The sequence below is a fragment of the Pseudomonas sp. MHK4 genome (assembly GCF_054600775.1).
Genome location: NZ_BAAIAK010000004.1, coordinates 1 through 56,330, shown reverse-complemented (window position 1 = coordinate 56,330; position 56,330 = coordinate 1). Strand labels below are relative to the sequence as shown.

The window sequence follows — 56,330 nt, the reverse complement described above, 5'->3', positions numbered from 1 at the left end:
GGCCTGGATGGCTCGCAGAAGTTTGCGCAGATGGCCCGGGAGGACAGCGGTTGCGAGGTGTGGCAACAGGACTTCCTGAAGCTGGATTTGCCGGCGGAGCGCTTCGACGGGATTTTTGCCAATGCGGTGCTGTTTCACATCCCGCGCCAGGAGTTGCCTCGGGTATTGAAGCAGCTGCGCGCGGCGTTGAAGCCGGGTGGCGTGTTGTTCAGTTCCAATCCCCGTGGCGAGAATCAGGAAGGCTGGAACGGGCCGCGGTATGGGGCGTATCACGATCTTCAGGCGTGGCAGCAATTGTTGACCGAGGCGGGGTTTGTGGAGCTGGAGCATTATTTCCGGCCAGCGGGGCTGCCGCGGGAGCAGCAGCCTTGGTTGGCGAGTGTCTGGCGCAAGCCTGCCTAGCCATCGCGGACGCCATCGCCAGCAGGCTGGCTCCCACAGTTGATCGCATGCACCTGTGGGAGCCAGCCTGCTGGCGATGAGCGCGCAGCGCTCGCCTTACTGTACTTCTTTCTTCGGCTCGTGGATCCTGTACCAGGCCACATACAGCGCCGGCAAAAACAGCAGCGTCAGCAGAGTGGCGACGATGATCCCGCCGATCATCGCGTAGGCCATCGGCCCCCAGAACACTTCCCGCGCAATCGGGATCATGCCCAGGCTCGCCGCCGCGGCGGTCAACAGAATCGGCCGGCGACGGTGTTCGGTGGCTTCCACCACGGCGTCCCAGGGTGAAGACCCTTGCGCCACGAACGTGTCGATCTGGGTCACCAGGATCACCGAGTTGCGGATGATGATGCCGATCAGCGCCAGGATGCCGAGGATCGCCACGAAGCCCATCGGCGTGCCGGTCGGCACCAGCGCCAGCACCACGCCGATCAGGCCCAGTGGCGCCACGCTGGCCACCAGGAACATCTTCTGCACGCTGTGCAGCTGGATCATCAGGAAGGTGGCCATCAGGAACACCATCAACGGCACGACCTGGTTGATTGGCCCCTGGGCCTTGGCGCTCTCCTCCACCGTACCGCCCGTGGCGACCTTGTACCCCGCCGGCAACGCGGCGGCGAATGTATCGATGTCCGGCTTGAGCAGTTTCACCAGGTCGGTGGGCTGGAGATCACCGACCACCGCAGTCTTGATGGTGATCGTCGGTTTGCGGTCGCGACGCCACACCAGCGGTTGCTCCAGCTCGTAACGCACGGTGGCAAACGCCAGCAGCGGAATCGAGGTGCCGCCCGGGGTGAGGATCTGCAGGTTCTGCAGGGTTTCCGGCGAACCCCGTTCGGCGTCCACCGCGCGACCGACCACGTTGATCAGGTAGATGTCATCGTCGACCTGGGTCACGGTAGAGCCGCTGACGATGCTGTTCATCAGGTTCGCCACGTCTTCGGACGACAAGCCAAGCTGGCGTGCCTTGTCCTGGGCGATGTCGATGCGCAGCACTTTGCCTGGCTCGTTCCAGTCGTAAATGATCTCGCCGATGTGCGGGTTCTTGTCCAGCACGGTCGCCAGGTCGATGGCGTGCTTGCGCACCTGGTCGATGTCCGGGCCGCTGACGCGGTACTGGATCGGCCGCCCCACGGGTGGGCCCATCTCCAGTGCCTGGACAAAACTGCCAATGCCGACGAAGTCTTGGCGCAGGCGCTCACGCAAGCGATCGCTGAGGGCTGCGCGCGTCTCGAAGTCTTTGGCGACGATCACCAGCTGTGCGTAGTAAGGGTTCTGCAGTTGCTGGTCGAGGGGCAGGTAGAAACGAATCGCGCCCTGGCCGATGTAGGTACTCCAGCGCACGATGTCGGGGTCGCCCTTGAGGGTCGCTTCAAGCTTGTCCACGGCCCTGCGGGTTTCGGCGATGGAGGCGTTTTGCGGCAGGTTCAGGTCCACCAGGATTTCCGGGCGATCCGAGGCCGGGAAGAACTGGTTCTGCACAAAGCGCATGCCGACAACCGACAAGCCGAATATCAGCACGGTGATGCCAATCGCCCACCAGCGATTGCGCATGCACCACAGCAGCCCGCCATTGAAGGCGCGCCCCAGGCGCCCAGGCTCGGCCGCGTGCGGCTTCACATTGGCGCTGAGGATGTGCACACCGATCACCGGGGCGAACAGCACCGCCACCACCCACGAGACCAGCATGGCCACGGCAATCACCGCAAACAGGGTGAAGGTGTATTCACCGGCCGAGCTGCCGTTGAGGCCAATGGGCACGAAACCCGCCACCGTCACCAGGGTGCCGGTGAGCATCGGGAAGGCGGTCGAGGTGTAGGCAAAGGTCGCGGCCTGCTCCTTGGTCTCGCCCAACTCCAGGCGCGAGACCATCATTTCCACCGTGATCATCGCGTCATCCACCAGCAGCCCCAGCGCGATGATCAGCGCACCGAGGGAAATCCGCTGCATGGTGATGCCGCTGTATTCCATGAACACGAACACCATCGCCAGTACCAGCGGGATCGAGCACGCCACCACCAGGCCTGCGCGCACGCCGAGGCTGATGAAGCTGACCACCAGCACGATCACCACGGCTTCGAACAAGGCACTGGTGAACCCGCCAACGGCGGCTTCCACCACCACAGACTGATCGGACACGTTGTGCACGCCGACGCCCACCGGCAGATTGGCCGTCAGCTCGCTGATGCGTTGATGCAGGGCCTTGCCGAATTCCTGGATGTTGCCGCCCTTTTGCATGGCAATGGCCAGGCCGATGGCGGGTTGGCCATTGAAGCGAAACTGCGGCGTCGACGGGTCGACGTAACCCCGTTGGATGTCGGCGATATCGGCCAGGCGATAGAAGCGATCATTGAGACGCAAATTGACGTTGGCCAGATCCTTCTCGGAAATGAACTGCCCGGACGTGCGCACGGAAATCCGCTCGGGACCGGCTTCGATGACCCCGGCCGGTGTCACGGCGTTCTGGGTCTGCAGGCTCTGCACCACCTGGGTTTCATCGATACCCAGCGCCGCCAGCTTGCGGGTCGAGAAATTCAGGTAGAGCACTTCGTCCTGCTGGCCGACCATTTCGATCTTGCCCAGGCCCGGTACACCACGGATATCGGCGCGCGCCTGCTCGACGTAGTCGCGCAACTGGCGCAGCGACAAGCCGTCGGCGGTAAAGGCGTAGATCGAGCCGAACACGTCGCCGAACTCGTCGTTGAACGACGGGCCCTGGATGCCCTGGGGAAAGGAGTAGCGAATGTCGCCGATCTTCTTGCGCACCTGGTACCAGATTTCCGGAATGTCCTTGGCCTTGGTGGTGTCGCGCAAGTACACGTAGACCGTGGATTCGCCGGGGCGGGTATAGCTTTTCACGTAGTCGAGGGAATCAAGCTCTTCGAGTTTTTTCTCGATGCGGTCGGTGACCTGCTTGAGGGTTTCTTCCTGGGTCGCGCCGGGCCAGCGGGTCTGGATCACCATGGTCTTGATGGTGAACGACGGGTCTTCCTCGCGACCCAGGTTCAGGTACGAGAACACGCCCATCAACAACGCGACGAACATCAGATACCAGACGAACGACTGATGCTTGAGGGCCCATTCGGAGAGGTTGAAAGAGCCTTTCATTGACTGTCCTCGTCAAATTTCACGGGTTGTCCTGGTTTGAGACTGTTCACGCCGGCGCTGACCACCCGCTCGCCGTTCTTCACTCCGCCGGCCAGCACCACAGTGCTGTCGGTGCGGCTGATCACGTTGATGTCGCGGGGGGAAACGGTTTTGTTCTGTGGATCGATGACCCAGACACGCATTTTGCCCTCGACCTCCTGCAGTGCGGTGATGGGCAATTCGATGCGCGGCTTGATCGCAGAGCTCAGGGTGACGCTGATCGCCGTGCCCAGGCGAAAGCCCGCTGGCGTTTGAGCCAGGGACAGGCGGGCGCGGCGGGTGCGCGTGGCGCTTTGCGCCTGGGGTTCGATTTCACGGATGGTCGCGGTGGTGTTGATGGCCGGGTTGAGTTGCGCGGCGACCAGGAACACCACGTCGCTGGGCAGCTGGTCGACCAGCGTGTCCGGCAGGTCGATCACCGCTTCCTTGATGTCCGGCTGTGCCAGGGTGACCACTTGCTGCCCCGCCGTCACCACTTGCCCGGCCTCGGCACTCCACGCGGTGACCACCGCCTTGTGGTCGGAGCGTAACTCGGTGTAGCCCAGTTGGTCCTTGCTCTGGTTGACTGCCGCCCGGGCCTGGTCGAGGGAGGCCTGGCTGGTTTTAAGGTCAGTGATGGCTGAATCGAGCTGAGCCTGCGAGCCGACCCCACGATCAAACAAGGCTTGCTGCCTGCGGGCGCTGGCCTGCGCATTGATGAGCTGTGCCTGTATTTTCGCCAGGTCGCCCTGTGCTGAACGCAATTGGTTCTGTTGGTCGGATGGATCGAGGGTGGCGAGCAGCGTACCTTTCTCGACCTCGGCCCCGACATTGACATTGCGACTGGCGATTCGCCCACCCACACGGAACCCGGTATTGCTCTCGTAGCGCGCCTGAATGCTGCCGGCGAAGCGGCCCAGGTCCTCTTCGTTCAAGGCCTGGATCTTGATCGACAGCACCGGCCGTACCGGCTCCGGCGGTGGCTCGCTTTTGGAGCAGGCGCTCAACACCAGCCCGATGGACAATGCCCATAAAGGCTTCATGGCTTGGCTCCCCAACTCAGGTCCTTGTAGGTATTTTCGGCAATTTCGACGACCATGCCCGGGTGCAGCAATTGCCCACCGGCGACCACGACTTTTTCACCGCCCTTCAATCCGCCATTGATGATGACCTTGCCGGTCAGGTAACGGCTGACCGTGACCGAGTGCAATTGCGCCTGCCCTTTGTCGTCGACAATCCACACGGCGGGTTCACTGACATTTTTGGTCAGCGCCGACCACGGCAACTCGATGACCGACTTGCCCGACCCCCTGACCGTGGCACTCACCACCGAGCCCAATTGCATGCCGTCGGGCAGGCTGTTGAGGCCGACCTTGACCTGCACGGTACCGGACTCGGCCGACACTGAAGGAGTGACTTCTCGCACGGAGCCAGTGGTCTTGATGGCCGGGTTATCGAGCAGACTCAGGACAATGGTTTGATTCGTCGGCTTTTCGGCCAACAATGATTCATAGACGTTGAACACCGCGTCCCGGTCGCCGTCCCGGGCCAGGCCGAAGATCGGCATCGTCGCCTGCACCACCTGGCCGACTTCCCCCTGGCGGTCGGTAATGATCCCGGGCGCATCGGCGATCAATGCCGTGTAGCTGAGTTGATCCTTGGCGTTGGCCAATTGCGCCTGGGCAGCGCTCAACGCGCTCTCGCTGCTGCGCAAGGCAGCCTGGGCCGAGTCGTATTCGCTCTGGCTGGTATAGCCTTTGGGCAAGAGTTTTTGCTGGCGCACGAACGCCGCGGCGTTCTGCTTGACCAGCGCCTGTTGGGCGACCACTTGCGCCTGGGCCGAATCGACATTGGTCTGCAAATCCTTGGGGTCGAGGCGGGCCAATACCTGCTTGGCCGTTACCCGGTCACCGACGTCGACCGAGCGCTGGATGATCTTGCCGCCGACGCGGAAAGACAGCTCGGTTTGTACACGCGCCTGGACGTCACCGGTCAGGGTTACCGAAGGCGCGAAATTTGCGGGTTCCACGACTTGTACGAAGACCCGTGGCAGGTGTTCGGGAAGCGGTTTTTCTTTGTCGCAAGCACTCAGCAAAGCCAGGAGGCTCAAGCCAAGCGCTATTTTCAATCCGGGAACAGCCATGCAGACTCCTTTGCGTTGAACGGGTGCGCGAGACGAATACGATGAGAGCTTAGAACAGGGTTGCAAGGGTGCACTCGGCAGCGGCAAAAAACCGCAGGCAATGCGGTAATCCTTGCAGCATCAGGATCACGACGTGAAAAAGTACTGGCTTGTGGTTACACGGAGTTGCGACGAATCTTGGCGACTCGGCGGGTACCACTATTATTTTGAGTCGTGCGTGGAAAGGCAAAGCTCGTTCGTGGCCCCCCCGTCGAATCAGCTTGCGCCGCATTTAGAAGAGCAGGTGAAGCCGGCGGTGTCTCACCGGTTGTCTTCACAGGCTTGTGGCGCTCGACAAAACCCTTCAACGATGGAATGGTCTTGGGATCACGTGTTGCCCACAGTGAGCCCACTCTTGCGGTAACCGTCAGCGCGCCCAGGCCCAACGCAACGAACCCCAGTATTCGTGCGCTCTCAGAATCCCCGGTAACGCTCGCGACGGCACTGGCCACCCCGGTCAATGCTGAAACCAGAGTCGTGGCTCCGCCAACGACAGCACTTGCAGCACCGAAGGTGTGCTTGAACGGCAACTGGCTTGCCGCGCCCCATTGCAAAGCGTCTTTTGCCAATTTGTAGGGAATGGCAGGGGACATGACGATTCGCGCGCTCCCCACACTGAACACGCTTGTTAATAGCTTGGCAATATCGGCAAACCGCCCAGTCGGATCGCTGAAGTTCACCGGATCCCCCAGACAATACCCATACGGATTCAACCCACCCCGTCCAAACGGACTCAAGCGGTCTGGACTGTTGAAACGCATCAGCACTGGGTTGAACGCCCGGTGCCCATTGCCCAGCAAGTAATGCCCGGTACCCGGATCGACCGCTTCGCCGGCAAACCCCAGGAGGCTGCCTGGGCCACTTTCGACCCAGCGATGACCGTAGGGTGCATAGGCTTGACGCACAGCCCCGCCAGGCTCGATAACCCCCAAGACAGACCGTTGTTGATCAGTAGCCAACAATCCACTTTGGACGTCATGACCTTGGCGAGATTGCAGCGCAAGCAATTGTTTGCCGTGCTGGAGCACGCTCTGACTGGACTGCCCCTGAAGCTCGGTAACCAGTTGCTCACGGGCGTAGAACCGTTGCCGCTTTTCCCCGCCGACAGGCTCAATGGCGACCAGCGAATCCAAGGCGTCGTACCGATATGAACAATTTTTTAACGTGTTCATCAACAGAACCTCGCAAAGTCATTACTTTGCCCTGGCGAGATGGATCAAGATACCTATCAGAACTGCTAGGTATTCAAACGCAAGACGCGGCGATATAACACAGCATTCCCCACGAGTTTGCTGCGACCGGTCAAGACCGCTATGTTCTCTGCGCCGTCAAAATGATCAGTGAGAAGCTCATGCTTAAAACCCTCGCGGTGGCCAATTACCGCTCGATCAACAAATTGGTCATCCCGCTGGATCGGCTGAACCTGATTACAGGGCCCAACGGCAGTGGCAAATCCAATCTCTATCGCGCACTGCGCCTGCTGGCGGAAACCGCCCAGGGCGGTGTAGTCAATGCATTGGCCCGCGAAGGTGGCCTCCATTCGACCTTCTGGGCCGGCCCGGAAACCATCACCCGACGCATGCGCAATGGCGAAGTGCCGATCGAGGCGACGGTGCCCAAGGGCGTGAAACGTCTGCGACTGGGATTCTCCGGGGAAGACTTCGGTTACTCGATCAGCCTGGGGTTGCCCGACTCCAATGGTCACTTCATGCTGCCCGGGCATCCTTTACCCATTCCTTCACGGTTCAGCCTCGACCCGCAAATCAAGCGCGAGTGTCTGTGGGCCGGGCCGTTCTATCGTCCAGCGAGCCTGCTGGTGGATCGCGACGGCCCATTGATCCGCGCTCGCGCCAACCGTAGCTGGGACGTGCTGGCGCAGCACTCGCCGAATTTCGACAGCCTGTTCGATCAGGTCGGCAGCCTGCGTACCTCGCCAGAGGTGCTGGAGATGCGCGAGTTCATCCGCCGCTGGCGCTTCTACGATCACTTTCGCAGCGACGCCGACGCCCCGGTGCGCCAGCCACAACTGGGTACCCGCACCCCGGTGCTGCACCACGACGGTAGAGATCTGGCGGCAGCACTGCAGACCATCATCGAAATCGGCGACCCCGAGGCATTGCGCAACGCGATCAGCGACGCATTCCCCGGTGCACGGCTGCATATCGAGCCGCTGGCCGGCGGGCGTTTTGCTATCGAGTTTTATCAGGAGGGACTGTTGCGACCGTTGTCGGCAGCCGAGTTGTCGGACGGCACCTTGCGGTATTTGCTGCTGGTGGCGGCGCTGCTGACGCCTAGGCCGCCGACATTGATGGTGTTGAACGAACCGGAAACCAGCCTGCATCCGGATCTGCTGCCGGCGCTGGCGCGCTTGATCATCCGCGCGTCCGGGGAGTGTCAGGTGTGGGTGGTGTCCCATGCGCGGCGATTGATTTCGGCGTTGCAGGAAGACCCGGAATGCAACTGCATCGTGCTGGAGAAAAACCTCGGGCAAACCGGGATTGTCGGGCAGCGGCTGCTGGATGAGCCGGCGTGGTATTGGCCGGACTGAGGCTCTGGACCTCTCACGATGTTCGAATGTCGCGATTACGCCAGTCCGGTTTTCCAAGCCTCGCCCTGGGAATCCTATAATTTTCTAACTCCCCCCCACTTTTGGCCCCCTTAGCTGCTTGGGCCCTGTTTATCTTGTAAGCACGAAAGTTGTATGACACCGAAGTCACAGTAGCCGCAAAGGACAACGCGCTAAAAGCGGCCATTGTGACGACCAGGGGATCCAGGGCGGAATTATCCGGGTCCGTGGCGGCCAAGGTGGACCTCGTCACCCCCGCCACGCCACCAATCAATCCTGTCACAGCCCCCGTCATACCCGCATACCTGGCTTTTTTCGAGAGTGACGCAGAGGCCAAGGCACTGGTGATTTTTGACTCTGCAAAAGAGAGCTTTGCCGAGAAAAGCCCGACCCCGGCCGAAACAAGATTGAGGGCAGACATTGCCACGATCAGCCAGGGTAGCCAGTCTTGCTCGGCCGCTCGGCCCGTCGGATCCCTGAAGTTCACCGGGTCCCCCTGACAATAGGCATAGGCATTCAACCCGCCTTGATCAAACGGACTCAACGTATCCGGGCTGTTGAACCGCATCAGCACTGGATTGAACGCCCGTCGGCCATTGCCCAACAGATAATGCCCGGTGAGCGGATCCAACGCCTCGCCGTTGAAACCCGGCAAACTGCCAAGGCCGGTTTCGGTATGTCGGTGACCGTAGGGAGCGTAGATCTGTTGCACCGATTCACGGGAGTCGACCAGTTGCAACACGGAGCGCTGCTGATCAGTGGCCAGCAACTGTTGGTTAAGCGCATTACCCAGACGTGATTGCAGCCCCAGCAGTTGCTTGTCGTGCTGGAACACATGCAGGCTGGCCTGTCCCTGCAGCTCGGTCACCAGATGCTCGCGACGGTACAATCGTTGCAGCTTTTCCTGCCCGGCTGGCTCGCGCCCGATCAGTTGGTCCAGTGCGTCATAGCGATAGCGACACAATTGCGTTGATCGCATCATGAATACCCTCTTGCCGATGTATGGAGCTTGCGCCAGCAGAAGGGTCAAGGCGACTAGCAGAACTGCTAGTGTGTGTGTGGATTGATCGTTCCCACGCTCTGCGTGGAAACGATCACGCCGACGCTTTATCAGCCGTCGGCGTTGGAAACCTTGAAGGGGTTTACCTCGCGAATCAGAACGCTGGCAGTACCGCGCCGCTGTACTTCTTCTCGATGAAGGCTTTCACTTCGGGGCTGGTCAATGCCTTGGCCAGCTTCTGGATGGCGGCGCTGTCCTTGTTGTCTGGACGGGCTACCAGGAAGTTCACGTAAGGCGAATCCGAACCTTCAATGATCAGCGCGTCTTTGGCAGGGTTCAGGCCCGCTTCCAGCGCGTAGTTGGTGTTGATCATGTCCAGGTCGACCTGATCCAGCACGCGCGGCAACATGGCCGACTCAAGCTCTTTGAACTTGAAGTTGTGCGGGTTCTTGGCGATGTCTTTTGGCGTGGACACGGCGTTTTTCGGGTCTTTCAATTCGATCAGGCCAGCCTTCTGCAGCAGGATCAGGGCACGGCCGCTGTTGCTGCCTTCGTTTGGAATGGCAATGGTCGCGCCGTCTTTGAGCTCGGCCAGGGTTTTGACTTTCTTCGAGTAGCCACCGAAGGGTTCGACGTGAACACCGATCACGGTCACCAGGTTGGTGCCTTTGCCTTCGTTGAAGCTTTTCAGGTACGGCAGGGTCTGGAAGTAGTTGGCGTCCAGACGCTTCTGGTCGACCTGTACGTTGGGCTGAACGTAGTCGGTGAAGACTTTGATTTCCAGGTCCACGCCTTCTTTGGCGAGGGTTGGCTTGATCAGTTCAAGAATCTCGGCGTGTGGAACCGGGGTTGCCGCCACCACCAGTTTCTCGCCAGCCTGGGCCAGGCCCGCAGTCAGGGCAGCCGCCAGTGCGGTGAACAACAGAACCTTTTTCATGCAGTGTCCTTATCGAAAATCACGGTCGCTTGTGGCGACGGCTAGTATTTAAGTGCCAGTGAAGTGCTATCGCTGGCGTGACGCGGACAATACCGGGATTTTTTATTCCCGAACAATATCTTTTATTCACTTTCATATTCCATTTTGTTCATGCAGCTCTGGCTCGCACATTCTCTGTAGGAGCGAGCTTGCTCGCGATGGGCGCAAGGGCACTGCGTGCCTCCAGGAAAAACGCGTCATCGTTGAAGACCTTCGCGAGCAAGCTCGCTCCTACAGGAGGCCGGCGTCTGTGAGAATGTGTTTCAAGGCTGCTTTTTCGGCGGCGGAGCCGTTGTCGAGGATCTGTTGGAGTTGCCGTTCGATTTGCGCCAAACCTTCATCGGGCAAATTCAAATGCTCTGGAAGAATCTCGTCACCGGTACTCACCAACAGCGCAAAGTGAATGACGTTTTCCAGCTCCCGGGTATTGCCCGGCCAGCTGTGTCGCTCCAGCACCACTTGCGCGGCCTCGCTGATCAGCGGCACGGGCAGGTCCAGGCGCTGGCTGTAGATGCCGAGGAAATATTCGGCCAGGGACAGGATGTCGCCCACCCGCTCGCGCAGGGCTGGCAGTTCGAGCTGGCCTTCGCTGAGGTAGTGGTAGAGCCGCTCATGGAATTTACCGGCGGCAACCGCCTGGGCCAGGTCGATGCTGGTCGCGGCGACCAGGCGCACGTCCACCGGGCTGGGTTGATGCGCGCCGACGCGGGTCACTTCGTGATTTTCCAGGGCGGCGAGCAGTTTGATCTGGATCGGCAGCGGCAGGTCGCCGATTTCATCCAGGTACAGGGTGCCGCCGTTGGCCGAACCGAACCAGCCGGCGCGACTGCTGGCCGTGCCGCTGAAACTGCCGGCGGCGTAGCCGAACAATTCGGCATCGGCGTAGGTCGGGCTGATCGCCCCGCAATTGACCGAGACAAACAATCCACCGCGATCACTGGCACGATGGATGTGCCGCGCCAGCAGCTCCTTGCCACTGCCGGTTTCCCCACGGATCAGCACCGAGATCGAGCGCGGCGCCAGCTGCTCCAGCTCCTGGCGCAATTGCCGCGAGCGCGGATCGACGAATACCAGCGCCTTGGCGCGGATGCTCAGGGGACTTTTTTCTGCGTCGGGAAAGGTCAGCAGCGGCTGGCCGAAGGTTTCAAAGCTCATGGCAGACTCCCGCCCAAATCCGCCAAAGGACGGGGGCGTTGAAAAAAACAAAAGGTTCAGGCGCGGCGCAGGGCGTGGTGTTCCATGCGGTTTTGCAGACGATAGAGATAGGCAAAACCCTGCTCCCAACGCTGATGACCCGACTTCACATTGATGTGCCCGGCGCCCGCCAGGATCCCCGCTTCCGCACCCCAGTTACGCGCCAGCTCCAGGGCCCGCGGCGCGCTGACGGCGCTGTCGTTGTCGGAGCTGACGACCTGGCTGGGGAATGGCAGCAGGTCGGTTGGAATCGGTGCGAAATTGCGCAGGGCCGGTGCGCAGGCCGGGCGCTCGACGTCCGCCGGCGCCACCAGCAGGGCGCCACGTACCTGACGCAGAAACTGCACAGGCGCAGTCGCCGCCCAATGCGCAACGGTGATGCAGCCAAGACTGTGGGCGATCAGGATGACCGGGGTGCTGTCGGCGGCAATCGCTTCGGCCAGTGCCGCCACCCAGTCTTCACGACGGGGCGTCAACCAGTCGGCCTGCTCCACCCGTGTGCTGTTCGGCAGGCTGTTCTGCCAGTGGCTTTGCCAATGATCTTCTGGCGATCCTTGCCAGCCCGGCACAATCAGGTAGCGAATTGATTCGTTGCGCATGGGGGAGCTCTCCTGCTGCGTGTCTGTTCCTGGTCGAGTATAGGGACGGGAGTTATATTCGTTAAGGAATAAGAAGCTATTTATTAAGACCTATATAGAATATGAGCCGCGCTCAACTGTAGGAGCTGGCTTGCCAGCGAAGGCGTCGCGCCTGACACACCGCTTTCGCTGGCAAGCCAGCTCCTACAGGGGTGATGTGTTTGACAGACATAAAAAAAGGGCCGCACCCTGCCAAGGAGACGGCCCCGGAAAATCGAAAATCTGTCAGCGCGCGGTGATCACCGACAACTTGGTAATCCCTGCCCGCTCAATGGACGCCATGGCCCGCGCCACTTCGCCGTAATTCACTCCATCGTCGGCCTGCAATTGCACCCGGACCTCCGGGTCCTTGGCCTTGGCCGCCTGTAGATTGAACTCCAGCAAATCCGGCTGGATTTCATCCTTGTTGATGAACAGCTTGCCGGCCCCGTCGATGCTCACCACCAGCGGGTCCTTCTGCTCTACCGGCGCCACAGCCTCGGTCTTGGGCAGGTTGATCGGGATCGCGTTGGTCAGCAGCGGCGCGGTGACGATGAACACCACCAGCAGCACCAGCATCACGTCCACCAGCGGTGTCACGTTGATCTCGCTCAGCACCTCATCACTGTCTTGCGTGGAGAAGGCCATATCAGGACGCCTCCTTCACTTTCTGTGCATTACCCGATGCCGCGGTTTTGTGCGCCGTCGGGTGGATCAACACGCGGAACGAACTCTTCTGCGCCAGGCTGTAGAAGTCGTGGGCAAAGTCATCCAGGTCCGCCGCCGTCAGCTTCAAACGGCGCAAAAAGTAGTTGTAAACCAGCACCGCCGGCACCGCGACGGCGATCCCCACACCGGTGGCCACCAAGGCTGCACCGATCGGCCCGGCTACCGTTTCCAGGCTCGCCGAACCCGCTGCGCTGATGCCTTTCAACGCCTCCATGATTCCCCACACCGTGCCGAACAAACCAATGAACGGCGAGGTGCTACCAATACTCGCGACCACCGCCAAGCCGGTTTCCAGCGAACGGCGCTCGCGCACGATCTGCTGGCGCAAGGCTCGTTCAAGGCGGTCCTGATGATTGATCGCCTGGCTCAAATCCGCTGCGTGTGGCGCCTCGCCCACCTGGATCGCCGCATAACCGGCCTGTGCCACCCGCGCCGCGGCGCCGGGTTGGGTTTCAGCCAGTTCCGCTGCCGAATCAAGACTGGAGGCGGCCCAGAACTGCTTGTGAAACTTTCGATCCTGGGCCTTGAGGCGGCCGAACTGCACACCCTTGAGCAACGCCAGCCCCCAAGTGGCGACAGAGAAAACCACCAGCAGCCAGATCACCGCGCTTTCGATGGATTCGAGTGGAGATGCCAATAACGTCATGGTGAATTCCTCGTGTAAAGGTTTCGCGCTAAATAGGTGTCGGTTTAATGAATCTTGAAATCGATGGGCACGCTGACCCAGCCATCCTGTGCCACGTCACCCTGCTTGGCGGGCACGAAACTCCAGCGTTTCACGGCGCTCAGTGCGGCCTCGTCGAGGGCCTCGCGGCCACTGCTTTTCTGAATCTGGATCTCGCCGGGCTTGCCGCTGGCGAGCACATGTACCCGTAACAACACCGTGCCTTCCCAACCGCGACGCTGGGCCAGCGACGGGTATTGCGGCGCCGGGTTTTTCAGGTACGCGGCGTTGGCCGAGGCTGGCGTAACCGGCGCTGGCGCGGGTGGCGCGGGCGGTGCCGGCGCTGCAACCGGTGCAGCCGGTTGTGGCGGCGCGGGCGGTTGCTCGACGGCCTTGGGCGCAGGTTTAGGTACTGGCTTGACCACTGGCTTTGGTTTGGGAATCGGTTTTGGCGCCGGTTTTGCTGCCAGCTCATCCACCACGGGCGGTGGCGGTTCGACCACCGGCGGCGGCGGCGGTGGCGGAGGCGGAGGCGGCTCGACCACTGGCGGTGCCGGACGCGAAAACTCGATGGTCATCGGTGGAATTTCCGGCGGCACGATCGGCAATGCCTTGGTCGGCTGCTGATTGACCCAGTAGATCACCGCACCGTGCACCAGCAACGCCAGCACACCGAGCAGGATCGCTTCGCGTCGGCTCAGGATGCCCTTTGGCGCACGCTGCAAACGCAGCTGGCCCAAGGGCACGCGGTGAACCCGCCCGAGGTCGACCAACTCGCCACCTGGCGCCTGGCGCCAAAGCACCTCGTGTGCGCTGGCGGCGTTCTGGACATTGCCCATTGATTTACTCCCTGCGGTCTTTTTTGCGAATTACCCGATACGCCGAACCCGACATTCCCCCGAACGACGTATCGACGGGTTAATCATTGAGTTAGACGCTTATCTCTGAAAGTAATATTTGACGTTATAGCTAGAGCAAAAACGAATATGAAAAATGCTCGATTCGTTGCAGGCCTTGTCCGGTAAGGGCTGCGACCAGGTGGCCGAAAACTCATGCTTTGCAGGCATTGAAAATATTCCCCAAGGGCATGGTTTTCAGCGCATCAGAAGTCGTACCGACCGGTCACGCCCAGGGTCCGTGGCGTCCCGAGCAAGCCTTCGTAACCGCCGTTGGCACCGGTCCAAAGGGTGGTGTAATAGGTTTTGTCGAAAGCGTTCTTCAGCCACAGCGAGACGTCCCACTGCCCCTGATTGAAGTCGCCGCGCAGGCCGGTGGACAGGTTGACCACGGCGTAGCTCGGGATCTGGCCGAAGTCGGAATCTTCCACCGTACCCACCGCCTTGGAGCGGAACGCATAGCTGGCGGTGACGTACTCTTCGAAGCCGTTACTCAGGTTCCATTTGTATTCGCCGTTGGCGTTGCCGATCCATTTCGAAGCACCGACCACCTGGTGGCCGCTGAGGTCGCAAGAGGCCGGGGCGCCTGGTGCCAGGCTGACTTCCGGCGGGCACGGCGCATCTTTGTAGGAGAGGTAGCTGACGTCGTTGTAGGAGCCGTTGATGTTCAACGTCAGGCCGCGCAACGGGATCAGCGTGCTGTCGAATTCTACGCCGCGGGAGCGCACGGAACCGGCGTTGGTCAGGTATTGCACGCGGTTGACGTCGTCGTAGGCGTTGGTCTGGTAGCCGTTGACCTGGGTCCAGAACACGTTGGCGTTGAGTTGCAGGCGACGGTCCCAGAGGGTGCTTTTGAACCCGAGTTCGGCATTGTTGGCGCGCTCGGTGCCGATCAGCAGCGAGTCGGCGCCGGCGACCGGTGCGGTGCCCACGGCCAGGTTGACGCCACCGGATTTCTCGCCGTGGGACAGCGTGGCGTAGCCGAGCAGGTTATCGCTGAAGTGGTAGCTGAGGTTCAGCAGACCCGAGGGGCTGGAACTGTACTGGTTCAAATCGCCGGAGTCGTAAGCCCCTGCGCGGCCTTGTCTTACCGCCGCTGCCGCGCCGGCCACCGCCGCGCCACCCACGGGTGCATTGCGGTCGACCCAGGCGCTTTTCTCTTCGTACGTGCCACGCACACCGGCGGTGAAGTCCAGCCGCTCAGTGAGGTGCCAGGTGCCTTGGGCAAACAGGGCGAAGCTGTCGGTCTCGATGTGGCCTTTGCCGATGCTGGTGACGTTGGCCAGTGCGCCTGCGGGCGTGCCGTTCCAGATGTCCGCTTGCGGGCCGTAATAGGAGAACGATTTGTTGTCCAGGTTGGAGCCGAAGTAATAGGCGCCGAGCACATAATCAAAGAATCCGCCGGTGGGCGACGCCAGGCGAAACTCCTGGGAATACTGCTTATCCTCCACCGAAACGCCCGCGTTGTAGAAGGCGGATACGTTCAGCCCGTCGTCGTTGCGCGGGGTGAAATTCCACCAGCGATAGGCGCTGATCGAGGTCAGGGTGAAGTCGCTCGGCAGCGTCCAGTTGGCCTCCACCGACGTGCCGCCCTGGTGCACGGTGACGTGCTGATCGTTGTTCAGGTTGACCTTGCGATGGGTGCCATCGACCAGCGTGGCGCCCGCCGCATTGGCCCGGTTCTGATACAGGTTGACGCCATTGATGGTCGGCCCGGTGTTGTACAACACGCGGGTGCCGGCGCTGGAATCCTCTTCGTTGTAATCGCCGATCCAGCGCAGGTTGAACGCCTCGTTCGGCTTGAACAGCAACTGGCCACGAAAGCCATCTCGGGAGCCGCCGTTCAGGTCATGGCCGTCGTACTCGTTCTTGATGTCGCCATCACTGCGGGTGCGGTAAGCGGAAAATCGACCCGCCAGTTCATCATTCAACGGACCGGAAATGGTGCCCTTGGTCTGGAAGTAACCGTCTTCGCCCACTGAGCTTTCGATGCTGCGTTCCGGCGTGAATGACGGCGCTCGCGTGCTGATGTTGATCACCCCAGCGGTGGTGTTCTTGCCGAATAACGTGCCTTGCGGACCGCGCAGCACTTCGAGCTGCTCGATGTCCATCAAGTCGAACACCGCCATGCCCGGCCGACCGAGGTAGACGTTGTCGATGTACAGCCCGACGCTGCCTTCCAGGCCATCGCTGGCCGGGTTGTTGCCCAGGCCACGGATCGACACGCTGGACTGGCGCGCATGCATGTAGGCGACGTTGACGCTGGGCACCAGTTGCTGCAGATCCTGGATGCGGTAGACCCGCTGCGTTTCCAGCACCTGACCGCTGACCACGCTCATGGGCGTCGGCACATCCTGCGAGCTTTCTTCGCGGCGGCGGGTGGTGACGGTCACTGTTTCCAGCTGAGCGCCATCGGCCTTGGCGGACGCGGCTTTCGTCGGGGCCTCTTGCGGGGTGGCAGTCTCGGCGGCGTAGCCTTGGGTCCAACTGGCGCTCCCCGCCAGCAGCAGGGCCAGGGGCAGGCGTTTGAGCCGTCGGGGTGTGAGGGGTGACGCTAGGTTCAACGGACTCATGAGGCGGCTCCTGGGCAAAAAACACACAGCGACTTTTCAGCGGTGCATATTCTTTAAAGTTATTTATTTATGTTTTTACAAAGATTTACTGCATAAGAGATTGCCTTTATAAGGAGTCGACCTAATGCATATCCAATGCATTTCCCCGATATTTTTAATGTGAAAAATGCATATCGACTTGCGCCAGCTTCGCCACTTCATCGCCCTCGCCGATCAGCGCAGCTTCGTTGCGGGCGCCACGGCGGTGAACCTGTCGCAGTCGGCGTTCAGCCGCAGCATCCAGGCGCTGGAACACAGCGTCGGTTGTCAGTTGGTGGATCGCGGGCGCAAGGACCTGGCGCCGACCAAACAAGGCCAGGTATTGCTCGAACACGCGCGGCGGCTGGTCAGCGGCGCGCAGCAGATGGCCAACGAGATCAGCCAGTTCAACGGCCTGGAGGCCGGCGAGTTGCGCTTCGGTTGCGGCCCGGCGCCCGCGGCGGGATTGATCCCACGGGCGATCGGCAGTTTCATCGGCCGCTATCCCAAGGCGCGGGTGCAATTCCAGGTGGATGACTGGCAAAGCCTGAGCAAGCGCCTGCTCGGCGAAGAGTTCGAATTTTTTGTCGCCGACACCCGACAGTTCGAGGCCGATCCGGACTACCTGACCCAACGCCTGCGCCCGCGCAAATGGCATTTCTGCTGCCGCGCCGGGCATCCCCTGGCCGCTCGCGAAAGCGTCAGCGCCGCCGAGTTGATGAGTTATCCGCTGGCCGTCACCATCCGCCCGCCGAACCTGCGCAAAGTCATCGTCGACCTGAGCGGCCGGCCGGATTTCACGCCCAATGTGGAGTGCGAAAACAGCTACAGCCTGCTCGGTGTGGTGCTGCGTTCGGATGCGATTGGTATCGTCGGCGACTATTCGGATGCGCTGCATAACGCCAAGGGTGAATTGGTGCGTTTGAAGATCGATGGGCTAGCCGATGACCTGGAGGAGCTGTACACCCGCTATGGGATTGTCAGTCGCGCGGGGTATCGGTTGTCACCATTGGCCGAGGCGATGATTGCGCAGATCAAGGAGGTTGATGGGCAGGATGAAGAGGTGTGTTCACTGGAGAATCTGGCCGTCTGATCGGACCTCATCGCTGGCAAGCCAGCCCCTACAAGGTTCTGTGGCGGGCACATGCACCATTGATACCTGTAGGTGCTGGCTTGCCAGCGAAGGCGTCAGCCCGGGCAAGGATGCATTCACTGCATGAAAACCATTCCCCAAACGCACTTGCCTCAACCCCGCCCCAACAGCGAAAAACCTCGCCTGTCTCTCGATCGGTGAACCCCATGTCCAATACTCAAAACCCCGTGCGCAACGTGCTGTACATCATGTGCGATCAACTGCGTCGCGATTACCTGTCGTGCTACGGCCACCCGCACCTGCACACCCCCAACATCGACCGCCTGGCCGCCGCCGGCGTGCGTTTCAGCCGTGCCTACACCCAGGGCACGATCTGCGGCCCGTCGCGGATGTCGGCCTACACCGGGCGCTATGTCAGCAGCCATCAGGTCGCCTGGAACGCCGTGCCCTTGCCGCTGGAAGAACTGACCATCGGTGACTACCTACGGCCCCATGGCATTCGCACCGCACTGGTCGGCAAGACCCACGCCACACCCAATCTCGATGCCTTGCAGCGGCTGGCCATCGATCCGCTCGGCGATCAGGCTTCGGTGCTGAACGAAGTCGGATTCGAGCCGTTTTTTCGCCATGACGGGATCTTCCCCGACGACCCGCTGTTCGATGACAAACGCGAATCCGCGCCCTACACCCACTACCTTCGCGAGCTCGGTTACGCCGGGCGCAACCCGTGGCACGACTGGGCCAACGCAGCCGAAGGCGAACAGGGCGAAATCCGCAGTGGCTGGAAAATGCGTAACGCCCATCTACCGGCGCGCGTACCGGAGCAGCATTCGGAGACCGTCTACACCACCGACCGCGCCCTCGACTTCATTGCCGGGCAAGGCGAGCAGCCGTGGTGCCTGCACCTGTCGTACATCAAGCCCCACTGGCCCTACATCGCCCCGGCGCCCTATCACGCGCTGTATGGCGCGCAGCAGGTGATCGAGCCGGTGCGTGCAGCGCAGGGCGAGGCCAGTGATCACCCGGTGTACAACGCGTTTCGCCAGCACGAGGAGAGCCTGAATTTCTCCCGGGATGAAGTGCGCCTGAACGTGATCCCGACGTACATGGGCCTGATCAAGCAGGTCGATGACCAGCTCGGCCGGCTGATCGATTTTCTCCAGAGCAGCGGTCGTTGGGACGACACCCTGATCGTGTTCACCAGCGACCACGGCGATTTCCTTGGCGATCACTACCTTGGGGAAAAAGAGTTTCTGCTGGAGCCGGCGGTGGGCGTTCCACTGATCGTGCGCGACCCGCGCCAGGCGGCTGACGCCACGCGCGGCTCGGTAGAGGAGCGCCTGGTGGAAACCATCGACGCGCTGCCAACCTTCCTTGAGGCACTGGGATTACCAGGCGCCGACCATCGCCTTGAAGGCCGCTCGCTGATTCCTCTGCTACACGGCGTGGAAACCGACTGGCGCCGCTTTGCGATCAGCGAATACGACTATGCCTTTCAAGCGCCTGCGCGGGAGCGGCTGCAGCAGCCCATCGACCGTTGCCGCATGACCATGGTGCGCAGCGAGCGCTGGAAATACCTGGCGTATGACGGCTTTCGACCGCAGCTGTTCGATCTGCTGAATGATCCGCAGGAGATACGGGACCTGGGTGCTGACCCGGCGTATGCCTCGGTGCGGGAAGAGCATGCGGGGTACTTGTTTGAGTGGGTGCGTGGGTTGAAACGGCGGACGACCATCAGTCATCAGGAGATCGATTTACGCGGCCAGCGGTTTCGTTATGGCGAGCCGGAGACCGAGAAAATGGTACAGATCGGCGTGTGGTGAAAAAGCATCGCTGGCAAGCCAGCTTCTACAAAGGTTCACCGCGACCCTGTAGGAGCTGGCTTGCCAGCGAAGGCGTCCGATCAGACGCCGCCAATATCCGGCCCCTTCACCGTCTGACTCCGCTGCCCCGCCACCCCCACCGGCACCTCCCCCTTGAGCGTCACACGCCGCACCACCCGGTCCTGGGTTCCATAGTCATCCACCGCGTAATGCTGGGTGGAGCGGTTGTCCCAGATCGCCACATCACCGACCTGCCAGCGCCAGCGCACGGTGTTTTCCTGGCGGATGACGTGGCTTTGCAACAGGCCGAACAGGTGCGCCGAATCGGCCTGGGAATAACCCTTGATGCGCTTGACGAAATGCCCCAGCAGCAAGCTTTTCTCGCCGCTGATCGGGTGTACGCGCACCACCGGGTGCTCGGTCTCGTAGACGGTCGAGGTGAAGATCTTGCGGTAGCGCTCCAGCTTTTCCTCCGACACGTCAGGCTTTGCGCCTGCGTAGTCGTATTCGTTGCTGTGCACCGCCACGAGTTTGTCCGCCAGCTCGCGCAGCTCAGGGGCCAGTTCGTTGTAGGCGGTGGCGGTGTTGGCCCACACGGTGTCGCCACCGAAGGCCGGTGCCACCACCGAGCGCAGGATCGAGGCTTTCGGGTAGGCGTCGACGAAGGTCACGTCGGTGTGCCAGGAGCTGGCGCGCTGGCCTTGGGCGCCGTCCAGCTCGAGCAGGAAACGGGTGCCGTCGCGCACCGGCACGGTCGGGTGGGCCACGGGCTCGCCGAGTAGATGGGCGAAGGCTTCCTGGCTCTGATCGTCGAGGTGGTCCTGCTCGCGGAAGAAGATCACTTTGTACTGCACCAGCGCCTGCTGGATCGCTTCGACGGTGTTGGCGTCCAGTTCACCGGAGAGCTTCACGCCACGGATCTCGGCACCGATCCGACCGGCCACCGGATGGATTTCAAGCGCGTGAACAGCGGGTTTTACAGCTAAAGCGGCATTGCTCATGGGTAGACCCTCGATCGGACTGCTGACGGTTGAGCGGCAGCGAAACAACGCTCTATCTATATTCATTTTAGATCTAATAGATATTCACATGCTTCGTTGACGGAATAAGAGCTTGCATTTAAAACCTCAACCAGCCCTCGTCGCAAATGCCTTCGAGCTATTTTTAGGATGCCGGGAAAGCATATGGATCTTCGCCAGTTGCGCTACTTCATCGCCCTCAACGAACACCGCAGTTTCGTCCGTGCGGCGGACGCCATGGGCATCACTCAACCAGCGTTCAGCCGCAGCATCCAGGGGCTCGAGCAAGAATTCGGTTGCGTACTGGTAGACCGCGGTAACAAGGATTTGCGCCCGACACCCGAAGGCCTGGTGGTGTTGCAACATGCGCGCAGCCTGGTGCAAGGCGCGGCGTTGCTCAACGCCGAAGTGACGCAGATGACCAAACTCGACGCCGGTGAGTTGCGCTTCGGTTGCGGACCCGCCCCGGCGGTGAAACTGGTACCGGACGCGGTCGCGCAATTCATCAATGCGCACCCGAAAGTTCGCACCTGCTTTGAAGTGGATAACTGGGAAAAACTCAGCCGTGCGCTGAACCGTGAAGAGATCGAATTCTTCATCGCCGACATCCGTCATTTCGAAGCCGACCCGAACTTCCAGACCCAGGCCCTGACCCCCAAGCGCGGGGTGTTTTTCTGCCGTCCCGGGCATCCGCTGCTGGCCAAGGAAAGCCTGTCGACCAACGACATGTTCGACTACCCGCTGGCCACCACGCTGATCCCGCCGGGCATCCGCAAACTGCTGGCGAACCTCAGCGGGCGCATGGATTTTTCCCCGACCATCGAGACCGAGCATTTTCCGGCGCTGGTGAAGATCGTGCTGCAGTCGAACGCGATTGGGGTGGGCACAGAGGAGGCGTTCGTCGAGGACATTGCCCAGGGTTCGCTGGCACTGCTGCACTGGCGCAACCTGCCGCAGAACATCGAAAGCATGAATGCCCGGTGCGGGATCGTCAGTCGCACAGGGTTCAGGTTGTCGCCGGCGGCGCGGGCGATGATCGAGATGTTGGTGGCGGTGGACAAGCAGGAGATTGCCGTCGCGGTTTAGGGCCTCTTCGCTGGCAAGCCAGCTCCTACAAGGACGTGGTGATCCCTGTAGGAGCTGGCTTGCCAGCGAAGGCGTCGGCTCTGTCGCCAACGATTCAGAGTTTTGCCGCAGCCAACTCAGGCGCCACCCAATCGCTCACCTTGAACGCCTTGCGAATCAGCTTCTGCTGCGAAGCCAGATCCACCGCATCCTGCAATTTACCCAGGAACACCGGGTCCAGGGTCGACGGGAAAACTTCACTCAATTTCTGGTCCTTCAAATCCTCGGTCAGAATCACCGATGGATAACTCGCCAGCCCCGACACCAACTGAATGTACGCTTCCTTGTTGCTGTCCTGGGTCAGCCATTGAACGGCTTGCTGCTGAGCCTTCAGCAGTTTGGCCACCACCTCGGGGTGCTCATCGACAAACTTGCCGCTGCCAACCAATACCGCCTGGACACTTCCCGCGCCGCCCAGGTCCTTGGTGTTCAACGGCAACTCGGCCAGGCCTTTGGCTTGCAATGCGGTCAAACTTGAACCGCCCCACGACGCATCGATCTGTTTAGCGGCGAGTGCCGCAACCGCAGCGTTGAAATCCAGGTTGATGACCTTCAGGTCCTTCTCGCTCAGCCCCTGACTGGCCAGCGCCGCATCAAAAGACAGCTGGCTGGCAGTGCCGCGAAAGATCGCCACGCGTTTGCCCTTGAGGTCCTGCAGGGTCTTGATCCCCGAACCCGGTACCACGCCGAGGTAATGCTTGACCCCCCGCGCCGAGGCACTGAGCACGCGCGTATCCAGGCCATTGGACTTGCCGATGATCGCCGCCAGGTCGCCGAGGTAGGCCAGGTCGACCTGATCGTTGGCAAAGGCTTCGTTGATCACCGGGCCTGCGCCCTTGAAGAAATTCCACTGAATCTTGATGCCCTGATCGGCGAAGGCCTTCTCGTAGATCTGCTGATCGCGCAACACGTCCACCACACCGCCTGCACTGTGTTGAGTGCCGGCGCTGAGATCGGGTACGGCGATGCGGATCTCCTTCAGTTCGGCGGCCTGGGCGGTGAACGCCAGCAAGCCCGCCAAGGCCGGTACGGCGATCAGGCTGATGACGCGTTTGAAGGGAATGTTCATGGGTGCGGCTCCTGGGGCGACGGCGTTGAGGAGCTGAAAGTAGGCTGAATCGTGACCTACACTTAAATACTATAAATTCACATTTTTATATCTTTTAGAGCTAAGCGAGCCAGTACGGGGCGCTTGGAGCGATATGCATGAGCAGCATCGAAAATATTCTTCGAATGCATTGGATGCGTATTGGCTGGAGGCCTTAAATGGTCCTGCTTATCTCCCTAAAGCATTGATTTGAATTTTTATAGAACAATTTTGCATACAACCTAAAATCCTGTGGGAGCGGGCTTGCTCGCGAAGGCGATGGATCAATCGATACGTCATTGCCTGACACGCCGTTTTCGCGAGCAAGCCCGCTCCCACAAAAGGCAGGCCGTATTGCAACCCGACAACGGAGGTCGTCCATGGCCCGTGTTTCCCTTCTCAGCCTGCCGCTGGCAGCGCCGCCGCTCAACGGCCGGCGGCTATGGCCAACACTGGGCCAACGGCTTTTGCCCTGGTTGCTGCCACTGGGCCTGTTTTCGCTGTGGTGGCTGGCCAGCCGCAATCAGTGGATGAGTGAACAGATCCTGCCGCCGCCGTCGCTGGTCTGGAACAGTGCTTTGGAACTGTTCCACGGCGAGCTATGGAGCCATTTGTGGATCAGCCTGCAGCGCCTGTTCTGGGGGCTACTGGCAGGGATCACGGCGGGTGCGATTCTGGGTGCAGCGCTGGGTTTCAGCCGCACACTGGAACGCCTGGTGTTCCCGACCTTCGCGGGGTTGGCGCAAGTCCCGACGCTGGCGTGGATCCCACTGTTCATGGTGTTTTTCGGCATCGGCGAAGTGTTGAAACTGGTGGTGCTGATCAAGGCCATCGTGGTGCCGGTAACCCTGCACACGCTGGTGGGCGTGCGTGATGCACAACCCAAATTGCGGGAAGCAGCCGCAGTGCTGCGCCTGCCGCCACGGCTGTTGATCCGCCGCCTGGTGCTGCCCGCCGCCTTGCCGGCGTTCATGGCCGGTGTGCGCCTGGCACTGGCCGCTGGCTGGACCTCATTGCTCGCCGTCGAACTGCTCGCCTCCAGCGAAGGCATCGGTTACCTGATGGTCTGGGCGCGGCAGTTGTTCATGCTCGACATCGTGTTTGTGTGCATCGTGGTGATCGGCTTGATCGGTGTGGCCATGGATCGCGGCATCGGCCTGCTGGACAAAAAACTGGTGCACTGGCCGCACCCGGCCACGGCCGAAATTCGCCGTGGCCCTAAATATCAAGGTTGGCAACGCCTGCAGCCCTGGTTGCTGCCGCTGGCGTTGCTACTGCTGTGGCAACTGGCGACGAATCAGCAATGGGTGGACGCCAACATTCTGATCAGCCCGCTGACAGTGCTGGAGACCACTTGGGACGGTTTACTCGACGGCACGCTGATCAGCGGCATGGCGCTGAGCCTGGGGCGCACCCTTGGCGGTCTATTGCTCGGCGGCGGCCTCGGTTTTGCGCTGGGCTTGCTACTCGGACTTTCTCGCGCCAGTGAACGGGTCCTCGGCCCGACCCTCGCCGCGCTCCGTCAGATCGCGATTTTCGCCTGGGTGCCACTGCTCACGGCCTGGTTCGGCCTGGGCGAACTGGCCAAATGGGTCTTCGTCGCCCTCGCCGCGTTTTTCCCGTTGTTCATCGCCACCCAACGCAGCGTCGCCAACCTTTCGCCGCAGCTCGACGAGGCCGCTCAAGTGCTGCGTCTGAATCTGCGGCAACGCCTCGCCCGCCTGGTGCTGCCGGGCGCCGCGCCAGGCATTTTCGCCGGCCTGAGGTTGAGCCTGATCTACGCCTGGCTGGGCACCATCGGTGCCGAATATTTCATGCCGTCCAACGGCGGCATCGGCAGCCAGATGATCGGTGCCCAACAACTGCTGCGCATGGACCTGATCATGGCCGGCATGTTGCTGGTCGGCCTCACCGGCGCCCTGCTCAACCTGATTGGCCAACGCCTCGAAACTCGCGCCACCCGCTGGAGACACGCATGAACGCACCCATCGTCAGCTTCAACCACGTAGGCAAAACCTTCGACGTCGACGGCTTTGAGCTGGAGGCCATCCGCGAATTCAACCTGGACATTGCCGAGGGTGAATTCGTCGCGATTGTCGGCTCCAGCGGCTGTGGAAAATCCACGTTGCTGCGACTGCTGGTGGGTCTCGATACGCAGTTTCGCGGGCAGATCAGCGTTGATGGAAAAGCCGTCACCGGCATCGGTGGCGAGCGCGGCATCGTCTTTCAGGAGCACCGTTTGTTCCCCTGGCTGACCGTGGCCGACAACATCGGCCTGGGCCTGGTCAACGAGCCATTGAGTGCTGAGCAAAAGCACAAGCGCATCAGTGATTTTATCGATCTGGTCGGCCTGCGCGACTTCAGCCGAGCTTATCCACACCAGCTCTCCGGCGGCATGGCGCAACGGGTGGCGATCGCTCGCGGCCTGGTGGCCAGCCCACGGATCTTGCTGCTGGACGAACCCTTCGGCGCCCTCGATGCCCTGACCCGCCAGCAGATGCAGGATGAACTGCTGGCGATCCGCGCGCGGGCCAAAATCACCACGATTCTGGTCACCCACGATGTCGAGGAAGCGATCTTCCTCGCCGACCGCGTGGTGGTGATGGAACCGCGTCCCGGGCGCATCAAGCAAGTGGTCGACATCGCCCTGCCCCATCCGCGCCTGCGCAGCAGTTTCGACTTCCACCAACTGCGCGAAGAGCTGCTGCACGAACTCACCAGTGACGACCACTACCAACCACCGGTACCGGTGCAGGTACGTGATTTGCCGCTGTCCTTCATTGCCTGCTGAACAGGAGATTCTTGATGCCGCAACGTCCCAACTTTCTGGTGATCCTGGCCGATGACCTGGGCTTTTCCGATCTCGGTGCATTCGGCGGTGAGATCGCCACGCCCAACCTCGATGCCCTGGCCAATAACGGCCTGCGCCTGACCGATTTCCACACCGCGCCTACCTGCTCGCCGACGCGCTCGATGCTGCTGACTGGCACCGATCACCACATCGCCGGCATCGGCACCATGGCCGAAGCGCTGACCCCTGACCTGATCGGCAAGCCCGGTTACGAGGGCTACCTGAACGACCGCGTCGTCGCCCTGCCCGAGCTGCTGCGCGAGGCCGGTTACCAGACGTTGATGAGCGGCAAATGGCACTTGGGCCTGACCGCCGAACTGGCGCCCCATGCCCGCGGTTTCGAGCGTTCGTTCTCACTGCTGCCGGGCGCCGCCAACCATTACGGGTTCGAGCCGACCTACGACGAACACACGCCGGGCCTGCTGAAATCGACCCCGGCGCTGTACATCGAAGACGATCAATTCATCGATGAGCTGCCGAAGGATTTCTATTCTTCCGATGCCTTCGGCGACAAGCTGCTGCAGTACCTCAAGGAGCGCGATCAGACCCGCCCGTTCTTCGCTTACCTGCCGTTTTCCGCACCGCACTGGCCGTTGCAGGCGCCGGCCGATGTGGTCGAGAAATACCGCGGCCGCTATGACGCCGGCCCCGAAGTGCTGCGCCTGGAACGTCTGGAAAAGCTCAAGGCCCTGGGATTGATCGAGGCCGATGTAGAGCCGCATCCGCTGATCCAGCTCAGCGCCCAATGGGATGCCTTGAGCGACGAACAACGGCAGGTTTCCGCGCGGGCCATGGAGGTGTATGCGGCGATGGTCGAGCGCATGGACTGGAACATCGGTCGCGTCGTCGACTACCTGCGCAACCAGGGGCAACTGGACAATACGTTCATCCTGTTCATGTCCGATAACGGCGCCGAAGGTGCGCTGCTCGAAGCCTTCCCGAAATTCGGCCCGCAGCTGCTGACCTACCTCAACCAGCATTACGACAACAGCCTGGACAACATTGGCCGCGCCAACTCCTACGTCTGGTACGGGCCGAACTGGGCGCAAGTGGCGACCGCCCCTTCACGGCTGTTCAAGGCGTTCACCACCGAAGGCGGGATTCGGGTGCCCGCGCTGGTGCACTACCCGCAACTGCCGCTCAAGGGGCAGATCAGCCATGGGTTCGGCACGGTGATGGACATCACGCCGACCCTCCTCGATCTCGCCGGGGTGCGTCATCCGGGCAAGCAATGGCACGGCAAGCCAGTGGCGCCGTTGCGTGGCAAGTCGTGGTTGGGGTTTCTATCGGGCGAAACGGCGCAGGTGCATGACGAGCACACCGTGACGGGTTGGGAGTTGTTCGGGCGGAGGGCGATTCGCCAGGGGCAATGGAAAGCGGTCTACATCCCGGGGCCGGTGGGGCCGGCGACCTGGCAGCTTTATGATCTGGGCAGCGATCCGGGGGAGATTCATGACCTGGCGTTGAGTCAGCCTGCCAAGCTCAACCTGTTGATCGAGCATTGGCAGAACTATGTGGATGAGACCGGGGTGATATTGAGTGAGTCGCCGTTTCAGCCGGATTGAGGTTGCCTGAAAGATCGCCATCGCTGGCAAGCCAGCTCCTACAGGTTGTCGCGGTCCTTGTAGCAGCTGGCTTGCCCGCGAAGAGGCCCTCAAACCCGAGCACCCTCCACAGCCTGCCCTTGAACGACCTCCTTGCGCACAAACCGATTGGCCCGCGCAAACGTCCCGAAATCATTGAACCGAACCCCCATCTCACGCATCACCTTATGCGCCACCGGCACGGTCAGCTGGCGGATGTAGAACGGTTCCTTCACCACAAAGTGATGAATCCCGTGGCTGCTGCCAAAGTTGAAGCAGAACGCCTGCAACGGCCACAGCCACCAGGCATTCAGTACCTGGCACTGCTGCATCACATTCCCCGGCTCGATGTCGCCGTAGTAGTGCATGTTGGAGCTGATGAAGTGCAGGCAGAAAGTGCGCAGCACGTTCGGGCCGATGATCACCACCGCGGCGATATCAATCACGTTCATCACCGCCAGCGTGGTCGCCGACCACTCGATCGGCGTGCCCATCAGGTAGGCAATGCCGTTTGCGGCGTGGAAGCCGAGGAACACATACCACGCGCCCCAATGCATCAGCGCCAGCGGCGCATAGACCTTCAGCGTGCGCTGGATGATGCTGAACTTTTGCGCCCAGGTCCTGGCCCGCAGCATGCGGATCAACGACGACATGATGTTGTCGCCAATCATCAACAACCGCGCGAAACCCCAAGGCTCGCCGTTGGTGATGGCGCGTTCTTCCATGTCGGTTTCAGAGCCGGATACCTTGTGGTGATTGAGGTGCAGGTGACGACGAATCCACGGATTGATCGTGCTCGGGCGCGCCAGCCAGACCAGGCCCATCATCAGGTTGTGCGGCACCCGCTGCTTGCGGAAGTACATGCTGTGAATCAAGTCGTGTTCAAGTTCGTGGGTCAACGAAGCGAAAAAAGCATTGAGCAGCAAGCACACCCACCAGGCCATGTAACCCTCGATGTAGAGCGCCGCCGAACCGATCATGCCGGCCAGTGCAAAGGCCAGGATGCCCGCGCCCAAGGCGTCCTGGTGCTTGAGAATCGGGTAGCGCTGGCGCAGTTCGACACCCTTGGCCAACACCACTTCGCGAATATGTGCAGATCGCGCAGTTGCATTCAGTCGCTGGGGACTTGCAGAAGTACCTTGCATGCTTCCATCCTCTGGTTATTGATGTTCGCATCCTGCCCGCTTCACATGCCTGGAGCGGTAGCCGAGAACGCCAACCTGTTGACCGGAAGCGCCAATCAGCATGACTGAACCGACCTCTCTCGCCAGCTGGACCCGCGCCCTGCGCAAGCAACTCGACGCCCTGGGCCTCGACAGCACCGCCTTGTGCCAGCAAGCAGGGCTCGACCCGCAACTGATGGACGACCCGAACGCCCGCTATCCGTTGTCCGGTACCACGCGCCTGTGGGAAATCGCGGTGCAGGTCAGCGGCGACCCGGCGATCGGCCTGCGTGTCTCGCGCTTCGTCAGCCCCACCACCTTTCACGCGCTCGGTTATGCGCTGGTGGCCAGCGGTAGCTTGCGCGAAGTCTTCGAGCGCATCGTGCGTTATCACCAGGTGGTCAGTGACGCCCTGGAACTGGAACTGACCCGCGGCGAAGACCGCTACTGCTTTCACCTGAGGATTCCCCCAGGCAATCCGGCCCCGGCATTCGAAGCCATCGACGCCTTCGTGGCGATTTATGTGCGCACCTGCCGCAACCGCCTGGGCCGCGACTACGCACCGCTGGCGGTGTACTTGCGTCGCCCTGAGCCAGCGGACCCGCATCAATGGCACAAGGTCTTTCGCTCACCGGTGTATTTCGCCACCGGGGAGGATCGGCTGGAATTCGCGCTGGCGGATTTCGACAGTCACCTGGACGACGCCAACCCGGAACTGGCCGAACACAACGAAGCCGTGCTCAACCGCACCCTGGCGCAACTCAAACCGCTGACCTGGGAGCGCAAGGTCCGCGACGCCATCGAAGAGCAATTGCCGGAAGGCGAACCCAGTGCCGAACACATCGCCAAGGCCCTGCACCTGAGCCTGCGCAGCCTGCAACGGCATCTGGCGGATGAGGGTTGTCGATTCGATACGCTGCTCAACGAAAGCCGCGAAAACCTCGCGTTGCTGCACCTGCGCGATCCGCAATGCTCGTTGAGCGAGATCAGTTACTTGCTGGGGTTTGCCGATACCAGCAGTTTCAGCCGCGCGTTCAAGCGCTGGACAGGGATGACGCCGGGGCAGTTTCGCGATGGGTTGCGCTGATCAGCTCTTCACGAGGCTGCGCGCCATGCCTGATTTCCACTGTTCCATCAGCGCTTCGCCAACGCTCGCAAAATCGCGATTGCCCTTGATGTGAGCCGCTATTTCCATCATCGCCACGTCCATGCCATGGGCGACTTGCTGCAACAGCTCATGACAGCGCCCTTCGGTCAGATTGCAGGCCGAGCGGCCAAAGCGCATCAGCATCTTGTACTTGGGCCACGCTTTCGACCCGCCCAACAACAACGCCATGCTGTCGTTCTTGATGTAGACCGAAGTGGTCACGATGTCGTAGGCGGGAGCAAGGGTGATTTGCGCATCCGTAGCGCAATCCTCGTACAGCACACCGAAGTTCTTGAGGTGAGCATCGCCATTTTTCAAGCCGGACGAGAGCGCAACAATCTTGAAAAAAGACTCCAGCGCATGGTTGAGCGATGTCGGGGAGACGAATGCCTTGATCTGCCTCGCGGCACCTTCGTATGAGCCATCGTATTTGGCCTTCGAAGGCCAGGCATTCAGGACACAGAAATCCTCGAACCCCAGGTAACCCCGGTCATTCAGATCGAAACGTTCGACGACCAGGAATTTGCCGTGCTCGCTGAGTTCGAACTTCGGCACTTCCAGGCCCGAATGCAAGGCGGCGCGCATGCAAAAATACTCGTTGGCCGCAAGCTCAGGGTATTCCTCGGGCCGGAAGGACTTGATCAGGTGCGTCGCGCCGCGATGAGTCATCCGGTCGACAGTCGTTGCACTGTCACGGACAAGCACCTTCGGCTGCACGCCCGAGACGCCCGAATACTGGCCATAGGTGTGCAATAAATCATCGAACAAACCTTGCGAACCATCGTGAGCCAGCAGGTCCGCGAGGCTGGTTTCGGGTGGATGGTCGCTCGCATCCTGCGCGTTTGCAATTGCCACTCGACCGAGCTGGTACGGACCAACGATCGCCAGCATCGTAAAATCATCGAAGCCCCTGACCGCTTTACTGAAACGGCGAACCAACTCTTCACGCAGAGCACCTTCTGGCAAGTTCATTTCGAAAATCGGCGGAACACCTTGTTCCCACGTATAGCTTTCGAGACGAGCCGGCATGGTCAACGAAACCGAGTTTTCTTCCTGCGTGCTTTCGACATAGGTAAACACCGAATTACTGCGTGACGGACCACGACCGAGAGTGCCGGCCACGGCTCCGGAGACACTGATGCACAGCCGGTCCTGCTGCTGCGGCTCAGCCATGGAAGTTGGCCTTTTTCAGAGAATCCAGCGTTGGACGCTTCGCCTGGCGAGGCACGGCAATGAGTTCGTAGCCGAACCCGTTGAGGATCGCCTCGACCTTGCGCAGTCCGATTTCGGAGATTGTGTTGTTCTCGATTCCGGAAATCGTGGAGCGGCTCATTCCGTACTGATTTCCCAAGGCCTGCTGGGAAAGCTTTTGCTCTTTACGCAGTGAGCGGATCAATTCACCAATGTTTTCCATTTATCGACCTGCATCGTATACCGTGCAAAATTCCACGAACTGTGGATATGCATTGTATTTAGTGCAGTTTTAAGATTAAGTCCAGCTGGTTTTAACCGTGCCCTGGGAACTTCAGCGCCCCTGTCCCCGCCGCAACAACTTGCGCACCCGCGCCACCAGCTCACTCACGGCAAACGGCTTGAGCAGGTAATCATCCTCGTGCAACTCCAACCCGCGCAGGCGATCCTCGATTCCGTCCTTGGTGGTGAGCAAGAGCACGGGCGTCTCACCAAGCTTGCGGATCTGCTGCAGCAGCTGCCAACCATTGAGCCCCGGCAGCATGACGTCGAGGATGATCAGCTCATACTCGCCCTCCTCGATAAAGCGCCGACCGTCCATCCCGTTGACCGCCACATCTACCGCAAAGCTCGCCTCGCTCAGGCCTTCGGCCAGATGCCTGGCGAGTCCGGGTTCGTCTTCCACTAGCAATACACGCATGGCACACCTCGATTGTCGTCATCACAGGCTAGGCGCGTTGATGAAGAAAGCCCATCACTAAAAGATCGCAGCCAACACGCGCAACCGTACGGCATCAAGGATTTCGATCTCGCCATAACCCAGATTCAAAATCCCCTGCCCCTGCAAATCCTTCAGGATCTGGTTGGTGGTCTGCCGTGACAGCGACAACATCGAAGCAAGCTGCTCTTGCGGCAGTTGCAGGACTCGGCGTGGTTCGTCGATTTCGCCGTACCCTTCGGCGATCATCAGCAAGCGATGGGCCAGCCGTGCCGGGGCCGGCATCAGGCTCAACTGTTCGATATTGATGAAGGTCAGGCGCAATTTCTGACTCATCAACAGCGCCAGTTGCCGCCAGTACACCGGCTGCTCATCGAGCAACGCGAACAGCGCGGTTTGCGGGATGTGCAACAGCGTGCACAGGCCCAAGCCAAAGGCATCGTGGGTGCGTGGCTGGCCATCGAACAGGCAGATTTCGCCAAACCAGTGAGGCGCTTCCACCAGACTCAGCAACGCCTCCTTGCCCTGCTCGTTCACGGCACCGATACGCACCGCGCCTTCGAGCACCGCGTACAGGCCACAGGGTGGATCGCCGCGCTGAAACAGGCGCTGACCAGCTGATAAGCGCCGCACCCTGGCGGCGGCCAGCAGACTATCCTGTAGGGAAACAGGCAAATGGCTGAACCACTGGCCGCGCAACAGGCGTGGCCGCCAGACCTGCATATCCATGAAAACTCCTAGAGATTGTCGCCTGGCTGACAGAGCAAAAAATGGCCCCGAGGCATGATCGTGCACCCTACAGGAGGAATAACAATGAAAAAAAGCCTCGTTGACCATCTCAGTCAATACGCCGCCTACCACCGAGATCCGCGCAACATTGCCACGCATTTCATTGGTATCCCGTTGATTGTGGTGGCAGTGGCGGTATTACTGTCCCGTCCGCAATGGGCCGGGGGCTGGCTTTCACCGGCGGTGCTGGTCGCGCTGGCGTCGGCGTGGTTCTACCTGCGCCTGGAGTTGCGCCTTGGGGTGTTGATGACGGTGTTGCTAGGGCTTTGTGTCTGGGCGGGTCAGGTATTGGCGCAGCAAAGCACGCTGGTCTGGCTAAGCAGTGGCGTGGCGATGTTTGTGATTGGCTGGGCGATCCAGTTTGTTGGCCACCACTATGAAGGACGCAAACCGGCGTTTGTCGATGATGTGACGGGGTTGATTGTCGGGCCGCTGTTTGTGGTGGTGGAGCTGGCGTTTTTGCTCGGGTTGCGCCATGGGTTGAAAGAGCAGATCGAGGCGCGGGCGGGGGGTGTGCGGGTCAATCCAAACAAAGCGGCGGCCTGACCGGATCTGTAGGAGCTGGCTTGCCGGCGAAAGCGGTGTGTATGACACACCGCGTCATCGTTGATCGCTGGCAAGCCAGCTCCTACAGGTCAGAGGTTGGCGACCTTCTGCCAGACCTTCGGCTTGAAGAACAGCGTCTCGCCCTTGGCCAACCCGATCAGGCTGTCGTGATCCTTGACCACTTCGGCTTCGATCAGATCACTCTGGCCTTCGACCTTCAGCGTCACCCGCGTCGTCGCACCCAACGGACGGATATCGCGCACTTGCGCGGCGTGGTGATCTTCCAGTTCATGCCGCGACAGCGACACCTCGTGCGGACGGAACAGCACGTGATTGTCTTCGCCCAGATGCAGACGGTTCGAATCGCCGAGGAAGTGATAAACGAAATCGCTGGCCGGATTTTCGTAGACGTCACCCGGTGCGCCGATCTGCTCGATCACGCCCTTGTTCATCACCACTATCCGGTCGGCGACTTCCATCGCCTCTTCCTGGTCGTGGGTCACGAATACCGACGTCAGGTTGATGTCTTCATGAAGGCGCGCCAGCCAGCGACGCAGCTCTTTACGAACCTTGGCATCGAGCGCGCCAAAGGGTTCGTCGAGCAGCAGCACCTTCGGCTCTACCGCCAACGCGCGTGCCAGGGCGATACGCTGACGCTGACCACCGGAGAGCTGTTCCGGATAGCGATCCGACAACCAGTCCAGCTGCACCATGTTCAGCAGTTCGTGCACCTTGGTTGCGATCTGGCTTTCGCTCGGGCGCTGGTTTTTCGGCTTCATGCGCAGGCCGAACGCGACGTTGTCGAACACCGTCATGTGGCGGAACAAGGCGTAGTGCTGGAACACGAAACCGACGTTGCGATCACGCACGTCGTGGCCGGAAACGTCTTCACCGTGGAACACGATATTGCCCTGGTCCGGGGTTTCCAGGCCGGCGATGATCCGCAGCAACGTGGTCTTGCCGCAACCCGAGGGGCCGAGCAGCGCGACCAGTTCGCCGCTCTGGATGTCCAGGCTGATGTTGTCCAGAGCCTTGAACGCATTGAAATTCTTGCTGACGTTACGCACTTCGATCGACATGAATTATTCCTCCGCGGCGCTGGCGCGCAGGCGGTTGATACGGTTTTCGCTCCACTGCTTGAGCAGCAGGATGAAGAGCGCCAGGATCAGCAACAGGCTCGCCACGGCGAACGCAGCCACGTGGTTGTATTCGTTGTAGAGGATCTCGACGTGCAGCGGCAAGGTGTTGGTCACCCCGCGAATGTGCCCGGAAACCACCGACACCGCACCGAATTCGCCCATGGCCCGCGCGGTACAGAGCACCACGCCATAGATCAGCCCCCATTTGATGTTGGGCACGGTGACGTGCCAGAACATCTGCCAGCCATTGGCCCCGAGCAGGCGCGCGGCCTCCTCTTCCTGGGTGCCCTGCTCCTGCATCAGCGGGATCAGCTCACGGGCCACGAACGGCACGGTGACGAAAATCGTCGCCAGCACGATGCCTGGCAAGGCGAAGACGATCTGGATGTCGTGATCCTGCAACCACGGGCCGAACAGCCCCTGGGCGCCGAACATCAACACATAGACCAGGCCGGCGATGACCGGCGATACCGAGAACGGCAGGTCGATCAGGGTCACCAGCATGCTCTTGCCGCGGAACGAGTACTTGCTCACGCACCAAGCGGCACTGACGCCGAACACCAGGTTCAACGGCACCGAAATCAACACGGCAATCAACGTGAGCTTCAGCGCCGACAGTGCGTCGGGTTCGAAGATCGCGGTGAAGAACGCACCCAGGCCATTTTTCAAACCCTGGGACACCACGATGAACAGCGGCAATAACAGGAACAGCGCAAAAATCAGCCAGCCAAGGCCGATCAGGATTCGCCGCGAGGTCGCACTGCCACGGCGGGCAGCGTTGGCCGAAGAGGCGGCAGCAATAGACGATTGGGACATTGTTCGCGCCTCCTTATGGGGTTTCGATGCGCCGCTGCAGCAAGTTGATCAGCAGCAACAGAATGAAGGAAACCACCAGCATCAATACACCAATGGAGGTAGCGCCGGTGTAATCGTACTGGTCGAGCTTGACCATGATCAGCAGCGGCAGGATCTCGGTTTTCATCGGCATGTTGCCGGCGATGAAAATCACCGAACCGTACTCGCCGACCCCGCGGGCAAAGGCCAGGGCGAAACCGGTCAACCAGGCCGGCAGCAGGGCCGGCACCAGGATATGACGGAAAACCTGCAATGGCTTTGCCCCCAGGCATGCCGCCGCTTCTTCCACTTCACGGGGAATGTCGGCCAGCACTGGCTGTACGGTACGTACTACGAATGGAAGTGTCACAAAAGTGAGGGCAAGGGTGATGCCCAGGGGGGTGTAGGCGATCTTGAACCCCAGATCCGCTGCAAACTGACCCACCAGACCGGTAGGCGTGTACAGCGCGGTCAGCGCAATACCGGCCACGGCGGTGGGCAAAGCGAATGGCAAGTCGATCATCGCATCGATGATCTTGCGTCCAGGGAAGGTATAGCGCACCAGCACCCAGGCCAGCAGCGTGCCGATGATGCCGTTGATGATGGCGGCGTACAGGGCGGTGCCGAAGCTCAGCTTCAACGCCGCCAGCACCCGTGGCGCCGAGATGATTGCCCAGAACTGATCCCAGGTGAGTTGAGCGGCATGCACGAACATCGCCGCCAGTGGTATGAGCACAATCAGGCTGAGGTACACCAAGGTGTAGCCCAGCGTCAGCCCGAAGCCGGGTATGACGGGGGAGATACGACGCGACATAAAAGTCCCTGGTTGAGAATGCACAAAGCCTCGAATCGCGATTCGAGGCTCCTTGATGGCTATTTAAGATTACTGCGCCTGGTAGATCTGGTCGAATACGCCGCCGTCGTTGAAGAATTTCGGCTGCGCGGTTTTCCAGCCGCCGAAGTCTTTGTCGATGGTCACCAGGTCCAGTTTCGGAAACTGCTGGGCGTATTTGGACGCGACATCCGTGTCCCGTGGACGATAGAAGTTTTTCGCCGCGATTTCCTGGCCGGCCGGGCTGTACAGGTGCTTGAGGTAGGCTTCGGCGATCTGCTCGTTGCCCTTCTTCTCGGCATTCTTGTCGACCACCGCCACCGGAGGCTCGGCAAGGATCGACAGCGAAGGCACGACGATTTCGAACTTGTCGGCGCCGCCATCTTCTTTCAGGGCCAGGAACGCTTCGTTTTCCCAGGCCAGCAACACGTCACCCTGACCGTTGTTGACGAAGGTAATGGTCGAACCGCGAGCACCGGTGTCCAGCACAGGCACGTGCTTGAACAGGGTTTGCACGTATTCCTTGGCCTTGGCTTCGTCACCGCCGTTGGCTTTGAGGCCATAGGCCCAGGCAGCGAGGAAGTTCCAGCGCGCACCGCCGGAGGTTTTCGGGTTCGGGGTGATCACCGATACGTCGTTCTTGACCAGGTCGCCCCAATCCTTGATGCCTTTAGGGTTGCCCTTGCGCACCAGGAACACGATGGTCGAGGTGTATGGCGTGCTGGCTTCAGGCAGGCGCTTCTGCCAGTCGGCCGGCAGGGTCTTGCCGAGCTTGGCGATTTCGTCGATGTCACCGGCCAGGGCCAGGGTCACCACGTCGGCGCGCAGGCCGTCGATCACCGCCCGACCCTGTTTGCCCGAGCCACCGTGGGATTGCTGGATTTTCACGCTGTCGCCGGCGTGGTCTTTCTGCCAGAACTTGATGAACTCGGCGTTGTAGTCCTGGTACAGCTCGCGGGTCGGGTCGTACGACACATTGAGCAGTTCGTAATCCTTGGCGACCGCAGAACCGGCAAACAGGGCACTGGCCAGGGCGGCCAAAGCGAAATGGCGAATCGACGACATGGTGAAAGCTCCTGGAATTCTAATTGTGTTGGCTATTTCTTATGGATTTCTGGGATCGCGGTGTCGGTAAAAAAAAATCGCTTCAGGCCGGTTTGTTGCCCGGTTGCTGCAAGCGGAATTTTTCCTTGCGTTCGATCTGGACCACCTGGGCGTTGTGCACGGTAATTTCCACCGCTCCAAAGCGCAGATCGCGCAGGGCGCTCTGGATTTCGCGCAGGATGGTTGCTTCGTCCTGGCCGTCAACGCTACGTAGAGATGCGCTCATGGTGCTGCTCCTTCGACTTGAGAGGTTGCCTGGCAGTGGCGGCACTGCTTGCGGCGTGAGACCAATAGTAGAGAGGCGCGGATATTCTTAAAAAGACTATTTAAGAATGTTTATATAACCAGAAGAGATTATTCGGCTGGACAAGGGGTTACAGGGATTTAGCGAATTTCAGGAACCTTGGTCCAATCCAGCTCCCTCGCCGGCACTGGGCGTCCAAACCAGTAACCCTGCCCCTGGTGGCTGCCGTGTTCGAGCAGGAACGCCGCCTGCTCGACCTGCTCGATGCCCTCGGCTTGCACCTGCAGGCCCATGCTCTGCGCCAGGGCGATGATGACCCGCACAATGGCCGCGTCGTCCTCGTCCCTCGGCAACCCGGCGACAAAGCCCTGGTCGATCTTGAGCTTTTGTACAGGCAAGCGCTTGAGCCGCAACAGCGACGAATAACCGGTGCCAAAATCATCGATGGCCAGCTGCACACCCAGCTCACGTAGCCGGTGCATTTGCTCAAGCGCGACCTCCGGATCTTCCATCACCGCGCTCTCGGTGACTTCCAGCTCCAGGCAACCCGGCTCCAATCCGGTTTCGCGCAGCACCTGCACCACTTGCTGGTACAACTCGCGACCGGCGAACAGACGCGATGAAACATTCACCGCGACAAACGACAGCTCCACGCCCGCCTCTTGCCACTGGCACATCTGCCGGCAGGCCTGGCGCATCACCCAGGCATCGATCTGGGCGATCAGTCCGGTCCGCTCGGCCACCGGGATGAATTGCGCCGGGGACACCAGGCCGCGTTGCGGATGCTCCCAGCGCACCAATGCTTCGACGCCAACCAGGCGACAGCTCTTGAGGTCGTGAACAGGCTGGTAAAACACGCGCAGTTCATCTTGCTCAAGGGCGCGGCGCAGCTCAGAGGCGGTCTCGACCCGCTGCCGGGCATGGGTCGTCAACTCTTCGGTGTAGAGGGCATAGCCATCACGCCCACCGCTCTTGGCCTTGAACAGTGCCGAGTCGGCGTTGCGCAACAACTGCTCGGCACTCAAGGCGTCACTGGGGAACAGACTGATACCGATGCTGGCGTTGATGAACAGCCGATGCCCGTGGATGTCGAACGGCTCCTTGAGACCTTCGATGATCCGCTGGGCCACCGCCGCGGCCTGCATCAGTTGCGCACAGCTTTCGGCCAGCACAGCGAACTCGTCGCCACCCAGGCGCGCCAAGGTGACTCCGGGGTCGAGCATGGCACCCAAGCGTTCGGCCACGGCCTTGAGCAATTGGTCACCCAGCGCGTGCCCGAGGCTGTCGTTGATCATCACGAAGTGATCCAGATCGATTATCAGCAACGCACAACCCCGCTTGTGGATCTGCGCAGACGCCAGGGCTTGCGTGGCACGGTCGGTGAACAGCAAGCGGTTGGGCAGGCCCGTGAGTGGATCGTGATGGGCCAGGTGCCGCAACTCGTGTTCCGAGTCCTTGATCGCGCTGATATCGGAAAACACCGCCACGAAATGACTGCAACGCCCCAGGTCGTCGTGAATGACGCGAATGGTCTGCCATTGTGGATAGATTTCGCCGCTTTTGCGCCGGTTCCAGATTTCCCCACTCCACTCACCGACGCTGTTAAGCGTGGCGAACATCGCCTGGTAGAAAGCCGGTGGATGATGCCCAGACTTGAACAGGCTGGGTTGGCGCCCAAGCACCTCCTCACTCTGATAGCCGGTGATCGCCATGAAGGCGCGGTTCACATGCACGATCAGCCCCTGGGGATCGGTGACCAACACACCTTCACGGGTGCAATCGAACACGGCGGCCGCCTGGCGCAGACGCTCTCGATCTTCGCTTCGTTCGGGCGATGTCGCGCCGACACCCTGGCAACGCAGCAAGCGCTTGCGGGCCATGAAGATCAAGCCGGCGCTCAACACCACCCAGGCATAACCGTTGATCAGTTGCCAGCGTAAGCGCTCGGCCGAGCTATCGAATAAACTGCTCAATAAGTAGCCACTGAGCTGCATCCAGACGACGGAAATCAGCAGGTATAACAACGCTGCACGCACGGCATCGCGATAGCTGGCAGACATAAGGCTGTCCATGTCCCTACGAAAAAGTCGGGATTATAGTTTAAAGACACATCCTGCCACTCTTATCTGAAAGGGCGACTGGTTTTATCTGTCCGCTTAGTGATAATGCATCGGCTGTTTTTTTCTTTTTCGAGGGCCCTATAGCCTATGTGGTACCAAGGTTTTCTCGGCTTGTCGCCCTGGTCTCTGGTGGCAGTCACCTTGCTGATGACCCACGTCACGATCATCGGCGTCACGGTCTATCTGCACCGTTACTCAGCCCATCGCTCACTTGAGCTGAATGCTGGCCTGAAACATTTCTTCCGCTTCTGGCTGTGGTTGACCACGGCGCAGAACACCCGCGAGTGGACCGCCATCCACCGCAAGCACCACGCCAAGTGCGAAACGGTCGACGACCCGCACAGCCCGGTGATCAAGGGTCTGTCCACCGTCCTGCGCAAAGGCGCCGAGCTGTACCGCGCCGAAGCCGAAAACCCCGAGACCCTGCGCATCTACGGCAAGAACTGCCCCGATGACTGGATCGAACGCAACGTCTACACCCGCTTCCCGCTGCTGGGCGTGGCGATCATGGGCGTTATCGACCTGCTGCTGTTCGGCACCATCGGCATCACCATCTGGGCCATCCAGATGATGTGGATCCCGGTGTGGGCCGCCGGCGTGGTCAATGGCCTGGGCCATGCCGTCGGCTACCGCAACTTCGAGTGCCGCGATGCGGCGACCAACCTGGTGCCCTGGGGCATCCTGATCGGTGGTGAAGAGCTGCATAACAACCATCACACCTACCCTAACTCGGCAAAACTGTCGGTGAAGAAGTGGGAGTTCGACCTGGGCTGGGCCTGGATCCAGGTGTTCAGCTTCCTGCGCCTGGCCAAGGTCCAGCGGGTCGCGCCGATTGCCCACCGTGTCGAAGGCAAGGGCAGCCTGGACATGGACACCGCCATGGCGATCCTCAACAACCGCTTCCAGATCATGGCCCAGTATCGCAAGCTGGTGATCGGGCCACTGGTCAAGCAGGAACTGGAAAAGGTCGATCATTCGGTCCGCCACCAGTTCCACCGTGCCAAGCGTTTGCTCTCGCGGGAAACCAGCCTGCTGGACGACAAGCACCACGTACGCATCCAGACCATGCTCGAACACAGCCAGGCGCTGAAGGTCATCTACGAGAAACGCCTGGCCTTGCAGCAGATCTGGGTCAAGACCAGCTCCAACGGCCACGACATGCTGGCCGCCATCAAGGATTGGGTACACGAAGCGGAAGCCAGCGGGATTCAATCCCTGCGTGACTTCGCCGATCAGTTGAAGACCTACTCCCTGCGCCCTAGCACTGCCTGACACCGTTGATCGGTGCGCCCTTTAGCAGGGCGCACCCTTCGGAACTTCGCTGTAAATCCCCTATCTCAAAGACACTTCGCCATCCAGGCGGGCTTCGCCGTGGCCGCTTCGACCTTGAGCGGTGCACACCCTTTGAGATTTGTGCCAATGGTCAATAACCAACAAGACTCGTCCCTTGTGCAGTGGCCCGAGGCCGCGCAAACCCTGATGGCACTGATGCACGCCCAAGGCGAAGTGGCGCGCCTGAGCGAGCGTGAACAGCTGTTCAGCACCTTGCTGGTGAGCGTCAACGCGGTGCTGTGGGCATTCAACTGGGAAACCCGCCAGGTGCTGTATGTCAGCCCTGCCTATGAACGGATTTTCGGCCGCAGTGCCGACCTGCTGTTGGCCGACTACAACCAATGGCGCGACAGTATTTACCCCGACGACCTCGAGTACGCCGAGCGAAGCCTGGCGGACGTGCTGGTCAAAGGTGCCGTCGAAGACCGCGAGTACCGAATCATTACCGCCGACGGGCAGCTGCGCTGGCTCAGCGACAAATGCTTCATCAACCGCCAGGCCGAGCCCGGGCAGCCGGTGATCATTGTCGGCATCGCCGAAGACATCACCGACAAGAAGCAGCTGGAGTCCGAACTGCAACGGCTGGCGACCACCGACGCCCTGACCCGCAGCAGCAACCGCCGGCATTTCTTCGAAGGCGCCGAGCACGAATTCGAGCAGGCACGACAACAGGGCACGCCGCTATCGTTTCTCATGCTCGACATTGATGATTTCAAGGTCATCAACGACACCTACGGCCACCAGGAAGGCGACAACGTGCTGCAACACATTGCCGACAGCGGCCGCGCGGCGCTGCGCCGCGGCGATCTGTTCGGGCGCATAGGCGGTGAGGAATTCGCCGCGGTGTTCCCCGGCTGCACGCCGCAGATGGCCCTGCAAGTGGCTGAGCGCGTGCAACGGGAGATTCAGAGCCTGAGCTTCAGCCATGATGGCCAGACGTTTGGCATCACCGTCAGCCAGGGCCTGACCAGCCTCACGCCCGAGGATGAAAGCGTGGAAAACCTGTTCGCCCGGGCGGATGCGGCGATGTACGAGGCCAAGCGCCAGGGCAAGAACCGCATCATCACTGCCTGAACGGCACACCCCCCTGTAGGAGCTGGCTTGCCAGCGAAAGCGGTGTACCTGACTCACCGAGTCGCCTGGATTCGCTGGCAAGCCAGCTCCTACAGAGGACGGCGTAAGCCTTATTTCTTGCGCATCCTTACCAACTCCGGCAAGCCGATCTTCAGCAACCGCGCCGTCCGGCTGTTGGCCAGCGCCTCAAGGCCCTCGTGCTCGTTCAGGCGCGCCAGTTGTGCCGCCATGTTCATCACCAACGCTTCACGGGAGTAAACCCCGCCACCGAGCTGGTAAGCGGCCGCAATCAGCTGCCGTAGCTCAAGCGGTAGCCGCCAGCGGGTGCGCAACGCCGAACCATAGGCGGCACCGAATTGGGCCAACGCCTCGCCCACTTGCTCCTGCTCGTCCAGCTCGCCACCGGCCTGTTTCCATTCCTGCAAACAGCGCAACAACGCCAGGTCGCCCAGTCGATGCAGCATGCCGGCGCAGTAGCAACGTGCCTGATCCAGATCCAGCAAGCGCGCCAGCGTTCGAGCGTACTCGGCGGTGTGTAGCGACAAATCCCAGTAACGCTCGGCATAGTCCGCCAGTTGCGGATCGCTGAGCCGCGCACTGCGCTTGAGCGTCAGGCCCAGTATCAGGTTCATGCTTTGCCCGGTGCCCAACCGATGCAGGGCCTGGGACAGGGTTTGCACGGCGGTGCCATGGTGCTGGGCGGCGCTGTTGGCGGCGGCGATCAGCACGGCGGTGACCTGCGGATCGGTGCGAATTTCATCTTCAAGCACCGTCAAATCCAGGCCATCTGGATTGAGGCTGCGCTTGACCGCCACTTGCACGTCGGTCATCAGCGGCGCGCCTTCCGCCAGTTCGCGACGGCGCTCAAGAAACACCGACAAGGTCATGCCCGGCGCCAGCGTTGGCACCTCGCACGCTACCTCCTCCCCGGCGTTCAGCAGCAACACCTGCAGGCGCTGGGTCAGGCTTGCCATGTTCAGGGGTTTGGTCAGGTAGGCAGCGGGGGCCAACGGCAAGGCCTCACGTACGCTCGCACTGTCGTTGCGGCTGCTCATCAGAATGAACGGCAACGGTGGATTGCGCTTGCGCTGACGCACACTGCGCAACACATTCAGGCCATCGACGCCCGGCAACTCCCAGTCGGCAATGACCAGGTCGTAGGGGTTTGACGCCAGCAACTCCAACGCCTGCTGACCATCGGCACACAAGTCCAGCCGCGCATCGCAGCGAACGTTCAACAACACTTCCTTGAGCAGATCGCGGGACCAGGGGTCGGCCTCGGCGATCAAAACCCTTGGAGTCGCGGGTAAAATGACGATTGTCATACAGCTCTCCCTGGCAATGCGTGAACCTTAGCCAAAGCCGGCCATTGGATACAGCGCTAATACGCTTTATGTGTTTTTGAGGGTATGAAAAAACCCGCCGAAGCGGGTTTTTTGCGAAGCAGGTCACACTCGCAGATCAGAGCTCGGAGAAGCACTCTTCGATGATCGCCAGGCCTTTGTCCAGTTGCTCGTCCGGCGAAGTCAGCGGTACCAGGACGCGCAGAACGTTGCCGTAGGTGCCGCAGGACAACAGGATCAGACCCTTGTCGCGAGCCTTGGCTACAACGGACGCTACGGCTGCAGCGTTCGGCTTGTGGCTGTCGCCGTTTTCGAACAGCTCGACCGCGATCATCGCGCCCAGGGCACGTACTTCACCGATCACCGGGTACTTGGCCTGGATGGCTTTCAGGCCAGTCACCAGACGCTCGCCGACAGCCTTGCAGCGGTCCAGCAGGTGCTCTTCTTCGAACACTTCCATCACGGCCAGGGCCGCGGCGCAAGCGATCGGGCTACCGGCGTAGGTGCCACCCAGGCCGCCTGGAGCGATAGCGTCCATGTACTCGGCCTTACCGCACACACCGGCCAGCGGGAAGCCGCCAGCGATGGATTTGGCGAAGGTGGTCAGGTCGGCAGCAACGCCCATCTGTTCCATGGCGAAGAAAGTACCGGTACGGCCAGCGCCGGTCTGTACTTCGTCAGCGATCAGCAGGATGCCGTGCTGGTCGCACAGGGCACGCAGACGCTTCATGAATTCTTTCGGAGCGACGTAGAAACCACCTTCGCCCTGAACCGGCTCGATGATGATCGCGGCGATGTCTTTCGGTTCGGCGTCGTTCTTGAAGATGCGCTCGATGGAAGCGATTGAGTCGTCGATGCTCACACCGTGCAGTTCGTTCGGGTACAGCGCGCGGAAGATGCCGCCTGGCATCAGGCCCATGCCGGCCGAGTAAGGCACGACTTTACCGGTCAGGCCCAGGGTCATCATGGTGCGACCGTGGTAAGCGCCGGTGAACGCGATCACACCAGCACGGCCAGTGGCGGCACGGGCGATCTTGATCGAGTTTTCCACGGCTTCGGAGCCGGTGGTGACCAGGAGGGTTTTCTTGGCGAAATCACCAGGAACCTTGGCGTTGATTTTTTCGCACACTTCTACGTACGGCTCGTAGGCCAGAACCTGGAAGCAAGTGTGGGTCAGCTTGTTCAGCTGCTCGGTTACGGCCGCGATGATTTTCGGGTGCACGTGGCCGGTGTTCAGTACAGCGATACCGCCAGCGAAGTCGATGAACTCACGACCTTCAACGTCGGTCACGGTCGCGTTCTTCGCCGACTCGGCGAAAATCGGGTGAATCTGGCCAACACCACGTGGAACTGCATTGGTACGGCGGGCCATCAAATCAGCGTTAGTCTTGCTCATTACATTCCTCATTCGCCGCTCATCGGTCGGCGTGGTTCAAGGATTAAGCGGTGGGGAGGTAACTGAGGCAGCATGCGATGATCGACTGCCACAGCTTTCCCGACCACAGAGAAAATTCCGGTTTGAAGCAGCGCAAAGGGACAGCGCTCTCGTGCCCTTTGCGCTTGAAGCAATGCTCTTCCCGGCTTAGATGCCCAGGCAGAGGTATTTGATTTCCAGGTAATCTTCGATGCCGTACTTGGAGCCTTCACGGCCCAGGCCCGAGGCCTTGATGCCGCCGAATGGCGCGACTTCGTTGGAGATCAGACCGGTGTTGACGCCGACCATGCCGTATTCCAGGGCTTCAGCCACACGGAACACACGACCCAGGTCGCGAGCATAGAAGTACGAGGCCAGGCCGAACTCGGTGTCGTTGGACATCGCGATCACGTCGGCTTCGTCTTTGAAGCGGAACAGCGGCGCCAATGGACCGAAGGTTTCTTCCTTGGCCACGGCAGCGTTGTTCGGCACGTTGGTCAGGATGGTCGGCTCGAAGAAGTTGCCTTCCATCGATTTGCCGCCGGACAGCACGGTGGCGCCTTTGGCAACGGCGTCGGCAATGTGCTCTTGCACCTTGGCCACGGCTTTTTCGTCGATCAGCGGGCCCGTGGTGGTGCCGTCTTCCAGACCGTTGCCGATCTTCAGCTTGGCCACGGCCACTTTCAGCTTCTCCGCGAACGCATCGTAGACCGAATCCTGAATGTACAGGCGGTTGGCGCAGACGCAGGTCTGGCCGTTGTTGCGGTACTTGGAAATGATCGCGCCTTCGACGGCCTTATCCAGGTCCGCGTCGTCGAACACGATGAACGGCGCGTTGCCGCCCAGTTCCAGGGACACTTTCTTGATGTCCTTGGCGCACTCGGTCATCAACTGACGGCCGATTTCGGTCGAACCGGTGAAGGACAGTTTGCGCACGATCGGGTTGCCAGTCAGCTCGCTGCCGATGTCGCCGGCACTGCCGGTCACAACACTGAACACACCGGCCGGGATGCCAGCACGATGGGCCAGTTCAGCCAGGGCGAACGCGGAGAACGGGGTTTGCGAAGCAGGCTTGAGCACCATGGTGCAACCGGCGGCCAGGGCCGGGCCGGCTTTACGGGTGATCATTGCGGCCGGGAAGTTCCACGGGGTAATGGCAGCGGTCACGCCGATCGGCTGCTTGATCACGATCAGGCGCTTGTCTGGCTGATGGCCCGGAATCACGTCACCGTAGATGCGCTTGGCTTCTTCGGCGAACCACTCGATGAACGAAGCGGCGTAAACGATTTCGCCCTTGGCTTCGGCCAATGGCTTGCCCTGCTCCAGGGTCATCAAACGAGCCAGGTCGTCCTGGTTCTCGATGATCAGCTCGAACCAGCGACGCAGCTTGTTCGCACGTTCTTTGGCGGTCAGTGCACGCCAGGCCGGCAGCGCTTTGTCAGCGGCTTCGATCGCACGGCGGGTTTCGGCAGCGCCCATTTTCGGCACGGTGCCCAGGATTTCGCCCGTTGCCGGGTTGTTGACCTTGATCGTCTGACCATTGTCCGCGTCAACCCAAGCGCCATCGATGAAGGCTTGCTGGCGGAACAACTGGGTGTCTTTAAGCTGCATGTCGGCTTTCCTTAACAGCACCGCGGCAGGCGCGGAGCAAATTATGATTGTAGAAAGGCGCCTCAGTAGGCTGCCGTCAGGGAAATCATTCACCGGGCTGAAGCACATAAATAGCGCACTGATTCAAATCGTGCGGTTCAGCACCCAGACAAGAGCGTTTGAAATCTCAAACGAATCCTAGGATCAAAGGGGGTAAAGGACAATAGGCCGTTCGAAAAAAAGAACGAAAACCTCTTTTTTGCTTCATTTTTCTGATCAACGTAGCAAACACAGGTTACGCTTTAAAAAAACACAGGCGATTCAGCAGCATGGACGCCCGCAATGCATATGAGTATCATGGCGCCCGCTGCACCAGTAGCTCAGCTGGATAGAGTACTGCCCTCCGAAGGCAGGGGTCGTGGGTTCGAATCCCGCCTGGTGCACCATACGTAGAAACGAGAAAGCCTCAGGCCGTAGGGTCTGGGGCTTTTTTGTGGGTCAAAAAAACCGCCTAAGCGGTTTTTTCATTCTGTGGTCCAATCAAACTCGTCGTATTCATCGAAAAATGCTGAACCCGCAAAGGTTCCGCGCATGAGCAGCTGCGCAGAATCACCGCCAGACAGGCACCACCGACCACCTGCGTCGCCATCGGTAAAGCGATCATCAGGTAGGGAGAGGTAAGTTCATGCGGCCTCCTCGTTAAACCCTACCCTCTACTCGGACAAATGTCGCAAAAGTCTTTTTGTTGCTGGGTACGACGCGCCCTTCTCAGAATGTCCCGCCTGACTTGATCCGAGGGAATGCAATGCGCTTGATAAGGAGGTCTGACAGGGGCTTGCTACGTGTCGAAGACCCGTATGTGGCCGCTCGAAAAGTTAGTAGCGCCCTGATGTGCGGGAGGTATTCCCTGCAAGGGTTGGCTGAGCTTCTGCGAACTACCTACATCACCCAGGACAGCGAGATTGTCGAGGCGGTCAGGAGAGGGGATTGGCTGCTGGTTTCAGACATCCCCATCCGCTCCGGCGGCGGCTACAGGCCCAGTCCAGCGCCCGAGCCTGAACCGGTCTACATCCGCCCCAAAGAGCCTTGGCCGGAGCCAAAGCCCCGCACCGATCGGGTGTTTGCCAAGTCCTGCGCCTCTGGAAACTGGGGCAGTACCAAACCCGGTACAGCCAGCGTCCCCGCCTCAGACTTTGGCAAGGTCATGCTGGTGGCGCCCATGCTTGTCCCCTCTTCAATCGAGGCGATTAAACTCGCGGTAGGCTTCGACGCGGTGCTGGGGCGCACAGCCGGTAGCGGCATCCTGCAACACGGATTCAGGTGGGCCTTGCGCGGCAATCCTGCCGGAGTGTTCATTGCGGGGATGCTCCCCTCCCAGATGGGCGATGGGACGCTCTACAATGACGACGATCTGCGCCAGGTAAGCCACGCACCTACCCGTGTCCGCTTTCAGTTTCGCCGTGATGCCGAAGGCGTGATGCAGGTCTATGGTATTCATACCGGCCCGTCCGGCGACGATTCCGTACGCACGGTGCAGGTCAAATGGAACGCCACCAAAACCGTGCTCGAAGCGGATTTGAACGGCATCACTATTTTGTGGACACCCAGCGGACGGCTGGCCATCCCGCCTTTGGTCCATCCTGAGCAACGCAGGAGCGATCCCATCATCCTGGTTCACCCCATACCGGAAAACACAGACTCGGCGATCGAGGGTTATCCGGCTGGCGAGGACGTTGAAACCGACGACTGTATTCTGGTGTTTCCGGCAAACACCGGGCTTAGCTCGCTGTACCTGGTATTTTCAAAACCTGCTGGCGGCGGTGATATCAAGTATCACCCTGCCCCCAAAGGGCTAACGGCTTTCCCTGACGCGGTGCGTGACAGTCCAAAATCTAGCGTCCAGGGGGGAGGAAAAAAACGCAGTCGCTGGAAGGATCGAAAAGGCCGAATTTATGAGTGGGACAGCCAGCATGGAGCGGTTGAGATATACGATAAACAGGGCAAGCACTTAGGTGAATTCGACGCTGAAACTGGCGATATGAGAAAACCGCCGAAACCAGGTCGTACAACACCAAAATAAACAGAGAAAAAATCATGTTCTTAGAAATCACAGGATTCCTTGCAAGCGGTAGCGCAGACAGCTCGATTAAGTTTGAACTGGACATCGCTCAGGAGTATGAGCAAGTAGTTATGGATGTATTGGGTTGGGAAAGCTTAGCGGCGGAGGCTGATGGGGAGCTTCCACTAACGAGCGAGCAAGTGCAGCAAATAGCCGAAGCAATTAATGAGCAATTACCGACGGCGCTAGACCTGTTCATCGGAGTACGGGCGTAGCGGAGTGAATGCGAGAGTGTGACCAAGTACGGCGCCAGCGATTTGCCCTAATCGAGTGACGCTAGCCTGACACCAGAGCGGAACAGATCGCCACTGAACGCATCCACTACACCCGATCTGGATCGCCTCACGCTCTCCGATTTGAAATCGAGAAACCCTAAATGGATCGTCTACTGCGTTTCGAGCGCGACTTTGGCAATTGCTCGACTGCACCATTTCAAACCGATGCAGTGCCGCGCCGATGGAAGACAAGAGATGGGATTTTTTCGAGTGGGATAGCCAGCATGGAGCTGTTGAGAAATACAACAAACGCGGAAAGTACCTAGGGGAGTTTGACCCAAAAACAGGTGAGCAAACCAAAAATGCTGACGATACTCGCGAGGTGGAATCTTGAAATACATCATTGAAGCTTTCGACAAAGAAACCGAGTTCATGCCTTTTGAAGTTGAGCTACCTGAAGGATGCGATTCGCAGCTGACGGAAATCATGGGATGGTCAATGACTCAGCGCGGAGACGAAGGCTATAACCCGAACTCCAGCCGAGTTACCGCCATTGAGGCATTAGTCGGTAGGCAGATGGGCCGTGCGCGACAACCCTGGCGGAGTCGTCAATAGCAGAAATGCTCCCAACCCAGATGGGCAACTGCGAAAAATAAATACGTCCCCTTTTTTGCCCAAAAACCAGGAAAGGTTCTCAGTGAAGGCGAGCAGAAAGTCGTTTCGCTAGCTGCTTACCTCGCTGAGATAAAAACATTTGCAAATTCATCGCCCATCGTCTTTGATGATCCAGTTAGCTCTCTTGATCACGTATATCGCGAAAAAATCGCCTCCCGCCTATGCCAGGAGGCCCTATCTAGACAATTAATAATTTTTACCCACGATCTGGCACTTATAATGGAAATCGATGGTAAGTGCACCGAAATGGCATTGAGTGAGAGTACACGCCCTGCCGTTTCATCATTTACAGTCAGAAGAAATGGAAAGGATTCTGGATTCTGCCATATAGAGGCGCCTTGGCGAGGAATGAGCACAAGTAGCAGAGCGCATAATTTGGAGCAGGAGTTAAATTCTTTCAAGGATCTATATGATACAGATATCTCAGATTATAATAAAAGATCTGCAATGCTCTACTGCCTACTAAGGGAGGCCTGGGAGGCATCGATAGAGCAAGACCTTTTCTTTGATATAGTTAGCCGCGGAAGAAATAGCGTACAAACTACGAGACTAGGCCAAATCACAATCGAGCCTTCAGATGCTAACCGAGTAACTATCAATATGTCCCTCGCTAGCAGTTGGATGTACGGCCACGATAAATCTCGGGCTCTCTCTGAGAATAGGCCAACGCCAGCAGAGATAAAAACTCATATAAACGAGTTGAGAACATTTGCTAGCGACATTGCTACCCGTAGGAAAGCTGCCGAAAAAGCATTCAAAGCCCAGACCCAGGCTCCCATCAGCACCTTCGGATAAAGGAACATAGAAACGAGAAAGCCTCAGGCCGTTGGGTCTGGGGCTTTTTGTGGGTGTCGTCTTCGGGATTTCGGTGGGTGCATCACATTTTTTTGTGAACCGATGGCAAGCCGGCTGCCCCGCATTACTGCTCACCTCGAAGGGGCGAGGCGCACCCGTGGTTACGCCTTCAATTCGCTGGGCGTGTGCGTCTTGAGCCAGTCGGCCAAGGCGGCATTCATACGTGTTTGCCAGCCTGGCCCCGAGGCCTTGAATTGCGCCAGTACGTCAGCTTCAAGCCGGATCGTTATCCGCTCGCGCACGACGTCCGCCTTGGGCCTGCCGCGCCGAACAAGTCGAGCGCCCTTGAATTCGTCGGCGCGCTCAAAGAAGGTATCGGTGAGTTCCGGTGCATCGTCTGGATCAACCCAGACGGCTTCGGTATTGGGTTTGTTCGCGCTCATTGGCTTTCCTCATAGAGATGATGCGGCGAGCCTCGCCGCGAGGCGTCCAGACCATCACCACCATTCGACCGATCAACAAGCCGACGGTGATAAAGCGGAGCTCTCCGTATTCCTGCCGCATGTCCTGGGCGGTGAAGTGGTGACCAGCAAAGACGGCAGCAGCGTCGGCAAAGTCAACCCCACGCTCGATCAGGGTCTTGTCACGCTTGGCAGGGTCGAAGGTTATTTGCATGGATTTATTGTATGCACATTAAATCAAGCATGCAAGGTATTGCGTCATGACACTAATTGGGGCATCGATAGCGCCCCAAACAAAAAAACCGCCGAAGCGGTTTTTTCATTCTGTCGTCCAGTCAAACTCGTCGTATTCATCATCCTCATCGTCCTCGAATTCTTCCTCTTCAAGAACGTCTTCGTCCTCTGCCTCGTCCACTTCCGGCTGATTCAGCAGAAAATCCTTACGACTTTCAGTAATTGCCCGCCGTAGTTCCTCGCCCTTTTCCGGGCAGTTGAGCATTTGGGCGATGCGGTCGATTTTTTTTGTCACGGCATCCTCCAACGCATCGACTATGGCCCGATAGTGCGCGCTTTCGGGCCATGATGCCAAATCGTCGAGCGTTAGGCCGATCAGTTTTTCTGCAATTCCTTGAGTCGGGCGCTGAGGTTTTCGTCGGGGAAGCGTTTGTGCAGGTCGGCCAGCAGTTTATCGGCGGCTTGCTTGTGCCCGGTTTTTTGCAGGCGCAGCACTTCGCGCAATTGCTCATCCAGGGATGTCACCGGGGCCGCGGCACGCTTGCTGGCTTTGGCTTGGTCCGCCATGTCGGCACTGAAAGCTTCGCGCTGTGCAGGGGCTGCCGATTCCGCCATTGGCGCGGCGGGTGCAGGGGCCGGTGCTGAGAGCGCGCCAGCCGGAGCATTGAGGGAACGGGCCAGCGCTGGCGGCGCTGCTTCGGCTTCCTGTTTGGCGACCGGTGCCGCAGGCGCGAAGTCGTAGCCGGGCACTTGCTCAGGCGTGCGCTGGACCAGCGAGAGCATCAGTGCGATGCCGACCAGGCTGGCGAATGCCACTTGCCAGCGGGGTTGCTGGCAGGCGCGAATCCAGCGTTGCCAGAGACCTCGCTTCGGCGCGGGCGCTTCGTTGCGCGCGGCGGCCAGGATCAAGGCGTCGAGATGCGCCGGGGGTTCGCCGGTGGCCTGCTCGCGGTAATGTTCGAGCGTTCGGTCCGTTGTGTGCTTGGCGTCAGTCATGTCAGTACCTCCTCGGCCAGCAGCCGACGCAGTTTTTGCTGGGCGTAACGCAAGCGGCTCTTGACGGTTTCCAGCGGTGTTTCGGTGAGGGTGGCGATCTGCGGCAAATCGAGATCGCTGTAGGCGCGCAGCAAGAACACTTCGCGCTGGTCGGCGGGCAAGGCTTGCAGGGCGGCCTCCAGACGCTGGCTGTCGCGGCTCAGGCTCAGCAGTTGCTCGGGATCGGTTGTGTCATCGGGCAGAGCATGGGCCTGTTCGTCGTAGCTGTCGTGCAGCGGTTGATGGACGCCGTGTTTGCGCCAGTGATCGATCAAGCGGTTGCGGGCAATCTGGCAGAGCCAGGTACGAAAAGTAGCCCGACCTTGTGGCTGACTGCCGCTGCGGATCAGGCTCAACCAGGTTTCCTGATAGACCTCCTCGGCGAGTTCCGCCCTGCCGCTCAACCCCAGCAGAAACCGGTATAAGCCATGGCGGTGGCGCGCGTACAGAATCTCGAACGCCGCGCCCTCGCCCTCGCGATAACGGGCCAGCAGCGCTTCGTCGCTGCTGGCCTCGGAGCTGCTTGCGGGCGCAAACAGCTGGCTGATGAACCCCTTCAATCGACTCACTATTCAATCCGTCGGTCAGAGTCGATTGGATTCGACGCGGTGGTCGTGCGCAGACTCTGCGCCAGTTGCACCAACTGCACGAACTCGCTGCGCAGGCCGAAGCGGTCATCGCCCCGTGCACCACGGGCCAGCGCTTCGGTGTCCTTGAGCCTGAACTCGCCGGTGTAGCGGCCGTCCTTGAGCTGCTGGGAAAACGCCGCCACTGCCGCTGCAAAGCGCAGGTCGTCACTGGCTTTGTCCACTGGGCTGTCAACGATCGGGCGTTCGATCAAGCGACTATTCCCACCTTCCGGTAACTGATAACGCACACGCAGCATCGCCAATTCTCCGCTTTTATCGGAAACAGCCAAGCCCGGTTTGCCGTAGCGCAGCGGTTCCAGCCAGCCCTTCTCACCCTTGGGCACAATTTCGTACAACGCCGTCACGGTATGCCCTGCACCGATTTCACCGGCATCTACCTTGTCATTGCTGAAATCCTCACGTTTGAGCGCTCGGTTTTCATAGCCGAGCAGCCGATACTCGCTGACCTGTGCCGGGTTGAACTCCACCTGCAGCTTTACGTTTTTCGCCACCACGGCGAGGGTCGAGCCGAGTTGATCCACCAGCACCTTGCGCGCCTCGCGCAGGTTGTCGATGTAGGCGTAATTGCCATCGCCGGCATCGGCCAGTTGTTCCATCAGGTGTTCATTGTAGTTATCCACACCGAAACCCAGGGTGGTCAGGGATACGCCCGTCTTGCGTTTATCCACAGCCATTTGCCTGAGGCTGTCGAAGTCGCTGACGCCGACGTTGAAGTCTCCGTCAGTGGCCAGTAGAACGCGGTTGATGCCCTTGGGGATAAACGCCTGTTGCGCCTGTTGATAAGCCAGTTCGATACCCGAGGCTCCTGCGGTGGAACCACCCGCGGTCAATTGATCGATGGCTGCACGAATCTTCACCTTTTCTCGTCCGGAAGTGGGTTCCAGTACCACGCGCGATTCCCCGGCGTAGACCACCAATGAAACCCGGTCTTGTTCTCGCAGTTGATCGACCAGCAATTTCAGCGTGCTTTTGACCAGCGGCAGGCCCTCGCGGCGATCCATCGAGCCGGACACGTCCACCAGGAACACCAGGTTCGCCGGGGCCAGTTGCGCGACCGCGCGGTCCGAGGCCTTGATGCCGATGCGCAACAAGCGCGTATGCGAATTCCAGGGAGACGCTGCCAGTTCCGTGGTCACGCCAAAGGGCGAACCATCTGTGGGCAAGGCGTAGTCGTAAGGGAAGTAATTGACCATCTCCTCCAGACGCACCGCCCCTTCCGGTGGCAGTCGCCCTTGGTTGAGCAAACGGCGGACGTTGGCGTAGGCGCCGGTGTCGACGTCGGCGCTGAAGGTCGAGACCGGCGTTTCGGCGACGCTGTGGATGGCGTTGTCGGCCAGGGCCTGGTATTGCTCGCGCTGTTCGTCGCGATAGCCCTGTGGATAAGATTCGCCCGGGGGCATCGGCGCGAAGCCGGCCATCGGTGCCGGCCTGACGCTGCGCTTGCTTATCGACGCATCGGCGTCGAGCATTTCTTGCTGCACAGGCGATTCGGTTTTCAACTCGGCCTGGGCCGGCTCGGACACCGAGGCAGGATCGGGCGTGGACGAAACACCGCAGCCGGCAACGGCCAGCAACAGCCCGGCGGCGAAACCCTGGGCGAGCGGACGCAGAATATGCAGAGGGAGGGACATGGGGCTGACCTCAGGAGGAAATTGATCCATTCATCCTGTAAGACGGACAGCCCCAACGGTTCGGGTTAACCCGCGCTAAAAAATCTTCAGCGGTGGTAGCGCCGTACCACGCTGCTATTTCTCAGCACGTGACCTTTGATTTTTTCCAGCAGTTGGGCGCGAGTCAGGCCGGCTGGCAGGGCATCCGGCGCCAGGTCCAGGGCGTAGAGCTGGATGATGTAGTGATGCGCGCTGTCGCCAACCGGTGGGCAAGGACCGATGTACCCCGTCGTGCCTTTGCTGTTGGTGCCACCGACACCTTCGAGCGCGGATTTTGCGCCGACGCCCGCCGCAATCTGGTGAGTGCCGGCCTTGATGCCGTAATGCACCCAATGATCGACGCCCTGGCCTTTTTGGCCGTCGGGGTCATGCATGACGATGGCGTAGCTGAGCGTGCCAGCGGGGCCGGCGTTCCAGTTCAGTGCTGGCGAGACGTTGTGCCCACCGCAACCCTGGGCGTCACTGGCGGCGGCCGAGGTGAACAGGCGATCATCCGAGACGCCCGGGATGTTCAGGGTGAAACGCTCTTGGGCCGCCTGCGCCGGAAATTGCACGCAAAGGGCGACTGTTAAGGCCGCTAGCCAAGGGGTCAGAGAGGTCAATCGGGTCATACCGGGAGCACCTTGTGCGGATGGGGCCGAGGTCGGCGAGCAAACTATAGCCGGACCGTTCACGCGGTGGCAGTGGGAATTGGATGAACCTCGCGATAAGCGCCAGACTCTTAATTGAAACGCCTGTCTGGAGAGCGATCATGACCCTGCATCGCGTTGCCCGTGTCGCCGATATACCCGAAGACCGTGGCCTGGAAGTCAGCGTCCAGGGCAGCAAGATCCTCCTGCTGAAAGTCGGCGATCAAGTGCGCGCCTATCAAGGCGAATGCCCGCATGCCGGGGCGCCGCTGGCCGAAGGCGCGCTGTGCCATGGGCGGCTGACCTGTCCGTGGCACAAGGCGCAATTTCGGATCGAGGATGGCGGGTTGTGCGAACCTCCCGCCCTGGACAGCCTCAAGCGCTATCCCCTCGAGGTGCGTGACGACGAAGTCTGGGTGGGCGATCAGCCGCTGCAGGACGCCCACACCCCACCCGCCGATGACGCACGTACCTTTGTGATTGTCGGTGCGGGTGCTGCGGGAACGGCGGCGGCATCGGCCCTGCGTGAGAAAGGTTTTGGTGGCCGGGTGCTGCTGGTCGACCGCGAAACAGCGGGTTATGACCGCACGGTGCTGAGCAAATTCGTGATTGCCGGGCAAACCCCGCCGGATGAAGTCCCTGCCCTGCGCGCTGAAGCGTTCTACCGCGAGCAACGCATCGAGCGGATCAACGCGCAAGTGACGAGCCTGGATGCTGAAAACCGGGTGTTGCAGTTGGCCGACGGCCAGTCACTCGAATATGACGCTGCCTTGTTGGCAACCGGAGGCATCCCCAAGCCACTGGAGTTACCCGGCGCCGAGCTGCCGCAGGTATTCGTATTACGCTCCAGGGACCATGCCCGGCAAATTCTGCAGAGCGCCAAACCCGGTCAGCGCGTGGTGATCATCGGCGACAGTTTCATCGCCATGGAGTCCGCTTCATCCCTGCGCCAATACAGTCTGGACGTCACGGTCCTGGCCCGGCAACAGGTGCCTTTTGCCAAACAGTTCGGCGACAGCGTAGGCAAAGCGATCCTGGCGCTGCACGAGGCTAACGGAGTGGTGTACCGGACGGACGGTGAGGCCGTGCAGATCGAAGGAACGACGCGAGTCGAAGCCGTGCTCCTGGATAATGATCAGCGTCTACCGGCGGACCTGGTGCTGGTGGGGATTGGCGTCACCCCGGCGACCGCAGCCTTTGCCGACCTGCCGAAGGAAAAGGATCAGTCGTTGCTGGTCGACGGCGGGATGCGCGTGACGGAAGGGCTGTGGGCCGCTGGCGATATCGCTACCTTCGCGCTCAATGGTCAACCGCAACGTATTGAACACTGGCGCCTGGCGCAACAACAGGCGCGGATCGCGGCGGCGAACATGCTCGGGGGCGATGAACATTACCTCGACGTGCCCTATTTCTGGACCTGGCACTTTGGCAAGAACTACGACTACCTTGGCCACGCGCAAGCCTGGGACGAAGTCGAGTTCAAGGGTGATCCGAACAACCCGCCCTTTATCGGCCTGTTCGGCAAAAACGGCGTGGTGACGGCGGCTGTGGCCTGTGAGGAAGAGCGCACGATGGCGATGCTCGCCGAACGGATGAAACAGCCGTTGCCCGTGGACGAGGCGTGGCGGTTGATTCGCGATTGAAACGGACCTGTAGGAGCCCGGCTTGCCGGCGAAGGCGATTTCAAATACGCCTTCGCCG

Annotated in this window: 51 protein-coding genes, 1 tRNA gene and 2 pseudogenes (1 of these 54 running past the window's edge); 19 read left to right on the top strand and 35 right to left on the bottom strand. The window is 60.3% G+C overall.

What is annotated here, in order from left to right:
- On the top strand, positions 1-402 hold the 3' portion of the coding sequence (locus ACYP2Q_RS12150) for a class I SAM-dependent methyltransferase (RefSeq protein ID WP_459730678.1). It extends 228 nt beyond the left edge of the window; only the last 402 of its 630 coding nucleotides appear in the window; the start codon falls outside the window, past its left edge; it ends in the stop codon at positions 400-402.
- 96 nt (positions 403-498) lie between these two features.
- Here ACYP2Q_RS12150 and ACYP2Q_RS12145 read toward each other — a convergent pair whose 3' ends face one another.
- The 4 genes from ACYP2Q_RS12145 to ACYP2Q_RS12130 all read right to left on the bottom strand — a co-directional run bounded on the left by ACYP2Q_RS12145 (position 499) and on the right by ACYP2Q_RS12130 (position 6,924).
- Positions 499-3,552: an efflux RND transporter permease subunit gene (locus ACYP2Q_RS12145; RefSeq protein ID WP_459730677.1), complete on the bottom strand. Its 3,054-nt coding sequence runs from the start codon at positions 3,550-3,552 to the stop codon at positions 499-501.
- The gene (locus ACYP2Q_RS12140) at positions 3,549-4,613 is read right to left on the bottom strand and encodes an efflux RND transporter periplasmic adaptor subunit (protein WP_459730676.1); all 1,065 of its coding nucleotides are present in this window, start codon (positions 4,611-4,613) and stop codon (positions 3,549-3,551) included. The genes ACYP2Q_RS12145 and ACYP2Q_RS12140 overlap by 4 nt, the downstream gene beginning before the upstream one ends.
- Positions 4,610-5,713: an efflux RND transporter periplasmic adaptor subunit gene (locus ACYP2Q_RS12135; protein WP_459730675.1), complete on the bottom strand. Its 1,104-nt coding sequence runs from the start codon at positions 5,711-5,713 to the stop codon at positions 4,610-4,612. Before ACYP2Q_RS12135 ends, ACYP2Q_RS12140 begins: the two co-directional genes overlap by 4 nt.
- Positions 5,714-5,868: 155 nt before the next feature.
- Positions 5,869-6,924 (bottom strand): RHS repeat-associated core domain-containing protein, encoded by a 1,056-nt coding sequence (locus tag ACYP2Q_RS12130; RefSeq protein ID WP_459730674.1) that lies wholly within the window; start codon positions 6,922-6,924, stop codon positions 5,869-5,871.
- 179 nt (positions 6,925-7,103) lie between these two features.
- On the opposite strand from ACYP2Q_RS12130, the gene ACYP2Q_RS12125 reads away from it, so the two are divergent.
- The gene (locus ACYP2Q_RS12125; RefSeq protein ID WP_459730673.1) at positions 7,104-8,300 is read left to right on the top strand and encodes an AAA family ATPase; all 1,197 of its coding nucleotides are present in this window, start codon (positions 7,104-7,106) and stop codon (positions 8,298-8,300) included.
- Positions 8,301-8,313: 13 nt separating this feature from the next.
- Here ACYP2Q_RS12125 and ACYP2Q_RS12120 read toward each other — a convergent pair whose 3' ends face one another.
- The 8 genes from ACYP2Q_RS12120 to ACYP2Q_RS12085 form a co-directional block, all read right to left on the bottom strand.
- Positions 8,314-9,300, bottom strand: a complete 987-nt coding sequence (locus tag ACYP2Q_RS12120) for an RHS repeat-associated core domain-containing protein (RefSeq protein WP_459730672.1) — start codon at positions 9,298-9,300, stop codon at positions 8,314-8,316.
- 172 nt (positions 9,301-9,472) lie between these two features.
- On the bottom strand, positions 9,473-10,255 hold the full coding sequence (locus ACYP2Q_RS12115; RefSeq protein WP_323626532.1) for a MetQ/NlpA family ABC transporter substrate-binding protein: 783 nt from the start codon (positions 10,253-10,255) through the stop codon (positions 9,473-9,475).
- Positions 10,256-10,525: 270 nt separating this feature from the next.
- Positions 10,526-11,449: a sigma 54-interacting transcriptional regulator gene (locus ACYP2Q_RS12110; protein WP_459730671.1), complete on the bottom strand. Its 924-nt coding sequence runs from the start codon at positions 11,447-11,449 to the stop codon at positions 10,526-10,528.
- Between the two features lie 56 nt (positions 11,450-11,505).
- Positions 11,506-12,087: an alpha/beta hydrolase gene (locus ACYP2Q_RS12105; protein ID WP_459730670.1), complete on the bottom strand. Its 582-nt coding sequence runs from the start codon at positions 12,085-12,087 to the stop codon at positions 11,506-11,508.
- A 264-nt stretch (positions 12,088-12,351) separates the two neighbouring features.
- Complete coding sequence (locus ACYP2Q_RS12100; RefSeq protein ID WP_034148436.1) at positions 12,352-12,753, bottom strand: ExbD/TolR family protein; 402 nt, start codon at positions 12,751-12,753, stop codon at positions 12,352-12,354.
- 1 nt (position 12,754) lies between these two features.
- Positions 12,755-13,480 carry a MotA/TolQ/ExbB proton channel family protein gene (locus ACYP2Q_RS12095; protein WP_459730669.1) on the bottom strand — a complete coding sequence of 242 codons (726 nt, stop codon included), beginning with the start codon at positions 13,478-13,480 and terminating at the stop codon, positions 12,755-12,757.
- 44 nt (positions 13,481-13,524) lie between these two features.
- Complete coding sequence (locus ACYP2Q_RS12090) at positions 13,525-14,337, bottom strand: energy transducer TonB (protein WP_459730668.1); 813 nt, start codon at positions 14,335-14,337, stop codon at positions 13,525-13,527.
- Positions 14,338-14,600: 263 nt separating this feature from the next.
- Positions 14,601-16,967, bottom strand: coding sequence for a TonB-dependent receptor (locus tag ACYP2Q_RS12085; RefSeq protein ID WP_459730667.1), 2,367 nt, complete (start codon positions 16,965-16,967; stop codon positions 14,601-14,603).
- Positions 16,968-17,133: 166 nt separating this feature from the next.
- Here ACYP2Q_RS12085 and ACYP2Q_RS12080 point away from each other — a divergent pair, with 166 nt between their 5' ends.
- Entirely contained in the window at positions 17,134-18,078 is a 945-nt protein-coding gene (locus ACYP2Q_RS12080) for a LysR family transcriptional regulator (RefSeq protein WP_459730666.1), read from the top strand.
- 206 nt (positions 18,079-18,284) lie between these two features.
- Complete coding sequence (locus tag ACYP2Q_RS12075; protein WP_459730665.1) at positions 18,285-19,901, top strand: alkaline phosphatase family protein; 1,617 nt, start codon at positions 18,285-18,287, stop codon at positions 19,899-19,901.
- An 80-nt stretch (positions 19,902-19,981) separates the two neighbouring features.
- On the opposite strand, the gene ACYP2Q_RS12070 is transcribed toward ACYP2Q_RS12075, so the two are convergent.
- Positions 19,982-20,902, bottom strand: coding sequence for a TauD/TfdA dioxygenase family protein (locus tag ACYP2Q_RS12070; protein ID WP_459730664.1), 921 nt, complete (start codon positions 20,900-20,902; stop codon positions 19,982-19,984).
- Positions 20,903-21,085: 183 nt separating this feature from the next.
- Between ACYP2Q_RS12070 and ACYP2Q_RS12065 the strand changes: the two genes are divergently transcribed.
- Positions 21,086-22,006 carry a LysR family transcriptional regulator gene (locus tag ACYP2Q_RS12065; RefSeq protein WP_459730663.1) on the top strand — a complete coding sequence of 307 codons (921 nt, stop codon included), beginning with the start codon at positions 21,086-21,088 and terminating at the stop codon, positions 22,004-22,006.
- Positions 22,007-22,100: 94 nt separating this feature from the next.
- Here ACYP2Q_RS12065 and ACYP2Q_RS12060 read toward each other — a convergent pair whose 3' ends face one another.
- Positions 22,101-23,114 (bottom strand): ABC transporter substrate-binding protein, encoded by a 1,014-nt coding sequence (locus tag ACYP2Q_RS12060; protein ID WP_459730662.1) that lies wholly within the window; start codon positions 23,112-23,114, stop codon positions 22,101-22,103.
- A gap of 398 nt (positions 23,115-23,512) precedes the next feature.
- Between ACYP2Q_RS12060 and ACYP2Q_RS12055 the strand changes: the two genes are divergently transcribed.
- Genes ACYP2Q_RS12055 through ACYP2Q_RS12045 form a run of 3 tightly spaced genes read left to right on the top strand, consistent with a single transcriptional unit; the run spans position 23,513 to position 27,548 of the window.
- Complete coding sequence (locus ACYP2Q_RS12055) at positions 23,513-25,111, top strand: ABC transporter permease (RefSeq protein ID WP_459730661.1); 1,599 nt, start codon at positions 23,513-23,515, stop codon at positions 25,109-25,111.
- The gene (locus ACYP2Q_RS12050) at positions 25,108-25,923 is read left to right on the top strand and encodes an ABC transporter ATP-binding protein (protein WP_459730660.1); all 816 of its coding nucleotides are present in this window, start codon (positions 25,108-25,110) and stop codon (positions 25,921-25,923) included. Before ACYP2Q_RS12055 ends, ACYP2Q_RS12050 begins: the two co-directional genes overlap by 4 nt.
- Before the next feature lie 14 nt (positions 25,924-25,937).
- A complete protein-coding gene (locus tag ACYP2Q_RS12045; RefSeq protein ID WP_459730659.1) occupies positions 25,938-27,548 on the top strand; it encodes an arylsulfatase in 1,611 nt (536 codons plus the stop codon).
- A gap of 89 nt (positions 27,549-27,637) precedes the next feature.
- On the opposite strand, the gene ACYP2Q_RS12040 is transcribed toward ACYP2Q_RS12045, so the two are convergent.
- Positions 27,638-28,711: a fatty acid desaturase gene (locus ACYP2Q_RS12040; protein ID WP_459730658.1), complete on the bottom strand. Its 1,074-nt coding sequence runs from the start codon at positions 28,709-28,711 to the stop codon at positions 27,638-27,640.
- A 100-nt stretch (positions 28,712-28,811) separates the two neighbouring features.
- Here ACYP2Q_RS12040 and ACYP2Q_RS12035 point away from each other — a divergent pair, with 100 nt between their 5' ends.
- Positions 28,812-29,816, top strand: coding sequence for an AraC family transcriptional regulator (locus ACYP2Q_RS12035; RefSeq protein WP_459730657.1), 1,005 nt, complete (start codon positions 28,812-28,814; stop codon positions 29,814-29,816).
- Here ACYP2Q_RS12035 and ACYP2Q_RS12030 read toward each other — a convergent pair whose 3' ends face one another.
- From ACYP2Q_RS12030 to ACYP2Q_RS12015, 4 genes are all read right to left on the bottom strand, one after another.
- The gene (locus tag ACYP2Q_RS12030) at positions 29,817-31,049 is read right to left on the bottom strand and encodes a type II toxin-antitoxin system HipA family toxin (protein ID WP_459730656.1); all 1,233 of its coding nucleotides are present in this window, start codon (positions 31,047-31,049) and stop codon (positions 29,817-29,819) included. It lies immediately after the preceding gene.
- Entirely contained in the window at positions 31,042-31,290 is a 249-nt protein-coding gene (locus ACYP2Q_RS12025) for a helix-turn-helix domain-containing protein (protein ID WP_459730655.1), read from the bottom strand. The genes ACYP2Q_RS12030 and ACYP2Q_RS12025 overlap by 8 nt, the downstream gene beginning before the upstream one ends.
- Positions 31,291-31,401: 111 nt before the next feature.
- Positions 31,402-31,767: a response regulator gene (locus ACYP2Q_RS12020; RefSeq protein WP_459730654.1), complete on the bottom strand. Its 366-nt coding sequence runs from the start codon at positions 31,765-31,767 to the stop codon at positions 31,402-31,404.
- 57 nt (positions 31,768-31,824) lie between these two features.
- The gene (locus ACYP2Q_RS12015; protein WP_459730653.1) at positions 31,825-32,514 is read right to left on the bottom strand and encodes a Crp/Fnr family transcriptional regulator; all 690 of its coding nucleotides are present in this window, start codon (positions 32,512-32,514) and stop codon (positions 31,825-31,827) included.
- Between the two features lie 84 nt (positions 32,515-32,598).
- Between ACYP2Q_RS12015 and ACYP2Q_RS12010 the strand changes: the two genes are divergently transcribed.
- Positions 32,599-33,120 carry an Mpo1 family 2-hydroxy fatty acid dioxygenase gene (locus tag ACYP2Q_RS12010; protein ID WP_459730652.1) on the top strand — a complete coding sequence of 174 codons (522 nt, stop codon included), beginning with the start codon at positions 32,599-32,601 and terminating at the stop codon, positions 33,118-33,120.
- An 89-nt stretch (positions 33,121-33,209) separates the two neighbouring features.
- Here the strand turns inward: ACYP2Q_RS12010 and ACYP2Q_RS12005 are convergent, their stop codons facing one another.
- The 6 genes from ACYP2Q_RS12005 to dibA form a co-directional block, all read right to left on the bottom strand.
- Positions 33,210-34,199, bottom strand: a complete 990-nt coding sequence (locus ACYP2Q_RS12005) for a sulfate/molybdate ABC transporter ATP-binding protein (protein WP_274075043.1) — start codon at positions 34,197-34,199, stop codon at positions 33,210-33,212.
- Between the two features lie 3 nt (positions 34,200-34,202).
- Entirely contained in the window at positions 34,203-35,075 is an 873-nt protein-coding gene (cysW, locus tag ACYP2Q_RS12000) for a sulfate ABC transporter permease subunit CysW (RefSeq protein ID WP_274075042.1), read from the bottom strand.
- Between the two features lie 13 nt (positions 35,076-35,088).
- The gene (cysT, locus tag ACYP2Q_RS11995; RefSeq protein WP_034148416.1) at positions 35,089-35,907 is read right to left on the bottom strand and encodes a sulfate ABC transporter permease subunit CysT; all 819 of its coding nucleotides are present in this window, start codon (positions 35,905-35,907) and stop codon (positions 35,089-35,091) included.
- Positions 35,908-35,976: 69 nt separating this feature from the next.
- Entirely contained in the window at positions 35,977-36,990 is a 1,014-nt protein-coding gene (locus ACYP2Q_RS11990; protein WP_459730651.1) for a sulfate ABC transporter substrate-binding protein, read from the bottom strand.
- An 82-nt stretch (positions 36,991-37,072) separates the two neighbouring features.
- Complete coding sequence (gene oscA, locus ACYP2Q_RS11985) at positions 37,073-37,255, bottom strand: sulfur starvation response protein OscA (RefSeq protein WP_274075040.1); 183 nt, start codon at positions 37,253-37,255, stop codon at positions 37,073-37,075.
- Between the two features lie 158 nt (positions 37,256-37,413).
- Entirely contained in the window at positions 37,414-39,333 is a 1,920-nt protein-coding gene (gene dibA, locus ACYP2Q_RS11980; protein WP_459730650.1) for a phosphodiesterase DibA, read from the bottom strand.
- Positions 39,334-39,480: 147 nt separating this feature from the next.
- Here dibA and desA point away from each other — a divergent pair, with 147 nt between their 5' ends.
- Together desA and ACYP2Q_RS11970 are read left to right on the top strand one after the other, a co-directional pair.
- A complete protein-coding gene (gene desA / locus ACYP2Q_RS11975) occupies positions 39,481-40,665 on the top strand; it encodes a delta-9 fatty acid desaturase DesA (RefSeq protein ID WP_459730649.1) in 1,185 nt (394 codons plus the stop codon).
- 147 nt (positions 40,666-40,812) lie between these two features.
- Complete coding sequence (locus ACYP2Q_RS11970) at positions 40,813-41,799, top strand: GGDEF domain-containing protein (protein WP_459730648.1); 987 nt, start codon at positions 40,813-40,815, stop codon at positions 41,797-41,799.
- A gap of 110 nt (positions 41,800-41,909) precedes the next feature.
- On the opposite strand, the gene ACYP2Q_RS11965 is transcribed toward ACYP2Q_RS11970, so the two are convergent.
- From ACYP2Q_RS11965 to gabD, 3 genes are all read right to left on the bottom strand, one after another.
- Complete coding sequence (locus ACYP2Q_RS11965) at positions 41,910-43,124, bottom strand: HDOD domain-containing protein (protein WP_459730647.1); 1,215 nt, start codon at positions 43,122-43,124, stop codon at positions 41,910-41,912.
- A 136-nt stretch (positions 43,125-43,260) separates the two neighbouring features.
- Complete coding sequence (gene gabT / locus ACYP2Q_RS11960; RefSeq protein WP_274075035.1) at positions 43,261-44,538, bottom strand: 4-aminobutyrate--2-oxoglutarate transaminase; 1,278 nt, start codon at positions 44,536-44,538, stop codon at positions 43,261-43,263.
- Between the two features lie 186 nt (positions 44,539-44,724).
- Positions 44,725-46,167 (bottom strand): NADP-dependent succinate-semialdehyde dehydrogenase, encoded by a 1,443-nt coding sequence (gabD, locus tag ACYP2Q_RS11955; protein ID WP_459730646.1) that lies wholly within the window; start codon positions 46,165-46,167, stop codon positions 44,725-44,727.
- Positions 46,168-46,515: 348 nt separating this feature from the next.
- Between gabD and ACYP2Q_RS11950 the strand changes: the two genes are divergently transcribed.
- The 6 genes and pseudogenes from ACYP2Q_RS11950 to ACYP2Q_RS11925 all read left to right on the top strand — a co-directional run.
- Positions 46,516-46,592 (top strand) — tRNA-Arg (locus tag ACYP2Q_RS11950).
- A 389-nt stretch (positions 46,593-46,981) separates the two neighbouring features.
- Positions 46,982-48,226, top strand: a complete 1,245-nt coding sequence (locus tag ACYP2Q_RS11945) for an S-type pyocin domain-containing protein (RefSeq protein WP_459730645.1) — start codon at positions 46,982-46,984, stop codon at positions 48,224-48,226.
- Positions 48,227-48,240: 14 nt separating this feature from the next.
- Complete coding sequence (locus tag ACYP2Q_RS11940; RefSeq protein WP_459730644.1) at positions 48,241-48,480, top strand: pyocin S6 family toxin immunity protein; 240 nt, start codon at positions 48,241-48,243, stop codon at positions 48,478-48,480.
- A gap of 236 nt (positions 48,481-48,716) precedes the next feature.
- Positions 48,717-48,874 (top strand): annotated as a pseudogene (locus ACYP2Q_RS11935) (colicin E3/pyocin S6 family cytotoxin); the annotation flags it as partial.
- Positions 48,871-49,095 (top strand): DUF7683 domain-containing protein, encoded by a 225-nt coding sequence (locus ACYP2Q_RS11930; RefSeq protein WP_459730643.1) that lies wholly within the window; start codon positions 48,871-48,873, stop codon positions 49,093-49,095. The pseudogene ACYP2Q_RS11935 and the gene ACYP2Q_RS11930, both read left to right, overlap by 4 nt.
- Positions 49,096-49,170: 75 nt before the next feature.
- Positions 49,171-49,950: pseudogene (locus tag ACYP2Q_RS11925) on the top strand (AAA family ATPase); the annotation flags it as partial.
- Positions 49,951-50,111: 161 nt separating this feature from the next.
- On the opposite strand, the gene ACYP2Q_RS11920 reads toward ACYP2Q_RS11925, so the two are convergent.
- The 7 genes from ACYP2Q_RS11920 to ACYP2Q_RS11890 form a co-directional block, all read right to left on the bottom strand.
- Entirely contained in the window at positions 50,112-50,393 is a 282-nt protein-coding gene (locus ACYP2Q_RS11920; RefSeq protein WP_459730642.1) for a BrnA antitoxin family protein, read from the bottom strand.
- Positions 50,353-50,625 (bottom strand): BrnT family toxin, encoded by a 273-nt coding sequence (locus ACYP2Q_RS11915; protein WP_459730641.1) that lies wholly within the window; start codon positions 50,623-50,625, stop codon positions 50,353-50,355. Before ACYP2Q_RS11915 ends, ACYP2Q_RS11920 begins: the two co-directional genes overlap by 41 nt.
- Positions 50,626-50,730: 105 nt before the next feature.
- On the bottom strand, positions 50,731-51,000 hold the full coding sequence (locus tag ACYP2Q_RS11910) for a hypothetical protein (RefSeq protein WP_459730640.1): 270 nt from the start codon (positions 50,998-51,000) through the stop codon (positions 50,731-50,733).
- Positions 51,001-51,020: 20 nt separating this feature from the next.
- Positions 51,021-51,641, bottom strand: coding sequence for a hypothetical protein (locus tag ACYP2Q_RS11905; RefSeq protein ID WP_459730639.1), 621 nt, complete (start codon positions 51,639-51,641; stop codon positions 51,021-51,023).
- Positions 51,638-52,249 carry an RNA polymerase sigma factor gene (locus ACYP2Q_RS11900; RefSeq protein WP_459730638.1) on the bottom strand — a complete coding sequence of 204 codons (612 nt, stop codon included), beginning with the start codon at positions 52,247-52,249 and terminating at the stop codon, positions 51,638-51,640. The genes ACYP2Q_RS11905 and ACYP2Q_RS11900 overlap by 4 nt, the downstream gene beginning before the upstream one ends.
- Complete coding sequence (locus tag ACYP2Q_RS11895; protein ID WP_459730637.1) at positions 52,249-53,961, bottom strand: vWA domain-containing protein; 1,713 nt, start codon at positions 53,959-53,961, stop codon at positions 52,249-52,251. Before ACYP2Q_RS11895 ends, ACYP2Q_RS11900 begins: the two co-directional genes overlap by 1 nt.
- Positions 53,962-54,047: 86 nt before the next feature.
- Positions 54,048-54,611 carry a YbhB/YbcL family Raf kinase inhibitor-like protein gene (locus ACYP2Q_RS11890; protein WP_459730636.1) on the bottom strand — a complete coding sequence of 188 codons (564 nt, stop codon included), beginning with the start codon at positions 54,609-54,611 and terminating at the stop codon, positions 54,048-54,050.
- A 140-nt stretch (positions 54,612-54,751) separates the two neighbouring features.
- On the opposite strand from ACYP2Q_RS11890, the gene ACYP2Q_RS11885 reads away from it, so the two are divergent.
- Positions 54,752-56,272 carry an FAD-dependent oxidoreductase gene (locus ACYP2Q_RS11885; RefSeq protein ID WP_459730635.1) on the top strand — a complete coding sequence of 507 codons (1,521 nt, stop codon included), beginning with the start codon at positions 54,752-54,754 and terminating at the stop codon, positions 56,270-56,272.
- The last annotated feature ends 58 nt before the right edge of the window (positions 56,273-56,330 follow it).

Bases quoted from the DNA above. Each gene is read 5' to 3' on its own strand.
- ACYP2Q_RS12145 (WP_459730677.1), bottom strand. From the start codon at position 3,552: ATGAAAGGCTCTTTCAACCTCTCCGAATGGGCCCTCAAGCATCAGTCG.
- ACYP2Q_RS12140 (WP_459730676.1), bottom strand. From the start codon at position 4,613: ATGAAGCCTTTATGGGCATTGTCCATCGGGCTGGTGTTGAGCGCCTGC.
- ACYP2Q_RS12135 (WP_459730675.1), bottom strand. From the start codon at position 5,713: ATGGCTGTTCCCGGATTGAAAATAGCGCTTGGCTTGAGCCTCCTGGCT.
- ACYP2Q_RS12130 (WP_459730674.1), bottom strand. From the start codon at position 6,924: ATGAACACGTTAAAAAATTGTTCATATCGGTACGACGCCTTGGATTCG.
- ACYP2Q_RS12125 (WP_459730673.1), top strand. From the start codon at position 7,104: ATGCTTAAAACCCTCGCGGTGGCCAATTACCGCTCGATCAACAAATTG.
- ACYP2Q_RS12120 (WP_459730672.1), bottom strand. From the start codon at position 9,300: ATGATGCGATCAACGCAATTGTGTCGCTATCGCTATGACGCACTGGAC.
- ACYP2Q_RS12115 (WP_323626532.1), bottom strand. From the start codon at position 10,255: ATGAAAAAGGTTCTGTTGTTCACCGCACTGGCGGCTGCCCTGACTGCG.
- ACYP2Q_RS12110 (WP_459730671.1), bottom strand. From the start codon at position 11,449: ATGAGCTTTGAAACCTTCGGCCAGCCGCTGCTGACCTTTCCCGACGCA.
- ACYP2Q_RS12105 (WP_459730670.1), bottom strand. From the start codon at position 12,087: ATGCGCAACGAATCAATTCGCTACCTGATTGTGCCGGGCTGGCAAGGA.
- ACYP2Q_RS12100 (WP_034148436.1), bottom strand. From the start codon at position 12,753: ATGGCCTTCTCCACGCAAGACAGTGATGAGGTGCTGAGCGAGATCAAC.
- ACYP2Q_RS12095 (WP_459730669.1), bottom strand. From the start codon at position 13,480: ATGACGTTATTGGCATCTCCACTCGAATCCATCGAAAGCGCGGTGATC.
- ACYP2Q_RS12090 (WP_459730668.1), bottom strand. From the start codon at position 14,337: ATGGGCAATGTCCAGAACGCCGCCAGCGCACACGAGGTGCTTTGGCGC.
- ACYP2Q_RS12085 (WP_459730667.1), bottom strand. From the start codon at position 16,967: ATGAGTCCGTTGAACCTAGCGTCACCCCTCACACCCCGACGGCTCAAA.
- ACYP2Q_RS12080 (WP_459730666.1), top strand. From the start codon at position 17,134: ATGCATATCGACTTGCGCCAGCTTCGCCACTTCATCGCCCTCGCCGAT.
- ACYP2Q_RS12075 (WP_459730665.1), top strand. From the start codon at position 18,285: ATGTCCAATACTCAAAACCCCGTGCGCAACGTGCTGTACATCATGTGC.
- ACYP2Q_RS12070 (WP_459730664.1), bottom strand. From the start codon at position 20,902: ATGAGCAATGCCGCTTTAGCTGTAAAACCCGCTGTTCACGCGCTTGAA.
- ACYP2Q_RS12065 (WP_459730663.1), top strand. From the start codon at position 21,086: ATGGATCTTCGCCAGTTGCGCTACTTCATCGCCCTCAACGAACACCGC.
- ACYP2Q_RS12060 (WP_459730662.1), bottom strand. From the start codon at position 23,114: ATGAACATTCCCTTCAAACGCGTCATCAGCCTGATCGCCGTACCGGCC.
- ACYP2Q_RS12055 (WP_459730661.1), top strand. From the start codon at position 23,513: ATGGCCCGTGTTTCCCTTCTCAGCCTGCCGCTGGCAGCGCCGCCGCTC.
- ACYP2Q_RS12050 (WP_459730660.1), top strand. From the start codon at position 25,108: ATGAACGCACCCATCGTCAGCTTCAACCACGTAGGCAAAACCTTCGAC.
- ACYP2Q_RS12045 (WP_459730659.1), top strand. From the start codon at position 25,938: ATGCCGCAACGTCCCAACTTTCTGGTGATCCTGGCCGATGACCTGGGC.
- ACYP2Q_RS12040 (WP_459730658.1), bottom strand. From the start codon at position 28,711: ATGCAAGGTACTTCTGCAAGTCCCCAGCGACTGAATGCAACTGCGCGA.
- ACYP2Q_RS12035 (WP_459730657.1), top strand. From the start codon at position 28,812: ATGACTGAACCGACCTCTCTCGCCAGCTGGACCCGCGCCCTGCGCAAG.
- ACYP2Q_RS12030 (WP_459730656.1), bottom strand. From the start codon at position 31,049: ATGGCTGAGCCGCAGCAGCAGGACCGGCTGTGCATCAGTGTCTCCGGA.
- ACYP2Q_RS12025 (WP_459730655.1), bottom strand. From the start codon at position 31,290: ATGGAAAACATTGGTGAATTGATCCGCTCACTGCGTAAAGAGCAAAAG.
- ACYP2Q_RS12020 (WP_459730654.1), bottom strand. From the start codon at position 31,767: ATGCGTGTATTGCTAGTGGAAGACGAACCCGGACTCGCCAGGCATCTG.
- ACYP2Q_RS12015 (WP_459730653.1), bottom strand. From the start codon at position 32,514: ATGGATATGCAGGTCTGGCGGCCACGCCTGTTGCGCGGCCAGTGGTTC.
- ACYP2Q_RS12010 (WP_459730652.1), top strand. From the start codon at position 32,599: ATGAAAAAAAGCCTCGTTGACCATCTCAGTCAATACGCCGCCTACCAC.
- ACYP2Q_RS12005 (WP_274075043.1), bottom strand. From the start codon at position 34,199: ATGTCGATCGAAGTGCGTAACGTCAGCAAGAATTTCAATGCGTTCAAG.
- cysW (WP_274075042.1), bottom strand. From the start codon at position 35,075: ATGTCCCAATCGTCTATTGCTGCCGCCTCTTCGGCCAACGCTGCCCGC.
- cysT (WP_034148416.1), bottom strand. From the start codon at position 35,907: ATGTCGCGTCGTATCTCCCCCGTCATACCCGGCTTCGGGCTGACGCTG.
- ACYP2Q_RS11990 (WP_459730651.1), bottom strand. From the start codon at position 36,990: ATGTCGTCGATTCGCCATTTCGCTTTGGCCGCCCTGGCCAGTGCCCTG.
- oscA (WP_274075040.1), bottom strand. From the start codon at position 37,255: ATGAGCGCATCTCTACGTAGCGTTGACGGCCAGGACGAAGCAACCATC.
- dibA (WP_459730650.1), bottom strand. From the start codon at position 39,333: ATGTCTGCCAGCTATCGCGATGCCGTGCGTGCAGCGTTGTTATACCTG.
- desA (WP_459730649.1), top strand. From the start codon at position 39,481: ATGTGGTACCAAGGTTTTCTCGGCTTGTCGCCCTGGTCTCTGGTGGCA.
- ACYP2Q_RS11970 (WP_459730648.1), top strand. From the start codon at position 40,813: ATGGTCAATAACCAACAAGACTCGTCCCTTGTGCAGTGGCCCGAGGCC.
- ACYP2Q_RS11965 (WP_459730647.1), bottom strand. From the start codon at position 43,124: ATGACAATCGTCATTTTACCCGCGACTCCAAGGGTTTTGATCGCCGAG.
- gabT (WP_274075035.1), bottom strand. From the start codon at position 44,538: ATGAGCAAGACTAACGCTGATTTGATGGCCCGCCGTACCAATGCAGTT.
- gabD (WP_459730646.1), bottom strand. From the start codon at position 46,167: ATGCAGCTTAAAGACACCCAGTTGTTCCGCCAGCAAGCCTTCATCGAT.
- ACYP2Q_RS11940 (WP_459730644.1), top strand. From the start codon at position 48,241: ATGTTCTTAGAAATCACAGGATTCCTTGCAAGCGGTAGCGCAGACAGC.
- ACYP2Q_RS11920 (WP_459730642.1), bottom strand. From the start codon at position 50,393: ATGAGCGCGAACAAACCCAATACCGAAGCCGTCTGGGTTGATCCAGAC.
- ACYP2Q_RS11915 (WP_459730641.1), bottom strand. From the start codon at position 50,625: ATGCAAATAACCTTCGACCCTGCCAAGCGTGACAAGACCCTGATCGAG.
- ACYP2Q_RS11905 (WP_459730639.1), bottom strand. From the start codon at position 51,641: ATGACTGACGCCAAGCACACAACGGACCGAACGCTCGAACATTACCGC.
- ACYP2Q_RS11895 (WP_459730637.1), bottom strand. From the start codon at position 53,961: ATGTCCCTCCCTCTGCATATTCTGCGTCCGCTCGCCCAGGGTTTCGCC.
- ACYP2Q_RS11890 (WP_459730636.1), bottom strand. From the start codon at position 54,611: ATGACCCGATTGACCTCTCTGACCCCTTGGCTAGCGGCCTTAACAGTC.
- ACYP2Q_RS11885 (WP_459730635.1), top strand. From the start codon at position 54,752: ATGACCCTGCATCGCGTTGCCCGTGTCGCCGATATACCCGAAGACCGT.